This window comes from Thermomicrobium sp., assembly GCF_053493975.1.
Genome location: NZ_JBRBZA010000051.1, coordinates 1 through 42,607, shown reverse-complemented (window position 1 = coordinate 42,607; position 42,607 = coordinate 1). Strand labels below are relative to the sequence as shown.

The window sequence follows — 42,607 nt, the reverse complement described above, 5'->3', positions numbered from 1 at the left end:
GCGGTCGCGATCGCCCGCGCGCTGGAGCGAGAACGGAACGAGCAGCTGATCAGCGACCTGCCCGTTGGAGTCTTTCAGCTCGACCCAAAGGGGAAAATCTTGCAGGCGAACCGCGCATTCACCCGACTGCTCGGGTGGGAGCGCAGCGACGACCTACAGGGCCGATCGTTTCTCGACGTCTTCAGTGATCGGAAGGAAGCCCAGCACTGGCTTCGCCGGCTCCGAGAAGACGGCGTCCTGGTCGGGACAGAATATCGCTGGCGTCAGCGCGACGGCAAGCTCATCTGGGTCCGCCTGTCCGGCCGGGTCGAACGCGCTCCGGAGGGGTAGCTGCTGCTCATCGAGGGCACGGTCGAGGACATCAGCGAGCGCAAGAGCATCGAAGAGCATCTCGCTTACCTCGCGCGTCATGACCCGCTGACCGGTATCGCCAACCGGCACGCCTTGTTCGAGGCACTAGAAAAACAGATCGCACGCACCATGCGCAGTGGACAGGCGGGAGCCCTTTTGCTCTTCGATCTGGACAACTTCAAGGCGATCAACGACCGACTCGGGCACGTTGCTGGTGACTCAGCTCTCCGGGCGGTCGCCAACCGGCTCGCGAGCGCATTGCGATCCGAGGAACTCGTTGCGCGCCTGGGTGGAGACGAGTTCGCTGCGGTCATTTCTCCAGTCAGCCCTCAAACAGTCGAGAGCGTCGCGCGGCGCTTGCTCGCTACTATCGCTCGGATCACGGTTCCACTTCCTGATCGAGTCATCCATCTGAGCGCGAGCTGCGGCATCGCGCTCTTCCCGGAGCATGGGACGACGGTCGAGGAACTCCTCGTCGCTGCCGATCGAGCTCTCTATGCGGCCAAATACCGCGGCCGCGGCCGTGCCGAGGTTTATGAGCGAGCGACGTCAGCAGCCGAGCAGCCAGCCGCGCACCTCGCTACGCTCCAATCGGTACTCCAATCCGCGAACTTCCGGCTCTTCGCGCAGCCCATCATGGACCTGCGCTGCTCCCGCATCACTGGCTACGAGGTCCTGCTCCGCCTCCGCGATGGCGACCACATGATCAGTCCCGATCTCTTCCTGCCGGTCGCCGAGCGCCTCGGGATGATGCCCCACCTGGACGCCTGGGTGATCGAGCGCGTCCTCGAGCTCGATCTCACTGCTCGCGGTCGCATCCATGTCAATCTCTCCGCCCAGACGTTGCGTGACAGGGCCAGCTTCCGGTCGCTCATGGCCGTGCTGGAACGCATAGCGATTCCACCTGGCAAACTCGTCTTCGAAGTGACCGAAACAGCAGCACTGATCGATTTCGAGCAGGTACGCGAACGGCTCGAGGAACTGCGGGCGCGAGGCTGTCTCGTCGCACTGGACGATTTCGGCGTCGGCTACTCTTCGCTGTACCAGTTTCGAGCCCTACCAATCGACTTTCTCAAGATCGATGGGAACTTCATCGTGAACCTTCCTGGCGATCGGTTCGACCAGAGCATCACCAAAGCGATGGTGGAGCTAGCCCGCGCCGCCAGGGTCGAGACCATCGCCGAGTGGGTCGAAACTGAGGAAACGCTGGTGCTCCTTCGCCAGCTCGGCGTGGACCACGCGCAAGGGTTCGCGATCGGGCGCCCTCAGCCGATCGACTCGCTCTGACGGTCCGCAGGGAGTACACTGATTCGACGAGTTCGGGTTCCCTGCAAGGGGGGTCATATGACGGGCGAGGTTCCGGTCGCACTGGTGACTGGGGGGACGGGGCAAGTCGGATCGGTCGTCGTCCGCTTCTTCGCCGAGCGAGGAGTGCGCCTCTTCGTGCCCTATCGGACACACGCGCACTGGGAGCGACTCCGGGACTCGCTCGGCCCGCTGGCCAGCCTCGTCGAAGGGCTCACCGTCGACCTCGCCGATCCCGCGGGTGGCGAACGGGCGGTCGCGGCCGCGCTCGAACGCTTCGGTCGCCTGGATTGGGTACTGTGTCTGGCTGGTGGCTTCCGGCCCGGTCGTCTCGTCGAGACGGGGCAGGAGGTCTGGCAGGAGTTGCTCGCGCTCAACCTCTGGCCGACCGTCTCCGCGCTGCGTGCGGCGCTCCCGCATCTCCTCGCGCAGGGTTCCGGGCGGATCGTCACCGTCGGTGCCCGAGCCGCGCTCGATCCTGGTCCGGGTGCCGTCGCCTATGCAGCGGTCAAACAGGCGGTGGTCACGCTGACGCTGGCGGTCGCGCGCGAGTGCCGCGGCACCGGCGTCACGGCGAACTGCATCGCCCCGGCGACGATCGACACGCCGGCCAACCGGGCCGCCATGCCCACTGCAGACTTCACCAAATGGGTGAAGCCGGAACAGGTGGCAGCGCTGCTCTGGTACCTCTGCTCCGCGGAGGGAGCCGCCCTGAACGGTGCCGTCATCCCGTTGGTCGGGGGGCAATGAGCGCGGCATCACTCCCACGCGTGGGTCGGCATATCGAGGCGCGGCGTCCCATCCCAGGTCGCACCGTAGAGGTGCCAGCGGAAGGCCTCCTGGAGCGCGCGCAACGTGGCGGTGATCGCTTCCGGGATCGGTTGCCCTTCGGGAGTGAACCAAGGGGCGATCGGCTCGGGAGGCAAAAGCTGCTGCACGTGCGTCGGGATTTCCGGGTGGGGCGCACCGTCCCACGAGATACCGTAGAGATGCCAGCGGAAGGCTTCCACGAGGGCGCGCAAAGTCGCTTCGGTGATCGGCCGGTCGAAGCCGTCGGCGCTCACCAGGACCGGCACCGGTTCGGGCGGGCGGACCACCTGGGCGTGGGTCGGTATCGTGCCGCGGTGGTCGCGTCCGTCCCAGCTCGTCCCGTAGAGGTGCCAGCGGAAGGCCTCGACGAGCGCGCGTACCGTCGCATTGATTGCATCGGCCTTCGGTCGGCCCTGACTGTCGAACCAGAGCGTATCGCCGAGATCCCAGCTCACGACGATGTCCCACAACGTGCGGAGCTCGCGCCCACGGGTATCGCGGGCGACCGCCTCGATGGTGTAGTTGCCTGGGTCCAGCCAAGCATCCAGCGACACGGCCGGCTGGTCACTGCGCGCCTCGTAGGAGGCCACGCGGACGACGAGCTCACGCAACGGTCGTTCCGACTCCACCTGAACGCTCACGCGCACCCTGCCTGGAGGGACCGTCGCGTAGCGGGCTGGTTCCACCGCGACGAAGCGCATCCCGATCCCGGGGGCTGGTGGAGCCGGACGCGGTTCCGGTCGACTCGGCGGTGCCGGGGACCGCGATCCTCCTAGTCGACAACCAACTTCGGCACAAAAGAGCTCGGCGAAGCGCGCGACGTCCGGTGTCACCCGGCGAGCGAAATTGGTCAAGAACGACTCGGCCACGACGATCCCGAAGACGCTCTGGGTGTCCTCGCGCAGGAGCGGACCGCCGCTCATCCCTTGGACAGCATCGACGTCCGTCGCCAACAGGGCGGATCCGATGGCGTCTAACCGCCCCACCGGCGCGAACCAGAGCGTGCCGAACGGTTTGTCGCCCGGATAGCCGGCTAGCGTCGCCGACCAGGAGCGATTCTCCAACTCGCTGTCGGCCAAGGCAGCCAGCGGCAGGCTCCCCGCCTGGTCACCCAGGGGGCGATCGAGCAAGACGACACCGAAGTCGTACGTCTCGTCCGGGCTGATCCCGCCCTCCACCCAGCCGCGCGGCACTGACCCGTCAGCCGCAGAGGCGGTTCCGAACGGGGTCACTAGCTGTCCTCGCTGACGGTCCGCTCCAGGGATGACCACGAGACGGGTAGCCCAACCGCCCCGTTCAGCGAGATAGAGGCAATGCGCTGCTGTGAGAACGACTGCCGGTCCGATCAGCGTCCCGGAGCAGGAAAACAGGGCGCCGTCAGCCGCTTCACCGACGAGCAGGACGATCGCTGAGGCCGGCAAGCTCGTGGTCGGCGTGACGCGCACGCGGTCGTCCGGCGGGAAAATGCGCTGGTAGCGCGCGCGTTCGGCAGCTTGGGCGAGCAGCATTGGCGAAGCAGGAGCGAAGCCCGCTGGCGGTCGGACGAGCGCCTGCGGATCGGTCATGGCACCGGTCGGAGCGAGGACGCCGTTCAGGTTCGCCCCGATGAGCGTGAGCAGTATCGCGACGACCCAGCGCTGCATGGCTCCGCTTTCCTTCCCTGCGCGCCGCGCTTCGTCCACTCTCCCTGTCGGCAGGCGGAGCCGGCAGCGAGAGGGAGCGCGCTTCGGCTCCTGTCTCGTCGGAGAGGCTCGAAGGCGAGACGCGTCGCACGACGCATCGCCGTTCTCGTTGGCACTGGAGAGCGCTCGGCGCGCCGAAGACCGGTCGAGCGAGGGGTCATCGATCTAGTCTACGGCAACGTCAGGAGAGGACCGTCACTGCCCTGGACACAGCGTACTCGCTCCCCAGCTCGCGCACGAATGATACTGCGGGAAGACCGGACGACACGAGGCAGTCGGCCAGCCTGCATGTCCAGGGTGAGCTGGTTCCAGTGATGCCGTTGTCCCGCCCCATGCTGAGCTGCGCAGTCAGGGGGGAGCTTGCACACTGGAACACGCGCGAAGTGGGCCGGTGTCTGGCGCGCGGATGCCAACGCGGGAGGGCGCGATCGCTCGGCGGATCGATGGTCCGCCACCTCGTCGCGCAGGTTTTAGCGGCACACGCGAATGCCTCGCCCGAGCGCCGAACCCGGTTCGGGACGCGCACCGGGCGGGAAGACGATGAGAATGGACAGCGACATAATGAGCGCATCACGCAATCCGGCAAACCTTGGAGTAGTTCGGTATCGCACTCGTCCCGGTCCGGTGTGCAGCGACATGCCCGGCTGCCCACTCCCGCCCGCTCGGGAAGGCTTCCCTCTCATCGTTTCCTCGGGGATCGCGCGCAAGCGCCGGATCGCGTGCGAGCCGGACAGCGCTGGCGCGCTCGCCGCGATGCCCGTTGCTGGCAGCGCGCGAGCACGCCGACGTGCGCTCGATCGCTCAGCGCACCGCGTGCACGAGGGGAAGCGTTGGTGCAGTAGAGTAGGGCGAACGTCCTGCTCGACCGCCGAGGTCGGCGGGCGAACCGCGTGAAGGATGGAGGGAGGGAACACGAACGATGACCGCAGAGCGAGACGAACGGCGCGCGCTGGTGATCGTAGCGCATCCGGACGACATGGAGATCGGTTGCGGTGGGACGGTCGCGCGCTGGGTGGAGGAAGGCTGGACTGTCCGGCTCGTCGTGGTGACCGATGGTGGAGCCGGCGGACCGGACGACGCGACCGACGTGAGCCCGGAAGCCCGCCGGCGCATCAGCGAGCAGCGCAAGGCGGAACAACGCGAGGCAGCCCGGATCCTGGGGTTAGCGAGCGTCGATTTTCTCGACTATCCGGATGGCCAGCTGGAGCCGACCCTGGAACTCCGACGGGATCTGGTACGCCTGATCCGCCGCTACCGGCCGCAGGTGCTGGTCATCCCCTCACCGGAACGGACCTGGTCCCCGGCCTACCAGGTCGGGCGCTATCACCCCGATCACCTGGCGGTCGGACAGGCCGCCTTGGCAGCCGCCTACCCGGCAGCGGGGAACGCTTGGGACTTTCCCGAACTCTTGAGCGAAGGGCTCGCTCCGCATTACGTCCAAGAGATCTGGGTGATCAACGCACCGGTGCTCAACCATGCGGTCGACATCACCACGACGCTCGAGCGGAAGCTGGCTGCGCTCCGTGCCCATCGCAGCCAGTTCGGGGACCGGCTGGCGCTCGTCGAGCGCTGGCTCCGGCAGGCCGCCATGGAGCGCGGCGTCCGGCACGGCATGCACTATGCCGAGGAGTTCCACCGCATCCGTGTCCGCGAGCCGTTCCCCTTCCGACGGTGAGCGAGAACGACGGTCAGTGAACGACTTGGGCAGGGGCGGGCCGAGAGACGACCGCGGAAGCTCACCTGGCAACGATCGCGGTCGCGGATCCCCGCTGAGCCGGTTCCGCTGCACCGAGCCGTCCAGGAGCCCGAGCCCTCCGGTCCGGAATACCTGGCGCCGAGCGCTTCCCCATCGACATCGAGCGATCCAGTGGCGCGCCTGCCTCTCCGAGGAATGGTCGGGACGAGCCACGCGAGGAATGCTTCTCGGACAGTCCTCGCGCCACAACGCGATTCCCAATCCTCGCTCGAGCAGGGCGATCCTTCGGCCGCGTGAGGATGCGCGAGCGTGTCCTGGCGCTCCTGCGTCGATGTCAGAAGCGAGACCGGCAACAGCCACCCAGCCGAGGGTCGCGAGTTGGCATGCGAGTTTCCCTGCTCGAACTCCGCGCTCGGGTGACGCATGCCGGTGACGGGGATCCCAAAACATCGCTTCAAGCAACTCCACGTTTCACCAACGAATCAGCGGCGGTGGAGGGCCCTTTCCCTCGTTTCGCTGCTCGCCTGTCGTGCGGAGCTGGTGCGGATCGCCTCGTTTCCGCTGCAGTGAGGAAGCCCGAACCAGTTGACACGCTCATTCGTCGTCTCCTCGATCACAGTCGGGTGCGTGTCCACGTCACGACGAGAGCAGATACCTGCAGGAAAGCCGCTCGGCCAGCGAGGTACCCGTGCCCAGTTCGCTCGTCCGCAAGCTCGGTGTGTCTGGCTAGCGCGAAACCACGGGTCCCAAGCCCCCGTCAAGCCAGCAGACGCTCATCGACCACACACGTGAGCAGAGAGCGAAAGAATGACCGGCATCCAGCGTACGACCACACCCAACCGGAACTCGTTGAACCGAAAACGTCGAGGGATCGAGGAACGCGGCAGCCTCCGGAGACGGACTGATACGGCAGTCCAATGAACGGACGTCGCGGTCATCGAGCAACAACCTCGCGAGGCGAGCACTTCACTGCATCGGCAACTCGTGCGACACTGGCGAGCGGCGCGCAGGGAGCGCGTGACCCTCGCGCGTTCGGTCAGCAGGGAGGATGGTCAGGATGACTGGAGAGACGATCGGTCGCTTGACGGCAGCGCTCCGGTTCCGCTGCATCGGCCCCCATCGCGGCGGGCGTGTCGTGGCGGTGACTGGGCACCCGGACGATCCGATGGTCTTCTACTTCGGTGCCTGTGCCGGAGGCGTCTGGAAGACGGAGGATGGGGGGACGACCTGGTGGAACATCTCGGACGGGTTCTTCCAGACCGCTGCGGTCGGTGCCATCGCGATCGCGCCGTCCGACCCGAACGTGCTCTACGTCGGTACCGGCGAAGCCTGCATCCGCGGCAATGTCTCCCATGGGGACGGGGTCTACAAGTCGACCGATGGCGGCCGTACCTGGGTCAACGTCGGCTTGCGCGATACCCGGCATATCGCCAAGATCCGCGTCCATCCACACGACCCTGACCTCGTGTACGTCGCGGCGCTCGGGCACGCGTTCGGCCCGAACGAGGAGCGCGGCGTCTTCCGCAGCCGCGACGGTGGGCGAACTTGGGAGCGCGTCTTGTATCGGGACGCCGAGACCGGGGCCATCGACCTGGTCATGGACCCGCACAATCCACGCATCCTCTACGCAGCGCTCTGGCAGGCACGCCGCTGGCCCTGGAAGCTGGTGAGCGGTGGTCCCGGCTCCGGCATCTTCCGCTCCACCGATGGTGGAGAGACGTGGGAAGAGCTGACCCGCAAACCCGGCCTCCCCAAGGGGATCATCGGGCGCGTGGGACTGGCCGTCTCCGCCAAGCCGGGGCGACTCTGGGCGCTCGTCGAGGCCGAGGACGGGGCGCTCTTCCGCTCCGAGGACTACGGCGAAACGTGGGAACGGGTGAGCGAGAAGGGGGATCTCCGCTGGCGCGCCTGGTACTTCCACCACCTCTGCGCCGATCCGGTCGATCCCGACACGCTCTGGGTGCTCGACCTCAAGCTCTGGAAGTCGATCGACGGAGGGAAGACCTTCAGCGAGGTCCCGACACCGCACGGTGATCACCACGACCACTGGATCGATCCCAAGAATCCGCTGCGCATGATCAACGGCAACGACGGTGGCGCGTGCGTCAGTTTCGACGGGGGACGCACCTGGTCGACGCAGTTCAACCAGCCGACCGCCCAACTCTACCACGTGACCGTCGACAACCGCTTCCCCTACTGGGTCTATGGCTCCCAGCAGGACAATACGGCGATCGCTTTGCCCAGCCGCTCGGTCAACGGGGCCATCACCACCTGCGAATGGGAAGAGCCGGGAGGCGGCGAGAGCGGGCACATCGCCGTCAAGCCGGACGACCCCGCTATCGTGATCGGGGGAGCGATCGGGAGCGGCGAGGGGAACGGGAGACTGATTCGCTACAACCGCCGAACCGGCGAGCAGCGCAACATCACGGTCTGGCCGTACGAGACGAGCATGGCAGAGGGAGCGGAGTCGCTCCGCTACCGCTTCCAGTGGACCTTCCCGATCCTCTTCTCGCCGCACGATCCGAACACGCTCTACGTCTGCTCGCAGGTCGTGCACCGCTCGCGCGATCTCGGCTACACCTGGGAGGTGATCAGCCCGGATCTCACGCGGAACGACCCGGACAAGCTCCGACCCTCCGGTGGACCGATCACGCGCGACAACACCGGTGCCGAGGTCTACTGCACGATCTTCGCCTTCGTGGAATCGCCCCACCGACCGGGCGTTTTCTGGGCTGGCACGGACGACGGTCTGGTCCATGTCTCGCGCGACGGTGGCCAAACGTGGGAAAACGTGACCCCACCCGAGCTGCCCGAGTGGGCGACAGTCGCGTCGCTCGAGGTCTCGCCCCACGACCCGGAGACGGTCTACCTGGCTGCACACCGCTACCGACTCGATGATCCCGCCCCCTACCTCTTCGTCACGCGCGACGGCGGCAAGACCTGGCACGCGCTGCGCGGCGATCTCCCGGCCGAGACGATCTGCCGCGTGCTCCGCGTCGATCCAGCCAAGCCGGGCCTCTTGTACCTCGGTACCGAGACGGGACTCTGGATCTCGCTCGACGACGGCCAGCACTGGCACCGCTGGCAGGGGAACCTCCCGATCTGCCCCATCTACGATCTCGTCGTCAAGGACGATGACCTAGTCGTCGCGACGCACGGTCGGAGCTTCTGGATCTTGGACGACGTGACGCCGCTCCGCCAACTCGATCCGGCTCGGCTGGACGAACCAGCCTCTCTCTTCGCTCCGCGCCCGACCATCCGCTTCAGGACCTATCCCGGATACGGCAGCGAGGTGCCCAACACCGTGAGCTACCGCTGGGCCGGTCCGATCGTCTATGCGGCCTGGGTCACCGAACAACCGACCGGCGTCAAGGAGGCGCGACCGCTCGACGCTGGTCAGAACCCGCCGGACGGAGCGATCATCACCTACTACCTCTCCGAAGAACCAGCCGAGGTGACGCTGAGCATCCTGGATGCGGATGGCCGCGAGCTGCGGCGCTTTTCCAGCGAGAAGCCGGTCGATCCGCTACCCGATGTGCCGGACGAGAAGAAGCCATCCCTCCCCCCACGCCTGGCCAAGACTCCTGGCTTCCACCGCTTCGTCTGGGATCTCCGCATCGAAGGTGCTCGTCGGGCTATCGGTGACAAACCCTACGAGGGATACTTGGTCGGCCCGCGCGTGGTACCCGGCACCTACCAGGTTCGCCTGACCGTGGGCGACCGGAGCTGGACGCAACCGCTCGAGATCCGTCCCGATCCGCGCCTCTCGGTCACCCGCGAGGACCTCGTCCGACAGTACGAGCTGCTGGTGCGTATCCGCGACAAGGTCTCGGAAGCCCATGATGCCATCAACCGCCTGCGCGACACCCGGCGCCAACTCCTGGAGTGGCGCGACCGCTTGGAGGCGAGTGGCGCTGCTGCCGATCTCGTGGACGCCGTGCGGAGCATGATCGATCGCCTCGGAGCGCTCGTGGATGAACTCTTGGAGCCACGCATGGACGACCCGCGCCAATTCCCACCACGCGCGCCAGCGCGGTTGGCGATCTTGCAGAGCTTCGTCGATAGCGCGGACGACCGCCCGACAGCTGGTGAGCAGGAGGTGTATCGGCTGCTCGCCGCCGAAATCGACGCAATTCTGACACGCGTGCAGAAGGTCTTCGACGAGGAACTCCCGGCCCTCAGCCAGCGGCTCCTCGAGGCTGGGGCGAACCCGATCGTGCCACGCAGCGTGCTCGCCCGACCGTAACGAGACGAGGCATGACGGCCAGACGCCGCGTCGGAACGCGCTCCGGCGCGGCGTCTCCGCACGAGCGCTCACCGAGGCGATCAACCGAGCGGCAGACGCAACCGGTTGCCACCGAGGACGTGAAAATGGAGGTGGAAGACGCTCTGACCAGCATCGGGGCCGACGTTCGTCACTACCCGGTAGCCACTCCGGTCGAGCCCATGCTCGCGCGCGACCTTGGCTGCGACTTGCAGGCAGCGGCCGAGCAAGAGCGGATCGCTCTCCTCCGCGTCGGCCAGCGACCGGATATGCTGGTTGGGGACGACGAGGAGGTGGACGCGCGCCTGGGGGTGGATATCCCAAAAGACGGTCACCGCCTCGTCCTGATGGACGAGGCGAGCGGGCTGGCGACCTGCGACGATCTCGCAGAAGATACAGACATCAGCCATTCCCTTCCCTCCTCGTTCGTGAGGTCGGCATGCCAGAGCTACCGGAAGTCGAAACCATCCGCCGCACTCTGGCGCCCGTTCTCATCGGCGCGCTGGTCATCGGCGCGCTCCGCGGCGAGCGCCCCGAGGATATTCTGCTCGATCCGTGGCCGTCATTCGTCCGTCGCGTGCGCCGGCACCGCATCGTCGCACTCGAACGTCGCGGGAAGTATCTCGCTGCTCGCTTAACGAACGGTCACCGACTCGTGATCCACCTCGGCATGACCGGGGAACTCCGGCTCAGCCACCCTACTGCTGCCCCTGGAAAGCATTGTCACCTGGCACTGGTCATGCGCACGCCGCGACCGTTGCCCCCTTCGCTCGTCGATCGGCGGCAACGGTTCCTGCTCCGCTATCTGGACATCCGGCGATTCGGGCGCATCGCTCTCCTCGACCAGGCAGGCTGGGAAGCCTTCTCCAGGCGACTCGGCCCCGAGCCGCTCGATCCGTCCCTCGACCCACGCGCGCTCTGGTCGCGTCTGCGCGAGCGTCGGACAGCGATCAAGGCTGCACTGCTCGATCAAGCGCTCCTGGCCGGAATCGGCAACATCTACGCGGACGAGGCCTTGTACCAGGCGCGTCTCCATCCGGCACGGCGCTGCGAGACGCTCTCCCTGGACGAGGTCGAGCGGTTGCTGGTCGCGCTGCGCAGCGTCCTGTCGGCAGCGATCGAGAACGCCGGAACCACCATCCGCGACTACCGCGACGGTCAGGGACGAGCCGGCTCCTTCCAGTCCCGGCTCCAGGTGTACGGCAAGCCGGCTGGTACGCCCTGCCCACGCTGCGGAACCGGACTCGCGCGGACCAGGATCGCTGGCCGGAGCAGCGTGTTCTGCCCACGCTGTCAGCCCCTCCACTGAAGCCCAGCGCTGTCACGCTCCCACCGAGTCCAGCTGGTTCAGCCGACCGGCGAATCGGGCAGCGTCTCAGCGTCCGGATCGAGCACAGGACACTGCTCGTCGGAGGGAAGGAGTTCCGGATGCTTGAGACCGCTGCCGGTCAGGAAGAGCACCACTTCGGCATCGGGAGCCAGCCAACCGTTGGCCCTGAGCTGCCGAACCGCCGCGACGGTCGCCCCGGCCTCGGGCGAGACGAGCACCCCCTCGGTCGTCGCGAGGATCCGCATCCCCTCGAGAAGTTCCTGATCGCTCACCGCGACCGCTGTGCCACCACTCGCCCGTACGGCTGCGAGAACCAGTTCGTCCCCGATAGTCGCGGGGACACGGAGCCCGGGCGCGATCGTCTGCGCTCCTTCCCACGGTCGTGCTCCGATGGCGCCGTCGTGAAAGGCGCGCACGAGGGGTGCGCACCCGGCCGGTTGGACGACGACGAAACGCGCAGGTGAACCAGCGAGCAGCCCGAGCGTCGCGAGTTCGGCGAAGCCTTTCTCCATACCGACGATGCCGGTTCCCCCACCGGTCGGATAGACGATGACGTCGGGAAGACGCCAACCGAGCTGCTCGACGAGTTCGAACCCCATCGTCTTCTTGCCCTCGGCACGGTAGGGCTCGCGGAGCGTCGAGAGATCGACCCACCCGCGTTCGGTGGCGAAGCGACGCACGAGGCGCCCGCAATCGGTGATGAGGCCACGCACGCGGTAGACCCGAGCACCATAGGCCAGGCATTCCCGAACGATGCTCGGCGGCGTATCCATCGGGAGGAAGACGAAAGCCAGAAGACCAGCGCGCGCTGCATAGGCGCTGAGCGCGGCAGCGGCGTTCCCGGCTGATGGCAAGGCGACCGCGCGAGCCCCGAGTTCGATCGCCCGACTCACCGCGACGGCCAGACCGCGAGACTTGAAGCTCCCGGTGGGGTTCCGACTCTCGTCCTTCAGCCAAAGCCGCCGCAACCCCAACGTGCGAGCGAGCCGCGGCGCTGGAAGGAGCGGTGTGCCACCCTCGCCCAGCGTGAGCCGGAAGCGGGGATCGCGCACCGGCAGGAGTTCCGCATAGCGCCAGAGTGTCCAGGGGCGAGCAGCCAGCTCGGCAGGGTGAAAAGTCCGGCGGGCGCGCTCTAGATCGTACCGAGCAGCCAAGACGTGACCGCAATCCGGGCACGTTCCATGCCATTCGTCAGCCGAGACGATGCGTTGGCACCCGGTGCAGACGAGATGCGAGAGCGTGCTCTCCAGCATCCGAGAAAGCCTCCCTTCGCCCGCATTCTAGCTCTCAGGATGCGGCAGAGACTGCGTCGAGTCGTTCTGTGCCCTTGACACGGACAAGCTCAATGCGTTATGTTCGAGTGGTCGGCGTTCTGTGCCGGTTCGCTGCTCCATCAGCGACCTGGTCTTCGAAAGCGTGACGACAGTCCGGGACGGGAGGTGGAGGGAATGCGGATCGCGCAGATCGCGCCCCTGTACGAGGCGGTACCACCCAAGTTGTATGGCGGAACCGAGCGAGTCGTCTTCGCATTGGTCGAAGAGCTCGTCCGGCGCGGGCACGACGTGACGCTCTTCGCCACAGCGGACTCCCAGACGAGTGCTCGGCTGATCCCGATGGCCCCCTCCGGCTTGCGTCTGGCGGGGGCGAGAGACCCGATCGCGCTGCACGTTGCCATGCTCGAAGAGGTGTACGCGCGTGCTGACGAGTTCGACATCATTCACTCCCACGTCGATTATTTGACGTTCCCCTTCGCTCGCACCGTCACGACACCGACGGTGACCACCCTGCACGGCCGGTTGGACATGCCGGAAACGCGGCGCGTGCTCAGTCGCTTCACCGATCAGCGCTTGATCAGCATCAGCTGGAGCCAACGGGCACCGCTGGCTGACTTGCCACTGCGCTGGGTCGGCACGGTCTACAACGGCGTCCGTTTGGAAAACTTTCCCTTCCGACCGGAACCGCAGGATCCACCGTACCTCGCCTTCGTGGGCCGGATCTCACCGGAGAAGCGCCCGGACTGGGCGATCGAGGTGGCACGGCGGTCGGGACTCCCGCTCAAGATCGGAGCCAAGATCGACCCTGCTGACCGCGACTGGGCCGAAGCGCACTTCCTGCCCCTGCTCGGCACCCCCGGTGTCGAATACCTGGGAGAGGTCGATGAGCGACAGAAGGCCGAACTCTTGGGCGGTGCGCTCGCTCTCCTTTTCCCGATCGATTGGCCCGAACCCTTCGGCCTGGTTCTCGCCGAAGCGATGGCCTGTGGCACTCCGGTCGTGGCCTTCCCGGGTGGCGCCGTGGAAGAGATCGTCGTCGATGGCGTGACCGGGTACATCTGCCGCTGCAAGACGCTCGACGAGATGGTCGAGAAGGTCGGGCAGATCGATCGGATCGATCGCTCAGCTTGCCGCCGCCACGTCGAGCAGCACTTCTCCAGTATCGCGATGACCGACGCCTATGAGGCGATCTATCAGGAGATCCTGCTCGAGCAGGCGGTGACAGCGCTCCGTGGAGACGGACGATTCGCTGCCCCTCTCCACGGGGAAGAACGGATCGGCACGCGCCTCCCGGAGCGCGCAGGGCGACTGGCAGCGAGCGGCTTCACGACTCCTGTTCCGCTGGACCGGTGAGGAGCGTTCGCACGACAGCACGGTAGGCCTCGGTATCGGGCTCGGGCAGCGCCCGCAGGAAGACGTGCGTCACTCCGAGCGCAGCGAGGCGAGCCAAGCGAGGCCGCAGATCCCGCGCCGGCCCGATGAGACAAAGTTGCGCGACGAGTTCCGTCGGAACCAGCCGGCGGACGAGAGCTGGATCGACCGAGCGCCGAATATCGTGCCACGGGCGTCCCGCGCGCAGCAGGTCGTCGATCCGCAGGAGCCGGCGCAACTCAGCGATGAGGCGCTCGACATCGAAACCCGGCACGACGACCTGCTGGGCCATACCGGGAAGCGTGCAGAGCAACGCGAAGGGGAGTTTCCGTTCCTCGAGCACCGGCTCCGGATCGTCCGTGATCACGAGGTTGGCGCGGAGGAAGACCGGAAACGAGGACGGATCGCGCCCGGCTGCCGCGAGATCAGCGTGCAGCGTCGGGAGCAGCTGGGCCAGAAAGTGTTCGCTCGCGAAGTCCGCGATCAGGATGCCATCGGCTGACCGGACAGCGAGCTGCAGGGCCTGTCGACCGAGCGCCGCAAGATAGATGGGGAGATGCTCCTGGAGCGGAGCGATGCTGAGGGGCCAATCGCGGACACGGAACCGCGTTCCCTCCAGCGACGCCCGATACGGCGGCTGCCACCATTGCCGGAGCAGCGCGATCGCCTCCCGCATCGTCGCGAGCGGCGCATCAGCCGGAATGCCGAGACCATACGCGTAGAACTCCGGCTGCCCTCGACCGAGACCGAGAAAGGCCCGTCCACCGCTCAGCCGGTCCAGCGTCGCGACAGCCATCGCGATCTGCACGGGATGGCGGAGGAGCGCGCTCGTCACGCCCGTACCCAGACGGATCCGCTCGCTGCGTCCCGCCGCAGCACTGGCGACCGCGATCGCATCCCACCCATCGGGATCCTCGCTCAGCCAGACCGAGTGGAGGCCCGCGCGATCTGCCGCAGCGATCGTCTCGAGCGTCCAGTTCACCGCCGCGCGCGGATCCTGTGCTCGCGCCCAGCGGTGAGGCGACAGATCGAGGCAGAACTCCATGGTTCGCACTCCGCGAGGTGATCGACCCTATGATCGCCAGGCCAGCGAGGCAGGAACCACTCTGGCTCCACTCGGCCAGCCAGCTATCGCGGTGTCCGCGCGGGGGGACACCTTGCCCCCTCGGCAAGGACTGTACCATGCGACAGGCCGGGGCGCGGCACAGCGGCCATTCGACCTGGCCGGCTAAAGCCAGTCGCACGATGGAGCGCGAACAGGATTCTGCCGGTGGCACCTCCGTCGGAACGATGCAGGGGTCACCCCTCGCACCACGAGGATCATCACGTGAGGGGCCTCGCGTGCGTTCAGCTCGCCCAGCGAGAGCGCTCTCGCTCGCTCCCGAGATGCCGGACGGAGCCGAGAGCCCGGGCGGCGCGGCCAACACGACGAGGGTAGGGCAGCGCGAGAACACAGAAGGAGGCAAAACCGCAAGAAAAAGCCCCGACGATCCTCGGTTCGGGTTTCCTACTCCCCTTGCGGGTTTCGGATTCCCAGCCTCGAATCGTCGGGGCCTAGTTACAGGATACTCATCGCGCACTCTCGAGCAAGAGAAATGCGTTACAAAAACGCAACAGTTTTCTGGGGTGATGGGTCTCCATATCAGGAACGGAGGCGCCGGAACAGCCAGAGCGCACCACCGACAGCCCCGACCAGTGGGGCCAAGGCTAAGAGCCCTAGGCTGAGCTGGGTGAGACCGATCGCTCCACCGGAAAGCAACACGATCGCCAGCTGGAGAACCAGCCCAGCGACGATGACCAGCAGCGCGATCGTGAGCCCGCGACTCTTCGGGCTCTCCGGCGTACTGCTCGCCGGTTGCCTCCTCTGGCCTGCCCGGCGCATCGGCTCGTTCACCTCTCACGCCGTCGCGCTGCTCGCCCGCGCCGCGAGGTAGGCGGCGAGCTTGTCGCGTGCCCGTGCCAGGCGCTCCAGCGAGCGCTCCGCTCCGAGCACGCGCAAGGTCTCGAAGAGTCCTGGCGAGACCGTGCGCCCAGTCACCGCAACCCGGATGGGCATGAAAAGCTGCCCCGTCTTGAGCCCGAGTTCCTCGGCGAGCCTCCGCAAGCGCTGCTCGAGATCGGTCTCGTCAGCAAAGTTGGCCTCACGCAACGTCTCGATCACTCGGTCCAGCGCCTGAAGTACGCGTTCCGGCTCCATCTTGCGCTGCAGCAAGAGTTCGGGGTCGTAGTCATCGACGTCGGCGAAGAAGAAGCGCGTCAACTCCGGTACCTCGCTGAGCAGCTTGGCACGATCCTTGACCAGCGCGACGACTTCCCGGACATAGGCGAAGGCGGGACTCGCCGGATCGTCTGCTTCCGGCCCGACCAGCCCTGCAGCGCGCAAGAAGGGGATGCAGCGTCGCGCGAACTCGTCGAGCGAAAGAATGTGATTGATGTAGTACTGGTTCATCCAAAGCAGCTTCTCGAAATTGAAGCGCGCTGGGTGCGGATTGACTTCCTCTAGCCGGAAGAGCTGGATCAACTCCTCGCGGGAGAAGATCTCGCGCTCGGCATCGTACGCCCAACCGAGCAGTGCCAGGTAGTTGATCATCGCCTCGGGGAGATAGCCGAGGCGCTTGAACTCCAGGACTCCTGTTGCGCCATGCCGCTTGGACAGCTTTCCCTTTCCGTCCGGACTCAGGATGAGCGGAAGGTGACAGAGTACCGGCATCTCCCAGCCGAAAGCGCGATAGAGCTGCGCGTGAAGCGGTGCGGACGGAATCCACTCCTCGGCACGGAGAATGTGGGAGATCTCCATGAAATGGTCGTCGACCACATTGGCGAGATGGTACGTCGGGAAACCATCCGACTTGAGGAGGACGAGATCCTGGAGCAACCGATTCTCGTAGGTGATCTCGCCACGCAAAAGATCGACGATCGTCGTGGCGCCCTCGAGCGGCATCTTGAAGCGGATCACTGCTGGCTCGCCGCGGGCCAGTCGTGCTTCCACCTCTTCCGGTGGAAGGAAGCGGCAGTGCCGATCGTAGCCCGGCGGCTCGCCGCGTGCTCGCTGTTCCTGGCGAACACGCTCCAAGCGCTCCGGCGTGCAGAAGCAGTAATAGGCGTGACCGTGCTCGACCAGCCAGCGAGCATGCTCCTGATAGAGGGGAAGTCGCTGGCTTTGGATATAGGGACCATATGGTCCGCCGATATCCGGGCCCTCGTCCCACTCCAGTCCGAGCCACTTCAATCCTTCGATGATGCCGGCGATGCTTTGACCGACCAAGCGCGCCTGGTCGGTGTCTTCGATGCGCAAGATGAAGGCGCCACCGTGCTGGCGAGCGAAGAGCCAGTTGAACAGCGCGGTCCGCGCTCCGCCGACATGGAGGTCACCGGTCGGGCTCGGTGCGAAGCGAACCCGTACGCGTGCGGTCGTCATCGTCCATCTCCTCGCTTTCGAGCGCCGCCTCGCTGCGCTCGAAGACAAGTATGCTGGACTCGGCACGAGCACGTGCAGGGAGTGGATAGATGAGCCGAGACGACCGCGGTGTTCTTTTCGATCTGGACGGTGTCCTCATCGACAGCGAGCAGGCGCATTTCGAGGCCACGCGCCAGGCATTCCGCCACTTGCGCCTCCCCGAACTCACCGAAGACCTCTACCGCAGCCAGATGATCGGCCGACCTGACCGGGAAGCGATCGCCGCAGCGATGCACGCGCTCGGCATCCCCTCCAGCTGGCTCGAACCGGTACTGGAAGCCAAAGCGAGGTTCTATCGGGAACTCTTGGCCACAGGCAGCGTCGACCTCTTGACCGATGGCATCGCCGCGGTCCACGCCGCGCTCGAGGCTGGCTATCCAGTCGCCCTCGTCACCGGGGCGCTGGCCGCCGAAGCGCACTGGACACTCCGCACCGCTGGCCTGATGGGCCGGATCACGACGGTGGTGACGGCAGAGGACGTCCGCGCCGGGAAACCGAACCCAGAGCCCTATCGCACCGCCTGCATCCGGCTCGGGGTCGAGCCTGGACGGAGCGTCGCTGTCGAGGACTCGCCAGCTGGAGTCGCGGCGGGACGCGCAGCAGGGTTGCGAGTCCTCGCCGTCGCCCGCCGCCCCTTCCCCGAGCTCGCCGCAGCCGATCGGGTCGTCACCGTCCTCTCCTGGGAAGCGATCGCCGACCTGTTGGCTCGCCCACGCTAGCTCACCAACTCCGCCAGTTTGCGAGCGAGCGCGATGTCGCGCTCGGTAATTCCCCCTGCTTCGTGGGTGGTGAGCAGCAACTGCACGCGGTTGTACCGAATCGTGATATCTGGGTGATGGCGCGCTTCTTCAGCGAGTTCGGCCACGCGGTTCACGAAAGCCATGGCTTCCCGGAAGTTCTTGAAGGTGTAGGTACGAACGAGCGCATCGCCCTGGCGTTCCCAACCGGGGATCTCCTGGAGAAGAGACGCGATCGTGGCGTCGTCGAGCCGTGCCATGCGAACCCCCTCGTCGTCCAGTAGTCCGTCGGATCGATTGTACCATCGTAACCGGATCGAGACTTGCTGAGAAGACGCTGGGCTATTCTTATTCTCTTCAGAGACTGTTCATATCCAATCCTTCGCCGATTCTTCCACTCGAACACGATCGCACACGGAATCGCAGAGAACGACGAGGCTCTAATTCATAGTTGGCCCTCAGATTTGACATCTGCTGCACGCACTCGTATACTCCCCGCCCGTGCGCTGGGGGACCAGAGGGGTCCCCAGCTATCTGCCGATCGCGTCCTGCAATCGGCAGGAACGCCATGGAACAGGGAGGGAAGGGATGCGAGCAGCACTGAAACAGCTGCTCCTACTGGGCACACTCGCACTTTTCGCCTCGGCCACGCCGGTCGCCGCGGCACCGACACGCAGCGACGATCCGACGACAGCGATCCCAGCTGTCGCCGCACTCTGGGTTCAGTTGGACGGATTCGCCCGCTTTCAGGGCAACGGTCCCACCTGGACGCTCGGTCCCGCCATCCGGGCCATCGCGATCGAGCCGTATCAGGAGGCACCCGGTGGCGCTCGCCTCGTCTACTACTTCGACAAGGCCCGCGTCGAGGTGAGCGACCCGGCCGCTGCCGACTCCCGGCAGCTCACGCTCGGCTTGCTGGTGCGCGATATGATTTCCGGCTCGCTCCAAGTCGGAGACCGGCGTTTCATACCGGTCGCACCAGCTGACATCCCGGTCGCGGGAGACGTGACCCAGAACGACCGTGCTCCCACCTATGCATCGCTCCGAGCAGTCGCGACGATCGGCGACGCCGCCACTGAGCGCCGTGCCCCCGACCGCACCGGTCAGCTGGTGACCGCTGCCCTCCGACGCGATGGCCGGGTCGTGTCCGACGCCGTGCCAGGGTCATCCGTCCACATCGCCGTCTACGAGTCCACGAGTGGGCACAACATCCCGAGCATCTTCTGGGAGGCGCTGCAGCACCAGCCCTTGCCGTGGCTGACACTGACCGGCTATCCGCTCACCGAGCCGTATTGGGTGCAGACGCGCGTCGCCGGTACCGAGCGACTCGTCCTCGTGCAGGCATTCGAGCGACGCGTGTTGACCTACGACCCCACCAATCCCCCCGGCTGGCAAGTCGAATGGGGCAACGTCGGGCTCCACTACCGGCTCTGGCGCGGGATCGCCGGTTCCCCGGACCCGGAAGTCCACGCACTGGCCAGTGGCATGCCCTTCGGTGACGTGCTGGTCGCCGCCGCTCGCGCTGCACGAGTCGACCCGTATCTCTTGGTCGCCCTGGCCACCGTGCTCACCCACAACGATCCACTCGCAGCCAACGCGCGGGGACTCGGACTGCTGCTCGTCCCCCGCGAGCGACTGGTCAGCGAGCCATACCCGCTCGATCCGAGCGTCAACGCGCGCCTGGCGGCCCAGTTGTTGGCCCAGGCGATCGCCCAGGCAGGCATCGAAGGCGGACTCGCCCAGTATCTCGCCGCCTCCGGCAGCCGTGCGCGTCCGGACGATGTCCTGCACACCGCCGACGACCTCCGTCAGCGTTTTCCGCCCGGTGCCTCCGTGCCGAGTGGCCCAGCTCTGACCGAAATCGGGCGCGGACATGCTGCCTTCTACGACCCGAGTTACGATGTCGCCTGGTGGGAGCGCACGCTCGCAGCCTATGCGAGTTGGGGTGGCGCCGTAGCCGACGCTGCGCCTGATCCGCACGGCTACTATTGCGTGCACCCCGACTTCCGCCCCGGTCAACGCCTGCTGCTGATCGCGAACGGTCAGGCACTCTGGTGCACGATCGGTGACACGGTCGCACCTGGTCACATCGCCGCCTGGCGCAGCCGCTGGGTCATCGAGTTGTCCTGGCCGACCTTCGGCGCGCTCGGTCTCGACCGGCACAACGAGGTCATCGTCTGGGGACCAACCGAGTGAGCGAGTCACTGCTCGTCGCTCATCGACGCGAGAACCGTCGCTGCGGTAACATCGGCTCGCCGCTCTCGACCCCTGCGTGCGCTCACCGGGAAGAGGAGGGACCATGGAAGCGCTGACGCAACTGCTCCGCTTCAACCACTGGGCCAACCGGCTGATCGTCGAGCACTGCCGATCCGTCGATCCCGCCCTGCTCGATGCGCCGCCACCGCCTGGTGTCTATGGATCGGTCCGGGCGACTCTGGCGCATCTCGCCTGGGCAGAAGCGCTGTACGTCTCACGCTTGCGCGGCGAAGAGCCGGTCGATCTCCCGGCCGATGCCTCGCTCGACGAGATCGCCACCTCGCTCGAGCGCACTGGACGCGAACTGCTCGAGCTCGCAACGAGCGTTCCAGGCGACCGAGTGATTTCGTATACGTCAGCCGTTTTCGGGCCCGTCTCGGTCCCCGCTGCAGCGATCGTCGCACAAGCCATCGTGCACGGCTGTGATCACCGGTCGCAGCTGGCGGTGCTCTTCACCCAACTGGGCGCACCGCTCCCGGAACTCGATGTCTGGCGCTTTGTCGGCATCCGCCGTTGAGCACGACGATCAGCGGCGTCCGAGAACGACCTGGCGGACCGCCTGGATCGCCCGCTCGATATCCTGGCGCGTCACGTCGAGATGCGTCACCGCTCGCACGCGGTAGCGACCGACCGCACCCATCCGGACGCCTTCGGCGAGCAGCGCTTCGGTGAACGCTGCAGCCGTCATTCCCGTGTTCTGGACGTCGAAGAAGACGATGTTCGTTTCCACCTCAGCGGGATCGAGTCCGATCCCGGGAGTTTCCGCCAGCCCTTCGGCGAGGAGCCGCGCATGCGCATGATCCTCGGCCAATCGCTCGACATGGTGCTGGAGCGCGTAGATACCGGCTGCGGCCAAGATGCCAGCTTGGCGCATCGCGCCGCCGAACATCTGCTTGTACCGGCGAGCTAGCCGCATCGTCTCACCGTCGCCGGCCAGCACCGCGCCGACCGGGCAGCCGAGCCCTTTGGAGAGATCGATCCAAACGGTATCGACCGAGCGGCACCAGGTCGCGGCCGGTATACCGGTCGCGACCACAGCATTGAGCAAGCGAGCACCGTCCATGTGCACCTTGAGACCTAGCCGATGCGCGGTCGCGCACACGGCCTGCAGCGTCTCGATCGGCCAGATTTTCCCACCGCCTCGATTGTGCGTGTTCTCGATGCAGACCAGCGTCGTCGGTGGCGTGTGAACGCCATCCCCGGGATCGGCTGCCGCTTCGACCTGCTCCGCCGTGAAGACCCCCCGCACACCGTCGACGAGGTAGGTCAGCACACCGCACACGAGTCCCGGTCCCCCGGCCTCCGACGTCACCGGATGGGCGGTCCGCTCGATGATGATCCGGTCACCTGGCTGGGTATGGACCTTGATCCCGACGAGGTTGCACATGGTTCCTGACGGGAGGAAGAGCGCTGCTTCCTTCCCGGTGAGTTCGGCTACCATTTCCTGCAAGCGATTGACCGAAGGATCTTCACCCAGCTGCTCGTCGCCGACCTCTGCCTCGGCCATGACCCGGCGCATCGCCGGAGTCGGTCGTGTCACGGTATCGCTGATGAGATCGATCATAGCCCGATGTTCCTTTCTGTTCGGCTGCAAACTGCCACCGGTATCGATGGCACCAGCGTACTCCGATCCGGCAGCGCACACCGCTGCGAGGCGGCGCTTGCTCGCGCCTGGCCGCGTCTCCGTATACTACCGCGGATAGGCTGGGGGCGGGATGGGAGGCAACGTCGCCACGGAAACGGCGGCCACCCGGGCAACGGCGTGGCGGCTCTTCGCCGGATCGCTCTTCAACGAGGGAGCGATCGGCTTCTTCTTTACGCTCTGGCCTCTCTATATCGCGTCGCTCGGCGCCTCGCCGGCCGAGATCGGGCTGGTCATCGGAGCGTCCGGCGTCTTGCGCCTGCTTTTCCTGCTTCCCTCCAGCTGGCTCGTCGATCGTTTTTCGCTGCGACTTCTGGTGGCTGGGATGCGCGCCGTCGCCGCGCTCGGCTTCATCCTCTGCGCACTCGTCCGCGAATGGTGGCAACTCTTCCCAGGATTGATCGCCATCAATGCTGGTGTCATCGCCTTTCCAGCGCTGAGCACGCTCATCGCTGGTCTCGGTCGCGCGAGCGAGGAGCGCACCCGCTACTTCACCCTGATCTACACCGTCGCTCCTTCGGTCGCCACGATCCTCACGCCGGCCGCCGCTGGCTGGTTAGCGGAGCGCTGGGGACTGCGCACGACACTCGTCGCTGCCAGTCTCGCCACCGCTGCTGCCGCGGCCACCTTCGCGACCGTGCGGGTTCCCGAGCATGCGACTGCCTCGACAGCCGGTGGATCGTATCGAGAACTGTTGCATCACCGCTCGATCCTGCTTTCAGCCGGGCTCATGGTCGTGACGATCGGCGGCATGATGCTCGGGTGGGTGCTGGCGCCGAACTACCTTCAGGAGGTCCATGGAGTCAGTCTCGAGCGGATCGGCTGGCTCGGCTCGATCGCTGCCATTGGGAGCACGCTCTTGAGCATCGGTGTCCATCGTAACCGCTGGCTGCAAGATCCCTTCAACACGCTCCTCGCGGCGACGGGAGCGGTGTCAGTGGGCTTTGCGCTCCTCCTGCTAGGACGCGATTTCAGTGTCTTCCTCGTTGCCTATCTCTTGCGTGGAGGATTTCTGGTCGCTTGGTCGGCATTTTATTCGGTCTTCGGAATCATCACACCGGAACACTTGCGCTCGCGCGTCTTCGCTTTAGCCGAGATTCTCGGCGGCCTCGGCACGACGGCCGCCCCGTTCCTCGCGGGCTTCCTCTACGAACTCGATCCACGCCTGCCGATCGCCGCTGGCTTGGTCTGCAGCCTGGCGCTTCTGTTCGCAACGAGGGCAGTGCACCGCGCAGCTCGGGTGCGGAGCACGACCATGCTTTCTGCTGGCTGACCGAAAGATGCCCAAGATCATCCGCCGTCCCCGTTCACCGACCGAACGCACCCAACGAGCCGCCGAGTGGGCCCGCTGGTTCACTGGCGACCGCAGCATCACCGCGTATCGGCGAGAACTCGCGCAGCTGACTGGACTCGGTGCCGATCTCGCCTGGGAACTCGTCAGCGATCTGGCACCGCTCTTGGTCGAGCGCGTTCCGGCCCAATTAGGTGCCCAAGCTCTCTTGGCCACCGTCACGCTGGTGGCAGCACAGCCCAAGCCGCGAGAGGCAGGCTGGGCACTGCTGGCGACCGTCACCGAAGAACTCACCCCAGCGCATGCCCGTACCGTGCTCGAAACATTGGCCTTGGGCTGGCAGGCGAGCTCCACCGCGCTCACCAGCACGCAGCGCCGCCAGGCGATCGAGCGTGAACTCCGATGCGTGATCCGTCGACTCGCTGCCGGTGGCGGTGCTGGCCTCGATGCGCTCAGCGCGGTCGTCGCTGTGTTGGGCACCTCGGAGAGAGGCGACGACAGCGCTATACTGGAGAGCACCGAAGGGCCTTACCGGGAGCACGGCCGGGAGGAAATGGCCCAGCCACCGCAGACCGGGGCAGGGAGAGCGGAGGTCGAACGATGAGCGCGCAGGTTTGGCTCGGTGTCGTGTTCCTCGTGCTCATCGTGATTTGGATCGTCGAACTCGTCTGGATCGCCCGTTCGGCGGAAAGCTGGGGACAAGACGCGCTGACCATGGTTTCGGGAGCAGCGATCTTCTTCGTTCTGGCAGCGCCGGTCGCGCTCCTCGCACCGGGGCTCGTTCAGCGAGTCGCCGATTTTTGGGAGGCATTGGTTCGCCCGTTCGGGACGCGAGCGCACCAGCGACGTCAGAGCACCCCACGCCTCGTCATGCCGGGGAAAACGGTGCTCCTCGAGCAAGAGCGTATCCGGATCGGCCGTTACCAGAACAACGACATCGTGATCGATCACCCGACGGTTTCGGCGTATCATGCTGAACTCGTTCGGCGTCCGGACGGCCGATACGAACTCCTCGATCGCGAGAGCCGGAACGGCACCAGGATCAACGGCACTCCCGTACGGCAGGCGATCCTGCGGGACGGCGATCAGATCACGATCGGTGCGATCACGGTCCATTATCTGGAGGGATCGAAGACGGTCGAAGCGCTCAATCGAGGCGGTGTTCCCCTCCGGCGGCGTTGAACAAAACGAGACCGCCCGGCGAGGGCAACCGGGCGGTCTTGCCTTCAGTACGAACGAGCGATCAGTAGCCGGACGAGACCGTGCGACGAGCGCGGAAGCAGTCGGAGCAATAGACGGGTCGGTCCTGCCGGGGCAGGAAGGGAACCATCGTCTCGCGACCACAGTCGCTGCAGATCGCCGGGTACATCGGTCGATCCTGGCGCGCCTCACGCGGCTCGCGGCTGCGGTAGGCTGGGGCGTCTCCGCGCCCCGAGCGCCTCGCCCGAGCAGCCTGGCGGCAAGTCGGGCAGCGCGAGGGCTCGTTGGTGAAGCCCTTATCCGCGTAGAACTGCTGCTCGCCAGCCGTGAAGACGAATTGAGTGCCGCAGTCGCGGCAAGTCAGGACCTTGTCTGTGAACCCGAAACTCATCTCTTGGGTCTCCTTAGGACTTCTTGTGGGCACGGAGCATGACCCCCGCCCCACTGGACTCGACTCACTCTAGCCTTGGGGGTTCGCCGCCGAGATGAGTCCGGGGAGACAGGCCCTCGCTGTCGCCTCGACCACGCGCGCGGTACCCTCGGCTATTGATTCATTATAACACACCGAGCGCTACGCCGCAAGAGTCGAATCCTGCCACAGGTAGCGCACACGGCCCGCCCGATGCGCCGAAGATGCTCTCGCGCAGAAGAGGACGCTCGGTCACGGACGCTGCCGGAGTGGGACCGGTCCCCACTGCGCGGCCGATCCGCTGGCTGGGCGAGGCCGGGCTGTCCAGCAACCGGAATCGCGCAAACGAAAGAGCCGGTACCCCCAAACAGGGCACCGGCTCGGACTCGCTAGCGCGCGTAATCGATCGCGCGTGTTTCGCGGATGACCGTGACCTTGATCTGTCCGGGATAGTCCAGCGTGTCCTGAATCTTCTTGACGACGTCGCGGGCCAGCCGCAACGCGCCATAGTCATCGATCTGGTCCGGCTTGACCAGGATGCGGACCTCGCGTCCTGCCTGGATCGCGTAGGCTTTTTGCACACCAGGGAAGGAGGTCGCTACGCTCTCCAGCGCCTCCAGCCGCTTGATGTAGGCTTCGAGCATCTCGCGTCGTGCTCCCGGCCGAGCCCCGCTGATCGCATCCGCTGCAGCAACGATGAACGCCTCGACGGTCCGCGGCTCTTCCTCACCGTGATGCGCCGCGATCGCATGGACGATCTTGGCCGAGCGGCCGAGACGCCGAGCGATATCGGCACCGATCAGCGCGTGCGGTCCCTCGACTTCATGGTCGACCGCCTTACCGATATCGTGGAGAAGTCCCGCAGTCTTCGCGACATTGACATCGGCGCCCAGTTCCGCTGCTAGCGCTCCAGCGATCAACGCGACCTCGATCGAATGCTGGAGCACGTTCTGGCCATAACTCGTGCGGAAGCGGAGCCGACCCAGCAAGCGGATGAGATCCGGATGCAACCCTTGGACTCCCGCCTCCAGCGCAGCCCGCTCTCCCTCTTCCCAGATGATCTGCTCGACTTCTTGACGCGTCTTCTCGACGACTTCTTCGATCCGCGCCGGGTGGATTCGGCCGTCCTGGATCAACTTCACGAGCGCACGCCGGGCGATCTCCCGGCGGACCGGATCGAACGACGAGAGCGTCACCGCTTCCGGCGTATCATCGACGATGAGGTCGACGCCCGTCGCTTGCTCCAACGCGCGGATGTTGCGCCCTTCCCGGCCGATGATGCGTCCTTTCATGTCGTCACTCGGCAACGGGACAACGGTCACCGTCGCTTCCGCGACATACTCGGAGGCGATCCGCTGCATAGCCGTTGCCAGAATCATACGGGCACGCTGGTGCGCCTCCTCGCGAACCTGCTGCTCGAGTTCGCGAACCTGGCGATTGAGGATTTCGCGCGCTTCTTCGATCGCTTGCTGGATGACCAGCTGGCGCGCTTCCTCCAGCGACAGCTGTGCCACCCGCTGCAGCTCCGCCTGTCGCTCTTGCTCGAGCCGAGCGACGTCTTGCAAGCGCTCCTCGATTTCCTTCTCCTGTGCCTGGATCTTGCGTTCTCGCTTCTCCAGATTCTCCAGACGCCGGTCGAGCTGCTCTTCCTTGGCCTGCAGTCGCCGCTCCAAGCGCTCGACCTGCTGGCGTCGCTGCTGGTACTCCTGCTCGAGCTCTTCCCGCAACTTGAGGGCCGCATCCTTGGCTTCCAACAGGATTTCGCGCTGCCGTGCCTCGGCCTCCTCGAGGAGTCGCCGCACCTCGTCTCCCGTCGCTCGCAGGCGCGAGCGCGCTGCCCGCTGCAAGTACAGATACGTTCCGACTGCCGCAGCGATCGCTGCCACGATCGCCGCAGCGACCACCAACACGATCTCCATCGCTGCGCCTCTCCTCGATGCTTCGTTTGGTAATGTACGAGGTCGTCACGCGGATCGGCGGACGACCGTCGGTAGGGGAACTGCCCGCTCGTAAGGATACCCCGCTCAGCGGATGCCCGCCAATCTGCGATGTCACCGGGATACCCGGACTTCATTATGGTACGAGCGACCGAGAGGCGCACCAAAGCAGCCTGCACCCGCCCGATGAGCAAAACGCTCGCTTGACATGGAACGCCCACATGACCAGAATTCTTGGTGTCATCGCGGCTCAGCAATGACGAGGAGGAGACAGACCATGGCCGAACAGCGAGAAGAGAGGTGGCTGACTGTCGCCATGCAGCGGCGCCGTTTTCTCCGGCTCACCGCCCTCGGGGCGGGAATCGCTGGCCTAGGTCTCCTGACGGCCTGCGCACGCCAGGAGGCGACGCCGACTCCGGCGCCAGCCGCGACGCCACCCGAACCGGCCCCAGCACAGACGCCAGCTGCTGCCGCCTCCCCCGCACCAGCCGGCGGCACCTTCGTCATCGCACGTCTCACCGATACGATCACGCTCGACCCCTCGCGCCAGTACGAACTCACCTCACCGATCGTCATGGGCGCATGCTACGAGCGCTTGGTCACCATCCAGCCACCGGATATCCGGACAGTCCAGTTTCAGCTGGCCGAGAAGGTCGATATCAGCCAGGACGTGACGACCTATACCTTTATCTTGCGCGCCGGTCCCCGCTTCGCGTCCGGCAACCCCGTGACGTCGGCTGACGTGGTCTTCAGCTTCAACCGGTTGCGCGAACTGAAGGACAACCCCTCCTGGCTGGCCGACATCATCCAGACGATGGAAACGCCCGACGAGCGCACCGTCCGCATCACTTTGACCGAACCCAACGCCGCGTTCTTGGCCATGCTCGTCTCGCCGAACTTCTCCATTCTCGACTCCCAGGTCGTCAAGCAGCAGGGTGGAACGGACCAGCCAGGTGCAGACAAGACCGACAAGGCCACCGAATGGCTCAACCAGAACTCGGCTGGCTCCGGTCCCTTCGTCCTCAAGGGCTGGGTCAAAGAACAAGAGATCGTCATGGAGCGCAACCCCAACTACTGGGGCTCCCCAGCTCCGCTGGAACGCGTCATCATCCGGCACGTCCCCGATCCCACCGCTCAGCGGCAGTTGCTCGAGCGCGGCGACGTCGACGCTGCCCACAATCTGGACGCTGACCTCATCGCCGAGGTCGAGCGCGCGGGAACTGCCCAGATCGTGCGCGGTGACACGCTCGACACCGAATACTTCGCCATGCACACCAGCCCGACGGTCGGCAAGGAACTGGCCGATCGGCGCCTGCGGCAAGCGATCGCCTACGCCATCGACTACGACGGGATCATCCAGCAACTGCTGCGGGGCGCAGCGGTCCGCCCGCCCTCGGTGATTCCCAGTGGTCTGCTGGGCGTCGCCGAAGCCGAGGACGCCCGCTATCGGACCGACCCCGAGCGGGCCAAGCAGCTTCTCGCCGAAGCCGGGCTGGCCAACGGCTTCGAACTGACGCTCACGTTCAGCAGTGGCGGAACCGAGGTCGGTGGAGTGTCCTCCGAAGTCCTCGCCAGCAAGATCGCCGATGACTTGCGCAAGGTCGGGATCCGCGTCACGCTCGATCCTCGTGCACCGGACGTGCGCCTGGCGGATTACCGAGCTGGGAAGCTGCAATGCACGATCTCCGGGTGGACTCCGGACTTCCTCGACCCGCACGGCTGGGCCATCCCCTTCGGTGTCCCGGGCGAGGCAGCAGCCAAGCGCGTGGCATACGACAATCCGCAAGTCGCGGATCTGTTCCAACGCGCCGCCAAGACCGCCGACCCGCAAGAACGCGCTCGCCTCTATGCCGAGGGACAGCGGCTCCTCAACCAGGACGCGCCCTTCCTGTGCCTCTACCAACCCAAGGCCCAGATCGCGGTCGGGAAGAACGTGCAGGGATACGTGTTCGATCCGGTCATCGGGGTCGATCTGAGCAAGGTCCGCAAGAGCTAGGATCGGCATCCTTCAGCCGCCCGAGGAGCCTGGACGATGTTCGGCCGTTTCGTCCTGCGCCGCCTGCTCGTCACGATTCCGCTCCTCGTCGGGGTGACCGTGGTGATCTTCGCGGTCTCTCACCTGATCCCCGCCGATCCACTCATGGCTATCCTGCCGGAGCGCGCCGCCAACGATCCGCAGACGGTGCAGATGTACCGGGAGCGCTGGGGGCTCGATCGCTCGCTCCCGGAGCAGTATCTCTTCTACCTGCGCAATCTCCTGCGCGGCGATCTCGGCGAGTCGTACACCTCGCGCCGCCCCGTGATGCAGGACCTGCGCGAGCGCTTTCCGGCGACGGTCGAACTGGCGCTGGCCGCGATGCTCTATGCTGTCACGCTCGGGCTGACCTTGGGGATACTCTCGGCCATCTGGTACGAGCGCTGGATCGACCACGTGGCCCGGCTCATCGCCTTGATCGGTGTCTCTCTGCCGGTCTTCTGGCTGGGGCTCTTGGCACTGCAAGTCTTTTATGCCAATCTCCGCCTCTTACCCGGTCCGGGGCGCATCGATCCGCGTCTCACCGCTCCGCCCTTCCGGACCGGCTTCTACACGATCGATAGCCTCTTGGCCGGTGATTGGTCGCTCTTCCTCAACGTGCTCTCTCATCTCGTGCTTCCTGGAATGGTACTGGGCAGTTACGCCATGGGCATCATCGCGCGGATGACCCGGTCGGCGCTCCTCGATGTGCTCAGTGCCGAGTACATCCGCACAGCCCGCGCCAAGGGATTAGCCGAACGGCGGGTCATTCTGGTCCACGCGTTGCGCAACGCCCTCATCCCGACCGTCACGGTGATCGGACTGACTTTCGGGAGCTTGCTCGCTGGTGCCGTGCTGACCGAGACCATCTTCGCCTGGCCTGGTATCGGCCGCTATGCGGTCGATGCCGCGATGAAGCTCGACCTTCCGGCCGTCATGGGCGTGACCTTGCTCATCGCCCTGGTCTACGTCGTCGTCAACTTCCTGACCGATGTGCTCTACGGCGTTCTCGATCCGCGGATCCGCGTCAGTTGAGGAGCGACCGCATGGTGACGACCGCCCGACCAGCCGAGCGCTTGGCAACGTCCCGTAGCTGGTCGGACCGCCCCGGTTTCCGCGTCCTTCGGGCGCTGCTGCGGCGCCCCAGTGCCGCGGTGGGATTGGTCATTCTGCTCTTCTGGATCATCGTCGCGTTCACCGTCACGTTCGTCGTTCCCTTCGACCCGCTGGCGACCGATGTCAGTGCCCGCCTCCAACCACCCAACGCCACGCACTGGTTCGGCACCGACGACCTCGGACGAGACATCTTCCGGCGAACGCTCTACGGCGCACGGATCTCCCTCCCAGCTGGTTTCCTCACGGTCGCTGGCGCCTTGCTGATCGGCTCGGTCATCGGCGCGATCGCTGGCTATGCTGGGGGCTGGGTCGACGTCATCCTCATGCGCATTGCCGACATGGTCCTGGCATTCCCCTCCATCGTGCTGGCGATGGCGATCGCGGCTGCGCTCGGACCGGGGCTCAAGAACGCGCTCATCGCGATCGTCGTCGTCCTCTGGCCGGAATATGCGCGTCTGATGCGCGCGCAGGTGCTGGCCATCAAGTCGCAGGAGTTCGTCACTGCGGCTGAGTCGCTCGGGGCCAGCCGACTCCGTCTCCTGCTCGTCCATATCTTGCCCAATACCCAGGCACCGCTCGTGGTCAAGGCCACGCTCGACGTCGGCGCAGCGATCGTTCTCACGGCAGGACTCTCCTTCATCGGACTCGGCGCCGTTCCTCCCGCACCCGAGTGGGGCGCGATGATTCGGGAGGGACAGCGCCGCTTCAGCCAATGGTGGATGGCGACTTTCCCCGGCTTGGCGATCTTCAGCGTCGTCATGGCGCTCAACTTCCTCGGTGATGGTCTGCGCGACGCGCTCGATCCGCGGCGTCGCGGCCGCTAAGTCGGTCAAGCGAAAGAAGGGGAAAGCGAGGAAGGAGCGAACCGATGCGGAAACTGTGCACGCTGCGCGGGCTCGCGCGGTGGCTCACCTGGAGTCTGATCGGTGCCGCCCTGTACCACCAACTGCGCCGCCCACCCCAGGAACGAACCTGGACCGGCCGGATCGGGCCGATCCCCTACGATTTCCGGCTCCCCTCAGTGGAACGGATCCGCGCGCGCTTTTGGAACCCTGAGGACTCGCGCCTGTTCACTCCGATGCCCTGGGGCATCGGCTGGTCGGTGAACCTCGCTGTGCTCGGCGAGCACCTTCGCCCAGTACGCGAGCGACTGCGAACCCGGGTCACGCGCGCCGCACCCCGCGAGTGAGCTGCCAGAAGGCAGCGATCACCAGGACTACGCCGATCCCCAGCAGGACGGCCGTGATCCCGAAGAGATCGGCTAACGCACCGGCACCGAACACCGGGAAGAACGCGACGCTGTTCGAAACCGTGAAGAAGACCGCCAAAACACGCCCCCGCGCATGTTCCGGCGCCTCGGACTGCAGGAGCGCTTGCGCCGGCGCCCGGACCAGCCCATCGGCCAGTCCGAGCAGTGCCGCCAGCACGATGGCAGCGGCGAGCGCCATCGCCTTCTCGGAGAAGAGATCCGGCACGACGGCGAGCGCCGTCAGGAGCAGACCGCCGCTGAGCAGCGCGAGGTCAGCCGTCCGCTCGGCACTGACCCGGTGCGTCACCGCATCGACCGCCAGGGTACCCAGGACGACGCCGAGGCCGGCCGGTATGACGAGATAGGCGATGTCTTCCTTTGCCAACCCGAGGACGCGCGTCACATACCCCGGTCCGAGCGCCGCGATCATGAGATAGGTCGCGGTGGCGACTGCGAGGTACGCGATCGCCTTGCGCAGCAGGCGACGCCCCGTCGAAAGGCGCACTCCCTCCACCATGTCACGCCAGACGCCCGCGAGCAGCGCCCGGAAGCCGATCGCACGACTGCCCTCGTGACCACGCGTTCGCGGCAGTGCGACGCTGAGGACCGCGCTCACAACGAAGAACAGAATCGTCGCCGCGAGCACCGCACGGACGCCGACGAGCTTGATGACCACCGGGCCGACCACCGCAAATCCAGCGAGTTGCGACACGGTGAAGGTGAGATGGAACAAGGCATTGGCGCGCACCAGCTGCCCAGAGGGAACGATACTCGGCAAGAGCGACCAGAGCGCGGGGCCGAAAAACTGCCCTACAGTCCCCGACGCGAAGGCCAGGACGTAGATCACGGAGAGTGCGGCGAGCGGGCTCCAGCGCGCCTCGACGAAGAGCAGTCCGACCACCGCGAGCGCGCGCAGGAGATTGGTCACGATCAAGAGCGTCCGACGATCGAACCGATCAGCCGTCACGCCGGACAAAGGGCTGACAAGGACAGCCGGTACCGAGAAGCTGAGCACCGCCAAGCCGACAGCGGTATTCGCCGGCAGAGCCGAGCCGGCACGCTCGATCACGCCCTGGACGAGCACGAGCAACGCGAAGTTGACCGCATTCTGGGACGTCTGGGAGAGCGTCTGAACGAGCCAGAGCACGAGAAACGGTCGCTGCCGGAGCAACACTCGCGGCCGGGTTGTCAGCTCTTCCGGTCGTGGTTCGAGCGTCTCGACGCTACCCATCGGTCGGCCGGGGCGGGAGCACGAGCGGTGGTTTCTCCGAGCGGGAAACGAACGACTTGAGTCGTCGCCGGAACTCGTGCCGCGGGAGCATGATGCGCCGGCCACACCCGAGGCAGCGCAGCCCGATGTCAGCCCCCACCCGGACGACCACCCAATCGGTCGCCCCACACGGGTGCGGTTTCCGCAAGCGAACGACATCGTCGACGCGGACATCGAGCGTCATGCTCGCCTCCCGCCAGGGAGTATAGCGATTGTGTCGATCGGGACGTCCGGTGCTAGACTGCGCTGCGGTGGGAGGGAAGCGCGTGTTGATCCGATTCATCCTGGCTGTCGGCTGGCTCATCGCGGTACCGCTCACCTGGGCCGCAGCGATCTGGTTGATCGTCGCGCGCAATGTGGGCGCGATCTCCGACTTCTGGGCACCCATGCGGCTGCTCGCAGCGGCTACCTTCCTGGCGGCGCCAGCTCTCACCTTCCTGCCGCTCGAACGCGCGACGCGCGTTCCTTTCCTAGGCATCGAGGCGATCGCGGGATGGTCGACGACCCTCTTCGTTTGGACCTTCGTCGATCCGTCTCGACTGCGTAATCCACTCGCGATCTCGATCGTGCTCCTCCCGCTCCTCGTCGCCGTCTCGACGCTCTTCACCGTGCTGAGTGCCGCGCTCGAACATCGCTGGGCAACGAGGGCCGGAAAAGAGACCGATCCCCTGCGCGCCCGGCGACGCGGCTATGTCCTGGCGCTCTTCGTGGTCGGCTGCCTGCTCTTGCATTCTCTGGAGGCACTGACGCTCATCAATGCCGCTATGCTCGGCTTGATCGCTCTCCTGGCCGAAGTGATGGCTATGGCCTGGTTCGCACCGGTTCGAGAAACGGGAGAACGACGCGGTGGCGCGACTGGGAATCGACGTCGGTGGAACGAATACCGACGCGGTCCTCTTGGACCGCGTTGAGGTTCTCGCCTGGGCCAAGGAACCGACGACACCCGACGTGAGCACCGGCATCTTGCGCGTGGTACGCGATGTCCTGGCGCAGGCACGGATCGCCCCGGACGAGATCCGCGCCGTGATGCTCGGGACCACCCACTTCACCAATGCCGTCGTGCAGCGGCAGGAACTCGCCCGTATCGCGGTGCTCCGCCTCGGGCTTCCAGCGACTGCATCCATCCCACCACTGGAGGATTGGCCCGATGACCTCCGCGATGCCGTTGCGGGATTCGTCGCGCTCCTTCCCGGTGGGCACCAGTTCGATGGCCGCGAGATCAGTCCGCTGGATCACTCGGCACTGATCCAGGTCTGCGAACGGATCGCGGAACTGGGAATCCGTTCAGCGGCAGTCACCGCCGTCTTCTCGCCAGCGACACCTGCCCACGAGGACGCGGTGGCCGATTTTCTCGCCAGCCGAGTGCCAGGACTGCACATCACCCGCTCCCGCGAGATCGGACGGCTCGGACTTCTCGAACGCGAGAATGCCGCTGCCCTCAACGCCTGCCTCGTGCCCCTCGCCGAGCGGACGATCCGGGCCATCCAGGACGCGCTCGGCGAGCTCGGACTGGCGGCACCGCTCTACCTCAGCCAGAACGATGGCACGCTCATGACAGCCGATTTCGCCACTCGCTATCCTGTCCTCACCTTCGCGTCGGGACCGACCAACTCGATGCGCGGCGCGGCTGTCCTGAGCGGTCTGCACGATGCCATCGTCCTGGACGTCGGGGGGACGACGACCGATGGTGGTGCCCTGGTCAACGGCTTTCCCCGCGAGGCATCGTTCGCGGTCACGATCGGTGGCGTCCGCACCAACTTCCGCATGCCGGACGTCGTATCGATCGGGCTGGGCGGAGGTAGCCTCGTCGCGCCGGACGGGCGGAGTGTCGGTCCGCGCAGCGTCGGATTCCGGCTGATGCAGGAAGCCCATATCTTCGGCGGCAAAACGCTCACCGCCAGCGATATCGCGGTCGCTGCCGGACGAGCGCGCTTCGGAGATCCAATGTGCGTGGCCGATCTCTCTCCCGCGGTCGTCCAACGAGCTCTCGCGATCATCGACCAGCGACTCGCCGAACTCGTCGATAGCCTCAAGACCTCCGCCGGACCAGTTCCCGTCATCGTCGTCGGTGGCGGAAGCGTCCTCGTACCGGACCGGCTCGAAGGAGCGAGCGAGGTGATCCGGCCACCCTACGCAGCGGTCGCCAACGCCATCGGCGCCGCGATCGCCCAAGTGAGTGGTGAAGTCGACCGGATCGTCTCTCTGGAGGGACAGACGCGGGAGAGCGCATTGGCCGCCGCACGCGAAGACGCTCGTCGAGCAGCCATCGCCGCTGGTGCCGACCCAGCCACCGTGAGCGTGGTGGAGGTGGAAGAGGTGCCCATCGCGTATCTGCCGTCGAATGCCGTCCGGATCCGCATCAAAGCAGTCGGGGATCTCCGAGGAGGCTGAGGCGATGTGGGAGTTGGACGAGGAGAAGCTGGAGGCCATCGCCATCGGGGCAGGCATCTTGGGCACCGGCGGAGGCGGCAATCCCTATTACGGCAAGCTCTATGTCCGGCGTTTGCTGCGAGAAGGACGACGCATCACCATCGTTTCTCCCGAAGATGTGCCAGACGATGCCGTGGTCGTCTCGGTCGGGGGGATGGGTGCACCGACGATCGGCATCGAGCGGATCCATCGGGGCGACGAACCACTGGCAGCCCTGCGCGCGTTGGAGGCGCACCTCGGCCGGCGCGCGACCCATCTCGTTCCGGGGGAGATCGGGGGAGCCAACGCACTCCGGCCGATGGCCGTCGCGGCCCTCGCTGACCTACCAGTCGTGGATGGTGACGGGATGGGACGCGCCTTCCCAGAACTCCAGATGGATACCTTCGCGATCTACGGAGTTCCAGCGACACCAGCGGCCTTGGCCGATATTTTTCACAACATCATCGTCTTTCCCTGGCTGCAGGACGCCGTGACGTTGGAACGCTACGCTCGGGCCGTGACCGTCCAGATGGGCGGGGCAGCCGGCTTCGCCTTTCCCGCCATGAGCGGGGCGGACCTGCGCCGGACCGTGATTCCCTACACGGTGACGTTGGCCCTGCGACTCGGAGAAGCAGTGCTCCGAGCCCGCCGCGAGCACCGTGACCCGATCGCTGCGGCACTCGCGGTCACCGGTGGGTGCGTCCTCTTCCGCGGTAAGGTGGTCGACGTGGAGCGCCGGTTAGCCGCCGGGTTCGCGCGGGGAGTCGTTCGACTCGAGGGGCTCGGCGAGGACCGCGGGAGCGAGCTCCGCATCGATTTCCAGAACGAGAACTTGATCGCTCGCCGCGACAGTAACGTTCTCGCGGTCGTCCCGGACCTCATCTGTCTCGTCGATCGAGAGACAGCCGAACCAGTCACGACCGAGGTGGTTCGCTACGGCTTGCGCGTCGTGGTCCTCGGTATCCCGGCACCAATGCTCCTGCGGACCCCGGAGGCACTCGCGGTGGTCGGGCCACAGGCCTTCGGCTATCGCGACGTCGTGTACCGTCCGTTACCGGGCCTCTACGGGGGAGACCGCATCGCGGCCGAGCGACGCGCTGAGGCGCTCAGGAAACCGCGTTGACGAGCATCATACGCAAGAGATAGATCAGCAACAGGGCGACGAGCGGCGAGAAATCGATGAACCCGGTGCGAGGCATGACCCGGCGAATCGGGGCGATGATCGGCTCGGTGATCTGGAGCAGGATCTGGGAGATCGGCCAGCGAGCTCCCGGATCGAACCAGGAGAGGATCGCCCGAGCGATGATCGCGAACTGCATGACGGAGAGGAAAGTGAGGAGCACATTCAGTACCAGCGTCACGGTATGGAATCCTCCAGTTCGCTCAACTTGCTCAAGCGTACTCCCCAGCGACGTCAGCGTCAAATCGAGTCGTTTCGCGTACAATGGCGCGGGTGTGCCGGCGGAAGTGCTGTCCGATGAGCAGGAGGGAGCAGCAGTCGACGATGGGTAAGGATGTTCTGGTTCTGACATGGAAATACTTCTCGGCTCGCGAGGAGATCGCACGCTTTCTCGAAGAGCGCGGTTGCCGTTTCATCGAGAAGGAGATCCGCTACCCGGTCGACGAGGAGCAGCTGTGCGAGTTGGTCCGTGACGTCGACGGCTTGGTCGTAGGACTCGAGCCGATCACGGCACGCGTTCTCGCCCACGCGAACCGACTCAAGGTGATCAGCACGAGCGGCGTCGGCTTCGACAATATCGATGTCGCCGAGGCGACCCGGCGCGGCATCGTCGTCGCTAACTGCCACGGGGCCAACGAGCATTCGGTCGCCGAACTCGCCTTCGGGCTCATGCTCACGCTGGCGCGGGGGATCCATCGATCGGACCGACTGATGCGCGAGGGCCGCTGGGAGCCCTACTTCGGGGTGGAGTTGTGGGGGAAGACACTCGGCGTCGTCGGACTGGGCCGGTCGGGACGCGCGGTCGCACTGCTCGGACGCGGGTTCGGGATGCGCGTCCTGGCACACGATATCGTTTGGGACACCACGTTCGCCAATGCTCACGAGATCAGCTATGTCCCACTCGAGAAGCTCCTCCGCGAGTCGGACTTCGTCTCGCTCCACGTCCCGCTCACCCCGGATACCCGGTACCTGATCGACGAACGAGCCCTCGCGCTCATGAAGCCGACCGCCTTCCTCATCAACTTAGCCCGCGGTTCGGTCGTCAAGCAGTCGGCACTCGTCGAGGCTCTGCGGCGTGGTCAGATCGCTGGGGCCGGTCTCGACGTCTTCGAGGTCGAGCCGATTCGCGACAATCCGTTCGTCGAGTTCGAGAACGTCGTCATGACACCGCACCTCGGCGGCTCGACCGAGGAGGCACGCGAGCGCACACTCGATCTCTCCCTAACGAACGTCTGTAACGTGTTGAACGGACGGCCACCGCATCATCAGGTCAATCCAGAAGTTCGCATCGGTAACTGAGGAGGCAGGGATGCTGCGCGACGAGCAGAAATCGTTCTTGCTGCGGTTGCTGGATGCTCCCAGCCCCTCTGGTTTCGAGGAAGCGGCCGCACGTATCTGGCGCGAGGAAGCCAGCCGCTTCGCCGATGACGTCTGGGTCGATCACAACGGCAACAGCTACGCCCGCTTGAGAGCGAACACCCCGACTGTCCTCATCGAAGGTCATATCGACGAGATCGGGCTCATGGTCACCCACATCGATGACCAAGGATACCTCTGGTTTCGTGCCATCGGCGGCTGGGATGACCAGATCTTGACCGGGCAACGCGTCCGCATCCTCACGCGACAAGGCCCGGTCCTCGGCGTCATCGGGCGCAAACCAGCGCACCTGCTGTCGGAGGAAGAAAAGGGACGTGCCAGTCGGATCAAGGATCTGTGGATCGATATCGGCGCGCGCGATGGCGACGAGGCGCGCGAAGTCGTCCGGGTCGGTGACCCGATCGTCATCGAGCAACCGCCCCTCGAATTGCGGAACCGCCGGCTGGTCGCACGCGGGCTGGACAACCGGATGGGTGCCTTCATCGCGTTGGAGGCACTGCGGGCGCTCGCCGCTGAGCGCCCGCCTCTGGATATTGTCGCGCTCGCGGCGACGCAGGAAGAGATCAGCTTCCTCGGTGCGCGGGCAGCAGCCTTCGGGCTAGAGCCGATCGTGGCGATCGTCATCGACGTGACCCACGCGACCGATCATCCGGATGCCGACAAACGGGGTGCCGGCGACGTCCGTATCGGCGGGGGTCCCGTCCTCGATCGCGGCTCGATGGTCCATCCGCTCGTCTTCGAGCGCTTGTTGGCGGCCGCCGAGGCGGAAGGGATCACGGTTACGCTCTCCGCTGCCCCGGTCCGCACCGGGACCGATGCGGATGCCATCGCCCCGGCCCGGGCCGGTATTCCCTGCGGGCTCGTCTCGGTTCCGAACCGGTACATGCATTCGCCGAACGAGTTAGTGAGTCTGGACGACCTCGACGCCGCGATCCGCCTGATCGCTCGCTTCGTCCGCGACCTCGGGCCGAGCCCGGATTTCCGTCGACAATGAGCGGACTCAGGCCGGCGTCCAGAGCTCGACTTCCAGATCATCGTAGTCGCGTGTGCGAGCTCCCTCGCCCAGTGGACCCTGCAATCCGCGCTCGATCGGGCGGTGTGCTCGCTGCAAGCGGTCGAGCACGGTTTCCCAGGCAGCGCGCTCCGGCACGACGACCGCGAAGCGAACGAGGCCACGGCATCCTGGCGGTGCGGGATCAGCGCGACGGCTGTGCCAGATGTTGAGGCCGAGATGATGGTGATAGCCGCCGGCAGCGACGAAGAGCGCCCCGGGGTAGGAGCGCTGGGTGACCTCGAATCCGAGCAGCTCGGCGTAGAAGCGCTCGGCCAGCTCGAGACTGGAAACCTGGAGATGCACGTGCCCAATACGGGCGGTCGCTGGCATCTGTCTCCAGGGATCCGGACTCGCCTCGAGCTCGCGCAGGAGATCGCGCACGTCCAAGGGCACGGTCGTCATCGCCACGACCTCGCGCCGCGAGCGTGGCCACTGTTCGCGCGGCCGATCAGCGTAGATCTCCAGCCCATTCCCTTCGGGATCGGAGAGATAGAGGGCCTCACTCACACCGTGATCGGACGCGCCAGCGAGTGGCCAGCGATGCTCGACGAGATGCCGGAGCATGCGAGCCAACTCCATGCGAGCAGGTAAGAGGATCGCTGCGTGATAGAGACCCGGAGCACGTTCAGGTCGGGGTGGAGCCGCCGGATCCCATTCGAGGAGGAAATGCGGTATCGAGGAATCAGGCGGCAGGACGGCCAGCAGGCGATCGCTCACGGGCTGGATAGTATAGCCGAGCATGCCGGCATAGAAGCGGCTGACGAGTTCCGCGTCGGCGATACGCAACGTCACCGGTCCGAGCCAGGTGCTCGCTGGCAAAACGAAATCCGACACCGTGGACTCCTTTCGCTTAAACGGTTCCGATGGCAAGAATAGCAGCCCGGCGACCTGGTTCACGAGAGAGGACGGAAGATCCGCCATGATCCAGCGGCTGACCACGGAACGCGTGACGCCGGAGAGCTGGGCCCTCCGCGTCACCTACTGGCAAAGCCTAGCTGCTTATCGCTGGGCGAGCCAGCTGGCCACTGGCGCGTCCGTGCTCGACGTCGGTTGTGGAGTCGGATACGGGTCAGCTGAGCTGGCCCGAACCGCACGACTGGTCATCGGTCTCGACCTCGATCTCCCCACGCTCCAGCGCGCACGTCGCCGTTATGCCGCCTCGAATCTCGCCTGGATCCGTGCCTCGGCCGAACGGATCCCGTTCCGTGCCGCCTCGTTCCAGCTCGTCTGCTGCTTCCAAGTCCTCGAGCACCTCCCGGATCCAGAATGCTTTCTCCGCGAGGCACGTCGCGTCCTCGTTCCTGGGGGACGCCTGATCCTCACGACTCCCAACCGGCCAGCCGTCTTCAGTGGGCTGAACCCCCATCACGCCCAGGAATACGACGAAGCGAGTCTGCGAGCGCTGGTCACCAGCATCTTTCCGCGAGTCGAACTCCTGGGAGTGTTCCCGAGCGCTCGGGTCCTCGCCTACCGCACAGCCAATCGCCGACTCGTCGAGCGCATTCTTCGCCTCGATCGGTTGGGGTTGCACCGGCATCTTCCGACCGAACTCCGTGCATTCTTGCACGCGGTCGGCACGTTCGTTGTCCGCCATTGGCTCAACCAGCGCCAGCGCGAAGTCGTCGCCAGCATCGGTATCGACGACTTTCGCATCGCAGCAGGTGATCTGGCTCGAGCGATCGATCTCGTCGCGATCGCATGTAACGAGAGGGACACGTGAGCGTTCGGCGATCTCGAGCTCCCCTCTTGACGAACGGGTACTTCAGGACTGACAATGAGACCGAGCGATTCGCACGACGCAGAACCGTCGGCAGAAGGGAACAGTGGTCGGGAAGGGGTTCGGCGATGGTACTCAGTCGAATGGTCGGGGCACGTGTCCGTCGCAAGGAAGACCCGCGGCTCATCACCGGCTCGTCACAATACGTCGATGATCTTCAGCTCGGGGGGATGCTGTACGCGGCGTTCGTCCGCAGCGCGTATCCACACGCGATCATCAAGCGGATCGACCCTTCGCCCGCCTTGGCTCTGCCCGGCGTGGTCGCAGTGATCACGCACAAGGAACTGGGACAGTGGCTGAAGGGAGCAGTCCAGTTGGGCGCGGGCGAGGGGGAGGGCGAAGCACCAGCCCAGCAAGAGGATCAGGCTGGTCCACCCCAGCACGAACTCCTGGCGATCAACCGCGTGCGCTACGTCGGACAGCCGATCGCCGTCGTACTGGCGACCGAACGGTATCGCGCCTATGACGCGGCTGCTGCCGTCGAGATCGAGTACGAGCCTCTGCCCGCGGTCGTCGATCCAGAAGAGACGATGAAGGAGGGCGCGCCCCAACTCCATGCGACGGTGAAGAACAATATCGCGATGCATACCAGTCATCAGCACGGGGATATCGAGAAGGCGTTCGCTGAGGCCGACATCATCGTCAAGCAGCGTTTTTATCAGCAACGCCTCGTCTCGGTTCCGATGGAGCCACGCGCAGTGGCTGCTGCCCCCGATCCGCTGACACGCGGGGTCACCGTCTGGTCATCGACGCAAGCCCCACACAATAACCGGAATTCGCTCGCTCAAGCGCTCGGCTTGAGCCATGGGCAGGTGCGCGTGGTCGCTCCAGAGGTCGGCGGGGGCTTCGGCGCCAAGATCGGTGCTTATCCGGAGGATATCATCCTGGCTGCGCTCGCCCTGCACTTGCACCGACCGGTCAAGTGGTACGAGACACGCTCCGAGCACTTCATCGCCACGAACCAGGGTCGTGGTCAGGTAGCGTACTATGAACTGGCCGCAACGAAGGAGGGACGCATCCTCGGCCTGCGGGCCAAAGTGATCCAGGATCTCGGAGCCTACCCCAAGGTCATGCTCCTGGCGGGACTGACTGCGATGATGTCCGTCGGGGTCTACGATATTCCCAACCTCTCGATCGAGACCTACAGCGTGTTGACCAATACCACGCCGGTCGGTGCCTATCGCGGCGCTGGTCGACCAGAGGCAGCCTACTACATCGAACGGATGATGGACCTCTTGGCCCGCAAGCTCGGCAAGGATCCCGCCGAGGTCCGGCGCCTGAATTTCATCCCGCCCGAAAAGTTCCCCTACCAAACGCCGGCTGGTGCACGGTACGATTCGGCCGAATACGAGAAGAACCTGAACAAGGCGCTGGAACTCTCTCGCTATCACGAATGGCGACAGAAGCAACAGGAACTCCGCCAACAGGGTCGTTTCATCGGCATCGGGTTGGCCACCTACACCGAGATCTGTGGCTTCGGTCCCTTCGAGAGTGCATCGATCCGTGTCGAGCCGACCGGTGCGGTGATCGCCTACACCGGTACGTCGCCGCATGGCCAGGGACTGGAGACAGCACTGGCCCAGATCATCGCCGATGAGATCGGCGCAGACTTCGACCAGATCGTCGTCCTGCACGGTGATACGCAGAGCGTTCCCGAAGGCGTGGGAACGATGGGGAGTCGCAGCTTAGCGGTCGGTGGTGGAGCGATGCTCCTGGCCGCGCAGCGGATTCGCGAGAAGGCGCTGCGCATCGCAGCACATCTCCTGGAAGCGGCTGTCGAGGATGTCGAGTTCGCCGACGGAAAGTACCGCGTGAAGGGTGCTCCCGATCGTGCCGTCACGCTGGCCGAGATCGCACGAGCAGCCTACAGCCCCGGTTTGCCACCTGATATCGAACCGGGCTTGGTGGTGACGGACTACTACGCGCCGCCGGGTGTGCTGTTCCCCTTCGGGACGCACGTCGCAGTGGTCGAGGTCTTGCCCGAGACCGGCGAGGTCAAGATCCTCGCGTACTACTCGGTCGATGACTGCGGCCCCCGCATCAACCCGCTCCTCGTCGAGGGCCAGGTGCACGGCGGCTTGGCCCAGGGGATCGCCCAAGCCCTCTGGGAAGAGGTCCGCTACGACGAGAACGGCCAACTCCTCACCGG

At 65.7% G+C, this 42,607-nt stretch carries 38 protein-coding genes; 24 read left to right on the top strand and 14 right to left on the bottom strand.

The features are described 5' to 3' along the window. The 3 genes from ACWIVK_RS08780 to ACWIVK_RS08770 all read left to right on the top strand — a co-directional run. A partial coding sequence (locus ACWIVK_RS08780; protein ID WP_448576272.1) for a PAS domain-containing protein occupies positions 1-330 on the top strand: 330 nt, incomplete at its 5' end. Continuing rightward, positions 331-1,638, top strand: coding sequence for a putative bifunctional diguanylate cyclase/phosphodiesterase (locus tag ACWIVK_RS08775; protein WP_448576273.1), 1,308 nt, complete (start codon positions 331-333; stop codon positions 1,636-1,638). A 57-nt stretch (positions 1,639-1,695) separates the two neighbouring features. Further along, complete coding sequence (locus ACWIVK_RS08770; RefSeq protein ID WP_448576271.1) at positions 1,696-2,406, top strand: SDR family NAD(P)-dependent oxidoreductase; 711 nt, start codon at positions 1,696-1,698, stop codon at positions 2,404-2,406. An 8-nt stretch (positions 2,407-2,414) separates the two neighbouring features. Here the strand turns inward: ACWIVK_RS08770 and ACWIVK_RS08765 are convergent, their stop codons facing one another. Further along, positions 2,415-4,109, bottom strand: coding sequence for a trypsin-like serine peptidase (locus ACWIVK_RS08765; RefSeq protein ID WP_448576270.1), 1,695 nt, complete (start codon positions 4,107-4,109; stop codon positions 2,415-2,417). Between the two features lie 958 nt (positions 4,110-5,067). Between ACWIVK_RS08765 and ACWIVK_RS08760 the strand changes: the two genes are divergently transcribed. Next, positions 5,068-5,823, top strand: coding sequence for a PIG-L deacetylase family protein (locus ACWIVK_RS08760; protein WP_448576269.1), 756 nt, complete (start codon positions 5,068-5,070; stop codon positions 5,821-5,823). Between the two features lie 1,078 nt (positions 5,824-6,901). Beyond that, positions 6,902-10,090 carry a WD40/YVTN/BNR-like repeat-containing protein gene (locus ACWIVK_RS08755; RefSeq protein WP_448576268.1) on the top strand — a complete coding sequence of 1,063 codons (3,189 nt, stop codon included), beginning with the start codon at positions 6,902-6,904 and terminating at the stop codon, positions 10,088-10,090. Positions 10,091-10,170: 80 nt separating this feature from the next. Here the strand turns inward: ACWIVK_RS08755 and ACWIVK_RS08750 are convergent, their stop codons facing one another. Beyond that, complete coding sequence (locus ACWIVK_RS08750; protein ID WP_448576267.1) at positions 10,171-10,518, bottom strand: histidine triad nucleotide-binding protein; 348 nt, start codon at positions 10,516-10,518, stop codon at positions 10,171-10,173. Between the two features lie 29 nt (positions 10,519-10,547). Here ACWIVK_RS08750 and mutM point away from each other — a divergent pair, with 29 nt between their 5' ends. Next, complete coding sequence (gene mutM / locus ACWIVK_RS08745) at positions 10,548-11,417, top strand: bifunctional DNA-formamidopyrimidine glycosylase/DNA-(apurinic or apyrimidinic site) lyase (RefSeq protein ID WP_448576266.1); 870 nt, start codon at positions 10,548-10,550, stop codon at positions 11,415-11,417. Between the two features lie 38 nt (positions 11,418-11,455). On the opposite strand, the gene ACWIVK_RS08740 is transcribed toward mutM, so the two are convergent. Continuing rightward, positions 11,456-12,691 carry a threonine synthase gene (locus ACWIVK_RS08740; protein WP_448576265.1) on the bottom strand — a complete coding sequence of 412 codons (1,236 nt, stop codon included), beginning with the start codon at positions 12,689-12,691 and terminating at the stop codon, positions 11,456-11,458. 195 nt (positions 12,692-12,886) lie between these two features. Here ACWIVK_RS08740 and ACWIVK_RS08735 point away from each other — a divergent pair, with 195 nt between their 5' ends. Next, entirely contained in the window at positions 12,887-14,065 is a 1,179-nt protein-coding gene (locus ACWIVK_RS08735; RefSeq protein WP_448576264.1) for a glycosyltransferase family 4 protein, read from the top strand. On the opposite strand, the gene ACWIVK_RS08730 is transcribed toward ACWIVK_RS08735, so the two are convergent. The 3 genes from ACWIVK_RS08730 to gltX all read right to left on the bottom strand — a co-directional run bounded on the left by ACWIVK_RS08730 (position 14,037) and on the right by gltX (position 17,501). Continuing rightward, entirely contained in the window at positions 14,037-15,128 is a 1,092-nt protein-coding gene (locus ACWIVK_RS08730) for an LLM class flavin-dependent oxidoreductase (RefSeq protein ID WP_448576263.1), read from the bottom strand. The two genes, ACWIVK_RS08735 and ACWIVK_RS08730, sit on opposite strands and share 29 nt — an antisense overlap. Positions 15,129-15,725: 597 nt before the next feature. After that, the gene (locus ACWIVK_RS08725; protein ID WP_448576262.1) at positions 15,726-15,977 is read right to left on the bottom strand and encodes a hypothetical protein; all 252 of its coding nucleotides are present in this window, start codon (positions 15,975-15,977) and stop codon (positions 15,726-15,728) included. A 3-nt stretch (positions 15,978-15,980) separates the two neighbouring features. Further along, on the bottom strand, positions 15,981-17,501 hold the full coding sequence (gene gltX, locus ACWIVK_RS08720) for a glutamate--tRNA ligase (RefSeq protein WP_448576261.1): 1,521 nt from the start codon (positions 17,499-17,501) through the stop codon (positions 15,981-15,983). 89 nt (positions 17,502-17,590) lie between these two features. Between gltX and ACWIVK_RS08715 the strand changes: the two genes are divergently transcribed. Beyond that, the gene (locus ACWIVK_RS08715) at positions 17,591-18,259 is read left to right on the top strand and encodes an HAD family hydrolase (RefSeq protein WP_448576260.1); all 669 of its coding nucleotides are present in this window, start codon (positions 17,591-17,593) and stop codon (positions 18,257-18,259) included. On the opposite strand, the gene ACWIVK_RS08710 is transcribed toward ACWIVK_RS08715, so the two are convergent. Next, positions 18,256-18,537, bottom strand: coding sequence for a 4a-hydroxytetrahydrobiopterin dehydratase (locus tag ACWIVK_RS08710; protein WP_448576259.1), 282 nt, complete (start codon positions 18,535-18,537; stop codon positions 18,256-18,258). The two genes, ACWIVK_RS08715 and ACWIVK_RS08710, sit on opposite strands and share 4 nt — an antisense overlap. A gap of 328 nt (positions 18,538-18,865) precedes the next feature. Here ACWIVK_RS08710 and ACWIVK_RS08705 point away from each other — a divergent pair, with 328 nt between their 5' ends. Then, positions 18,866-20,473, top strand: a complete 1,608-nt coding sequence (locus tag ACWIVK_RS08705; protein WP_448576258.1) for a hypothetical protein — start codon at positions 18,866-18,868, stop codon at positions 20,471-20,473. A 103-nt stretch (positions 20,474-20,576) separates the two neighbouring features. Next, positions 20,577-21,050, top strand: coding sequence for a DinB family protein (locus ACWIVK_RS08700; RefSeq protein ID WP_448576257.1), 474 nt, complete (start codon positions 20,577-20,579; stop codon positions 21,048-21,050). Between the two features lie 9 nt (positions 21,051-21,059). On the opposite strand, the gene ACWIVK_RS08695 is transcribed toward ACWIVK_RS08700, so the two are convergent. Next, complete coding sequence (locus tag ACWIVK_RS08695) at positions 21,060-22,097, bottom strand: threonine aldolase family protein (RefSeq protein ID WP_448576256.1); 1,038 nt, start codon at positions 22,095-22,097, stop codon at positions 21,060-21,062. Between the two features lie 151 nt (positions 22,098-22,248). Here ACWIVK_RS08695 and ACWIVK_RS08690 point away from each other — a divergent pair, with 151 nt between their 5' ends. Genes ACWIVK_RS08690 through ACWIVK_RS08680 form a run of 3 tightly spaced genes read left to right on the top strand, consistent with a single transcriptional unit; the run spans position 22,249 to position 24,648 of the window. Then, positions 22,249-23,448 (top strand): MFS transporter, encoded by a 1,200-nt coding sequence (locus ACWIVK_RS08690; protein ID WP_448576255.1) that lies wholly within the window; start codon positions 22,249-22,251, stop codon positions 23,446-23,448. Between the two features lie 7 nt (positions 23,449-23,455). After that, positions 23,456-24,070, top strand: a complete 615-nt coding sequence (locus ACWIVK_RS08685; RefSeq protein ID WP_448576254.1) for a hypothetical protein — start codon at positions 23,456-23,458, stop codon at positions 24,068-24,070. Next, on the top strand, positions 24,067-24,648 hold the full coding sequence (locus ACWIVK_RS08680) for an FHA domain-containing protein (protein WP_448576253.1): 582 nt from the start codon (positions 24,067-24,069) through the stop codon (positions 24,646-24,648). Before ACWIVK_RS08685 ends, ACWIVK_RS08680 begins: the two co-directional genes overlap by 4 nt. Before the next feature lie 61 nt (positions 24,649-24,709). On the opposite strand, the gene ACWIVK_RS08675 is transcribed toward ACWIVK_RS08680, so the two are convergent. Next, on the bottom strand, positions 24,710-25,057 hold the full coding sequence (locus ACWIVK_RS08675) for a zinc-ribbon domain containing protein (protein WP_015922822.1): 348 nt from the start codon (positions 25,055-25,057) through the stop codon (positions 24,710-24,712). Positions 25,058-25,464: 407 nt separating this feature from the next. Continuing rightward, positions 25,465-26,994 (bottom strand): ribonuclease Y, encoded by a 1,530-nt coding sequence (gene rny, locus ACWIVK_RS08670; protein WP_448576252.1) that lies wholly within the window; start codon positions 26,992-26,994, stop codon positions 25,465-25,467. Positions 26,995-27,289: 295 nt separating this feature from the next. Between rny and ACWIVK_RS08665 the strand changes: the two genes are divergently transcribed. From ACWIVK_RS08665 to ACWIVK_RS08650, 4 genes are read left to right on the top strand one after another with little or no spacing between them, the layout of a single operon-like run. Beyond that, positions 27,290-29,008, top strand: coding sequence for an ABC transporter substrate-binding protein (locus ACWIVK_RS08665; RefSeq protein ID WP_448576251.1), 1,719 nt, complete (start codon positions 27,290-27,292; stop codon positions 29,006-29,008). Between the two features lie 36 nt (positions 29,009-29,044). Beyond that, the gene (locus tag ACWIVK_RS08660; protein WP_448576250.1) at positions 29,045-30,061 is read left to right on the top strand and encodes an ABC transporter permease; all 1,017 of its coding nucleotides are present in this window, start codon (positions 29,045-29,047) and stop codon (positions 30,059-30,061) included. A gap of 11 nt (positions 30,062-30,072) precedes the next feature. Then, complete coding sequence (locus ACWIVK_RS08655; RefSeq protein WP_448576249.1) at positions 30,073-30,966, top strand: ABC transporter permease; 894 nt, start codon at positions 30,073-30,075, stop codon at positions 30,964-30,966. A gap of 44 nt (positions 30,967-31,010) precedes the next feature. Next, on the top strand, positions 31,011-31,331 hold the full coding sequence (locus tag ACWIVK_RS08650) for a DUF5808 domain-containing protein (RefSeq protein ID WP_448576248.1): 321 nt from the start codon (positions 31,011-31,013) through the stop codon (positions 31,329-31,331). On the opposite strand, the gene ACWIVK_RS08645 is transcribed toward ACWIVK_RS08650, so the two are convergent. Both ACWIVK_RS08645 and ACWIVK_RS08640 read right to left on the bottom strand, forming a co-directional pair. After that, positions 31,306-32,622, bottom strand: coding sequence for an MFS transporter (locus tag ACWIVK_RS08645; RefSeq protein WP_448576247.1), 1,317 nt, complete (start codon positions 32,620-32,622; stop codon positions 31,306-31,308). The two genes, ACWIVK_RS08650 and ACWIVK_RS08645, sit on opposite strands and share 26 nt — an antisense overlap. Beyond that, positions 32,615-32,845 (bottom strand): DUF951 domain-containing protein, encoded by a 231-nt coding sequence (locus ACWIVK_RS08640; protein WP_448576246.1) that lies wholly within the window; start codon positions 32,843-32,845, stop codon positions 32,615-32,617. The genes ACWIVK_RS08645 and ACWIVK_RS08640 overlap by 8 nt, the downstream gene beginning before the upstream one ends. A gap of 82 nt (positions 32,846-32,927) precedes the next feature. On the opposite strand from ACWIVK_RS08640, the gene ACWIVK_RS08635 reads away from it, so the two are divergent. Genes ACWIVK_RS08635 through ACWIVK_RS08625 form a run of 3 tightly spaced genes read left to right on the top strand, consistent with a single transcriptional unit; the run spans position 32,928 to position 36,193 of the window. Continuing rightward, positions 32,928-33,572, top strand: coding sequence for a hypothetical protein (locus ACWIVK_RS08635; protein WP_448576245.1), 645 nt, complete (start codon positions 32,928-32,930; stop codon positions 33,570-33,572). Further along, on the top strand, positions 33,508-35,052 hold the full coding sequence (locus ACWIVK_RS08630) for a hydantoinase/oxoprolinase N-terminal domain-containing protein (RefSeq protein WP_448576244.1): 1,545 nt from the start codon (positions 33,508-33,510) through the stop codon (positions 35,050-35,052). The genes ACWIVK_RS08635 and ACWIVK_RS08630 overlap by 65 nt, the downstream gene beginning before the upstream one ends. Before the next feature lie 4 nt (positions 35,053-35,056). Further along, entirely contained in the window at positions 35,057-36,193 is a 1,137-nt protein-coding gene (locus ACWIVK_RS08625) for a DUF917 domain-containing protein (RefSeq protein ID WP_448576243.1), read from the top strand. Here ACWIVK_RS08625 and ACWIVK_RS08620 read toward each other — a convergent pair. After that, positions 36,177-36,431 carry a YggT family protein gene (locus tag ACWIVK_RS08620; protein WP_015922795.1) on the bottom strand — a complete coding sequence of 85 codons (255 nt, stop codon included), beginning with the start codon at positions 36,429-36,431 and terminating at the stop codon, positions 36,177-36,179. The genes ACWIVK_RS08625 and ACWIVK_RS08620 overlap by 17 nt on opposite strands. A gap of 143 nt (positions 36,432-36,574) precedes the next feature. Between ACWIVK_RS08620 and ACWIVK_RS08615 the strand changes: the two genes are divergently transcribed. Together ACWIVK_RS08615 and ACWIVK_RS08610 are read left to right on the top strand one after the other, a co-directional pair. Continuing rightward, entirely contained in the window at positions 36,575-37,549 is a 975-nt protein-coding gene (locus ACWIVK_RS08615; protein WP_448576242.1) for a phosphoglycerate dehydrogenase, read from the top strand. A gap of 10 nt (positions 37,550-37,559) precedes the next feature. Beyond that, positions 37,560-38,621: a M42 family metallopeptidase gene (locus tag ACWIVK_RS08610; protein ID WP_448576241.1), complete on the top strand. Its 1,062-nt coding sequence runs from the start codon at positions 37,560-37,562 to the stop codon at positions 38,619-38,621. A gap of 6 nt (positions 38,622-38,627) precedes the next feature. On the opposite strand, the gene ACWIVK_RS08605 is transcribed toward ACWIVK_RS08610, so the two are convergent. Further along, positions 38,628-39,515: a VOC family protein gene (locus ACWIVK_RS08605; protein WP_448576240.1), complete on the bottom strand. Its 888-nt coding sequence runs from the start codon at positions 39,513-39,515 to the stop codon at positions 38,628-38,630. An 85-nt stretch (positions 39,516-39,600) separates the two neighbouring features. On the opposite strand from ACWIVK_RS08605, the gene ACWIVK_RS08600 reads away from it, so the two are divergent. Both ACWIVK_RS08600 and ACWIVK_RS08595 read left to right on the top strand, forming a co-directional pair. Continuing rightward, positions 39,601-40,401: a class I SAM-dependent methyltransferase gene (locus tag ACWIVK_RS08600; protein ID WP_448576239.1), complete on the top strand. Its 801-nt coding sequence runs from the start codon at positions 39,601-39,603 to the stop codon at positions 40,399-40,401. A gap of 125 nt (positions 40,402-40,526) precedes the next feature. Further along, positions 40,527-42,607 (top strand): xanthine dehydrogenase family protein molybdopterin-binding subunit (locus tag ACWIVK_RS08595; RefSeq protein ID WP_448576238.1); only part of this gene is annotated, 2,081 nt, incomplete at its 3' end.

Coding starts and splice junctions, on each gene's coding strand:
- ACWIVK_RS08770 (WP_448576271.1), top strand. CDS start 1,696: ATGACGGGCGAGGTTCCGGTCGCACTGGTGACTGGGGGGACGGGGCAA.
- ACWIVK_RS08765 (WP_448576270.1), bottom strand. CDS start 4,109: ATGCAGCGCTGGGTCGTCGCGATACTGCTCACGCTCATCGGGGCGAAC.
- ACWIVK_RS08760 (WP_448576269.1), top strand. CDS start 5,068: ATGACCGCAGAGCGAGACGAACGGCGCGCGCTGGTGATCGTAGCGCAT.
- ACWIVK_RS08755 (WP_448576268.1), top strand. CDS start 6,902: ATGACTGGAGAGACGATCGGTCGCTTGACGGCAGCGCTCCGGTTCCGC.
- ACWIVK_RS08750 (WP_448576267.1), bottom strand. CDS start 10,518: ATGGCTGATGTCTGTATCTTCTGCGAGATCGTCGCAGGTCGCCAGCCC.
- mutM (WP_448576266.1), top strand. CDS start 10,548: ATGCCAGAGCTACCGGAAGTCGAAACCATCCGCCGCACTCTGGCGCCC.
- ACWIVK_RS08740 (WP_448576265.1), bottom strand. CDS start 12,691: ATGCTGGAGAGCACGCTCTCGCATCTCGTCTGCACCGGGTGCCAACGC.
- ACWIVK_RS08735 (WP_448576264.1), top strand. CDS start 12,887: ATGCGGATCGCGCAGATCGCGCCCCTGTACGAGGCGGTACCACCCAAG.
- ACWIVK_RS08730 (WP_448576263.1), bottom strand. CDS start 15,128: ATGGAGTTCTGCCTCGATCTGTCGCCTCACCGCTGGGCGCGAGCACAG.
- gltX (WP_448576261.1), bottom strand. CDS start 17,501: ATGACGACCGCACGCGTACGGGTTCGCTTCGCACCGAGCCCGACCGGT.
- ACWIVK_RS08715 (WP_448576260.1), top strand. CDS start 17,591: ATGAGCCGAGACGACCGCGGTGTTCTTTTCGATCTGGACGGTGTCCTC.
- ACWIVK_RS08710 (WP_448576259.1), bottom strand. CDS start 18,537: ATGGCACGGCTCGACGACGCCACGATCGCGTCTCTTCTCCAGGAGATC.
- ACWIVK_RS08705 (WP_448576258.1), top strand. CDS start 18,866: ATGCGAGCAGCACTGAAACAGCTGCTCCTACTGGGCACACTCGCACTT.
- ACWIVK_RS08700 (WP_448576257.1), top strand. CDS start 20,577: ATGGAAGCGCTGACGCAACTGCTCCGCTTCAACCACTGGGCCAACCGG.
- ACWIVK_RS08695 (WP_448576256.1), bottom strand. CDS start 22,097: ATGATCGATCTCATCAGCGATACCGTGACACGACCGACTCCGGCGATG.
- ACWIVK_RS08690 (WP_448576255.1), top strand. CDS start 22,249: ATGGGAGGCAACGTCGCCACGGAAACGGCGGCCACCCGGGCAACGGCG.
- ACWIVK_RS08685 (WP_448576254.1), top strand. CDS start 23,456: ATGCCCAAGATCATCCGCCGTCCCCGTTCACCGACCGAACGCACCCAA.
- ACWIVK_RS08680 (WP_448576253.1), top strand. CDS start 24,067: ATGAGCGCGCAGGTTTGGCTCGGTGTCGTGTTCCTCGTGCTCATCGTG.
- ACWIVK_RS08675 (WP_015922822.1), bottom strand. CDS start 25,057: ATGAGTTTCGGGTTCACAGACAAGGTCCTGACTTGCCGCGACTGCGGC.
- rny (WP_448576252.1), bottom strand. CDS start 26,994: ATGGAGATCGTGTTGGTGGTCGCTGCGGCGATCGTGGCAGCGATCGCT.
- ACWIVK_RS08665 (WP_448576251.1), top strand. CDS start 27,290: ATGGCCGAACAGCGAGAAGAGAGGTGGCTGACTGTCGCCATGCAGCGG.
- ACWIVK_RS08660 (WP_448576250.1), top strand. CDS start 29,045: ATGTTCGGCCGTTTCGTCCTGCGCCGCCTGCTCGTCACGATTCCGCTC.
- ACWIVK_RS08655 (WP_448576249.1), top strand. CDS start 30,073: ATGGTGACGACCGCCCGACCAGCCGAGCGCTTGGCAACGTCCCGTAGC.
- ACWIVK_RS08650 (WP_448576248.1), top strand. CDS start 31,011: ATGCGGAAACTGTGCACGCTGCGCGGGCTCGCGCGGTGGCTCACCTGG.
- ACWIVK_RS08645 (WP_448576247.1), bottom strand. CDS start 32,622: ATGGGTAGCGTCGAGACGCTCGAACCACGACCGGAAGAGCTGACAACC.
- ACWIVK_RS08640 (WP_448576246.1), bottom strand. CDS start 32,845: ATGACGCTCGATGTCCGCGTCGACGATGTCGTTCGCTTGCGGAAACCG.
- ACWIVK_RS08625 (WP_448576243.1), top strand. CDS start 35,057: ATGTGGGAGTTGGACGAGGAGAAGCTGGAGGCCATCGCCATCGGGGCA.
- ACWIVK_RS08615 (WP_448576242.1), top strand. CDS start 36,575: ATGGGTAAGGATGTTCTGGTTCTGACATGGAAATACTTCTCGGCTCGC.
- ACWIVK_RS08610 (WP_448576241.1), top strand. CDS start 37,560: ATGCTGCGCGACGAGCAGAAATCGTTCTTGCTGCGGTTGCTGGATGCT.
- ACWIVK_RS08600 (WP_448576239.1), top strand. CDS start 39,601: ATGATCCAGCGGCTGACCACGGAACGCGTGACGCCGGAGAGCTGGGCC.